Here is a 57,257-nt window from a genome sequence, read left to right as displayed (position 1 = left end):
TCATGAAGATGCTGGAATCAGAAGGCGTCGCCCTGCGGGGCGCGGAGGCCGTGATCGTGGGCGCCAGCAACATTGTCGGCAAACCCATGGCCATGCTGCTGCTGGCCGCCGGTGCGACCGTGACCCTGTGCAACTCCAAGACCCGCGACCTGGGGGCGCAAACCCGGCGCGCCGACGTCCTGGTGGTCGCCACAGGCAAGCCCGGAATCGTCACGGGCGACATGGTCAAACCGGGTGCTGTCGTCATCGACGTGGGCATCAACCGCCTGGCTTCGGGCAAACTCGTGGGCGACGTGGACTTTCCTTCCGCGGCAAAGGTCGCATCGGCCATTACTCCGGTGCCTGGCGGTGTGGGCCCGATGACCATCGCAATGCTGCTCATGAATACCCTGGAGGCGGCCGAACGGACGCCCGCCGCCTGATCGGCCCGGCGCCTGATCGAAAGCTCCGTATTGAAATTCGGGGGTTCGCCCCCATCTGGTGGCGCATGACTCCAACACTGAATGCCGGCAATCCCCTCCTCGTCCCGGCCGAGGCGTACGTGGAATACTCGGCGGTTCGCCCCAGTCACATCGAGGCGGCCATCCCCGAGCTGATCGCTGCCACGCGCGGCGCCGTCGAGGCCGCCGGTAGCCGCACCGACGCCCCGACCTGGGAGAATCTGGTGGAGGCCATCGAGGATCCCTCGGAGCGGTTGCACCGTGCCTGGGCCATCGCCGGTCACCTCAACGCGGTGGTCAACACACCCGAGCTGCGGGCGGCCTACAACGCCTGCCTGCCGCTCATGAGCGAATTTTCCACCTGGGTGGGGCTGCATCGCGGGCTCTACGAACGCTACCGGGCGCTGGCGGCCGGGCCCCTCTACCCCGATTTGACCCCCACCCGGCGCCACATCGTCGATCTGGCGTTGCGCGACTTCCGCTTGAGCGGCGTGGAGCTCGAGGGTCCTGCGCGCGACACCTATGCGCGCAACGCCGATCTGCAGGCTCAGGTCTCCCAGAAGTTCTCGGAAAACGTCATGGACGCGACCGACGGCTGGACGCTTCTCATTCAGGACGAAGCAAGACTCCAAGGGCTGCCGGCCAACGTCGTCGCCGCGGCCCGCAAGGCCGCTCAGACCGCCGGCGAGGACGGCTGGAAGCTGACCCTGCACATGCCGTGCTACCTGCCTGTGATGCAGTATGCTCATGACCGCGAACTGCGCCAGACGCTGTACCGCGCCTACGGTACGCGAGCCTCGGATCAAGGGGACTCCGCCTTCGACAATTCGGAAGCCATCGAATCGCTGCTGGCCTTGCGCGCCGAGGAAGCTTCGCTGCTCGGCTACGAAGACTTCGCGGCGCTGCGGCTCGAGACCCGGATGGCGCACGACGCACCGCAGGTACTGGGCTTCCTGCACGAGCTGGCCGCCAAAGCGCGCCCCAGCGCGCAGCGCGACCTGGAAGAGCTGCGTACGTTTGCCGCGTCGAAACTGGGACTGGAAACGCTGGAGCCCTGGGACGTGGCCTACGCGTCGGAACGCCTGCGTGAAGACCGCTACGCCTATTCGGACGAGGAACTGCGGCCTTACTTTACGGAATCCCATGTCCTGAAGGGCCTGTTCCACGTCATCCACACGCTGTTCGGCGTGCATCTGCAGCCCTGCGACGCAGTCGCCTGGCACGCGGATGCGCGCATTTACCGGGTGCTCGATGCGCAGGGCCGCGAATTGGGCCGGCTCGGCATGGATCTGTACGCGCGCCCCGGCAAGCAGGGCGGCGCCTGGGTGGACAGCGAACGAAGCCGGCGACGTCACGGCCCAGAACTGCACATTCCGCTGGCGTGGCTGACCTGCAATTTCGCGGCGCCTCAGAATGGTCAGGAAGCACTGCTGTCGCACGACGAAGTCATCACGCTCTTCCATGAAAGTGGCCACGCCATGCACACGCTCCTGTCGCGTGTGGACGAGCCCGGAGCTGCAGCCTTTGCAGCCGTGGAATGGGACGCGATCGAAATGCCTTCGCAGTTCATGGAGAACTTCTGCTGGGAGTGGGGTGTCCTGAAGTCACTGACCCACCACGTGGACACCGGTGAATCCCTGCCGCGCGCGCTCTACGACAAGATGATGGCGGCACGCAACTTTCAAAGCGGCCTGCAGACGCTGCGGCAGGTCGAATTCGCCCTCTTCGACATGCTGATCCACACGCAATCGAAGGGCCTCTCCATCAGTGCCGTCCTGGACACCCTGGACCAGGTCCGCCGCGAAGTCGCCCTGCTGGTGCCGCCCGCATGGCACCGGTTCCCGCATGCATTCTCCCACCTGTTCGCAGGCGGCTACGGTGCGGGTTATTACAGCTACAAGTGGGCGGAAGTGCTGTCGTCCGATGCATTTGCCGCCTTCGAGGAACGCGCACGTCCGACGGCGGATGGCACTCGGGATGTGTTCGATCCGGATACCTGCCACCGCTACCTGGACGAGATCATCGCGGTAGGCGGATCACGGCCGGCCGAAGATTCATTCGAAGCCTTCCGCGGACGGCCGCCCACCATCGACGCACTGCTGCGCCACAGCGGCCTCGTGGAGGCATGATGATGCGCCGCGATTCCAAGGCTCGGCGCCTCGTGCGGCGCAGCTTCCTGATACTGTGCCTATGGCTGGGCGGTTTGACGATGGCCATGGCCGCAGTGCACCCCGTCCGGGGATTCCTTCCCGACCTGAAATTCACGCTGCAGGGAGCAGGCGGGGTCACGGTCACGCAGCAGGCTTTTGCCGGCAAGGTCGTGCTCATGTTTTTCGGCTACGCCAGTTGCCCGGACATCTGTCCGACTACCATGGCTCAGCTGGCGCAAGTGCGGCAGGCGCTCGGCCCCAAGGGCGACCAGGTCCGCATCCTGTTCGTGAGCGTGGATCCCCATCGCGATACGCCGGACATCCTGCAACGTTATGTGGACCAGTTCGACCCGCACGCCATCGGGCTCACCGGTGACGAACACGCCATCGCGGCGCTGGCGCGGCGCTATCGCGTCGCCTACCAGATCGGCAAGCCCACGTCATCCGCGCCCGGAGCGCCTTACGAAGTCTCCCACAGCCGAGGCATCTTTGGCTTCGACGCACAGGGTCACGCCGCCTGGCTGGCGCCAGACAGCGAGTCCCAGGCCGATCTGCTGGCGGCCATCCGGCCGCTGCTGCATTGATGCCCTCGAGCTACTCGCCTTGTTTCACCGCCTCGCGCAACGCCGTCCGCACCCCCTCTTCAATGGTGGGATGGTAAAACGGCATGCGCAGCATCTGCGGCACGGTCAATTCCATCTGCAGTGCCCAGGCCAGCAGATGTGCAACGTGCTCGGCATCCGGTCCCACCATCTCGGCCCCCATGAAGCGCTGATCGGAGCGGCGCATGTAAACGTGCAGCAACCCCTGATTGCGGAGCATCACCCGCGAGCGGCCCTGGCGAGTCCAATCGACCTCCCCGATCGCCATCGTGTCGGGGTCGAATGCCGCAAAGCCGCCCCCTACCTGCATGATCTGGGGGTTGCTGAAGAGCACGGCAATCGCTGCGCGGCGTGGCGGCGCCTGGACGTCCGGCCACGCGGCTGCATTACGCCCCGCGAGACGGCCGTCGTCTGAGGCCTCATGCTGGATGGGGTGCCGGCCCGTCACGTCACCGGCCAGGAATACCGGCTGACCGCGCACCTGCAGGGTCGCCGGATCGACGATGGGCCGCCCATGCTCATCCAGCGGCATATGAGTGCGCTCCAGATGCAGGGATGCCAGATCCGGCCGCCGCCCGACCGTGAGCAGAACCTTGTCGAAACGTTCGCGAGTTTCGGGGGCCTTCCCCACCGTCCAGCCCATCAACGCCTGATCGCCATCGCGCTGAATGGTCGTGACCTCGGCGCTCTGGACGAGATTGAGTTCGGGGGCGAGCAGGCTCACAGCGCTCTGCCGCACGGCGGGGTCGCCGAGGTGGGCGAAACTGTCCGAACGGCTCAATACCCGGACGCGGACGCCCAGACGCGCCAAGGCCAATCCCAGCTCGATGCCGACGACTCCCGCTCCCACCACCAGCACGCTGCGTGGCAGGTCCCGCCAGTCGAAGATATCATCATTGACGACAACAAGGTCGCCCAACGGTCGATAGGTGTCGGGCACGACCGGCTGGGTCCCGATCGCCAGGACGATGCGCGAGGCGTGAATTTCGTGTCCCTGGTTGCTTTGCAGCACCCCATCACGCTGGAACTCCACCTTCGCATCCAGGCGGTGTTCGGCAGGCATGGCGTTGACATCATCCACCACGAAACCGACAAAGCGGTCGCGCTCGCGGCGGACGCGGTCCATCACGGCCACCCCATCGACCACGGGCGCGCCAGGCACGCGCACGCCAAAATCCGGCGCACGGCGAACTGCAGCCGCCGCGTCCGCAGCGGCGATCAGCAGCTTGGACGGCATGCAGCCCACCCGGGCACACATGGTCCCATGCGGGCCGCCTTCAATCAGAAGAGGCTTCAGCCCCGCATCCCGGACGGCCCGGTAAGCCGGCAAACCCGCTGATCCCGCCCCCACGATCGCCACGTCGCAATCGATTATCTGAGACATGACGGCCTCCCCTCAGGCGGGTTGCACATCGTAGCCCTCGTCGGCAATCGCCGCCTGCAGGAGGGTCGCCTCCATCTCGGACTCGATGCTGACGCGATGAGCAGCCAGATCCGCCGCGACCTTCGCGCTCGGCGACACGGCCTGAACGGCGCGGGTAATGGTCTGCACGCAGTGGTTGCAGGTCATGTCGGACACGATGAATTCGGTTTTCATGGCTATGGCCTTTCGAAAAGGAACGTCTTGCATGTTAAACCTTGGCCTGGAGGAAGGCTCAAGCGGCGGGTTGGGAAATCAGCCGCTTGACCTTGCCATGATGTCAAGCCCGATCCTACACTCATTGTCAGGAACGGGAGTCTCCATGTCCGCCTTGCCCACCCTCTCTACGCTCGATCTGGATGTCGAAGGCATGACGTGCGCCTCCTGCGTCCGCCGCGTCGAAACGGCGCTGGCGAAAGTCCCCGGCGTCGCCCAGGCCAATGTCAATCTGGCGACGCGCAGCGCGCATGTCACGCTGACGGCTGACGGTGCCGACCCTCATGCCCTGATCGCGGCCGTCCAGAAACGCGGCTACCAGGCCCAAGTGCGCGCGCCACAACACCTGGCGCACACAGCTGCGGGCGATGAATATCAGGCAGCCGGCCGGCGCTTCGCGCTTTCTCTGTTGCTGACACTGCCCATCTTCCTGGTTGAAATGGGCGGTCACCTGAGCCCTTCCCTGCACCACGGAATTCTGTCAGTGCTGGACAGCCGGGCGCTGGCTTGGCTGGAGTTCGTGCTGGCGACCGCGACGCTGGCCGGGCCGGGGCGCGAATTCTTTACACGAGGCTTCAAGGCGCTACGGCACCTGGGACCGGACATGAACACGCTGGTGGCATTGGGTGCCGGCAGCGCCTGGCTGTATTCGACACTGGTGCTGCTGGCCCCCGCCCTGTTTCCCGCCCAGTCTCGCCATTTATACTTTGAAGCCGCCGCGGTCGTGGCGACCCTGATTCTGCTGGGCCGCTGGCTGGAGGCGCGAGCCAGAGGGCGCGCCGGAACGGCCATCCGCCATCTGCTGGACCTGCAGCCCCGCACCGCATGGGTGCGCCGCGATGGCGACTGGTCGGAGCAACCCCTTGCGGCACTCGCCGTGGACGATGAGCTGCGCGTCCGTCCCGGCGAGAAGATCCCGGTGGATGGCACCGTCGTCGACGGCGAATCATGGGTGGACGAATCCATGATCACCGGCGAGCCCATGCCGGTCACCCGACGCTCGGCGGACCGCCTGATCGGCGGCACGCTGAACACGCGCGGGAGCCTCATCATGCGCGCAACACAGGTCGGCGCCGACACGGTGCTGGCGCACATCATCCGCATGGTAGAGCAGGCGCAGGGCGCAAAGCTGCCAATCCAGCAACTGGTGGACCGCGTCACGGGCTGGTTCGTGCCGGCCGTCATGGCGCTGGCGGTGCTGGCCTTTCTGGGGTGGGCGCTCTGGGGGCCGGAACCCTGGCTGACGCACGCGCTGGTCGCGGGCGTGGCCGTTCTCATCATCGCATGCCCCTGCGCCATGGGTCTGGCCACACCGATCTCGATCATGGTGGCGACGGGACGGGCGGCAGGACTGGGCATCATCTTTCGTGAAGGCGACGCGCTGCAGCGCCTGCGCAATGCCCGGGTGATCGCATTCGACAAGACCGGCACGCTGACGCAGGGGCACCCGGCGCTCAGTGACGTCCTGCCGCTGGATGGTTTGACCCGTTCGGCTTTGCTGACGGCGGTTGCTTCGGTACAGAGCGCGTCCGAGCACCCCATCGCACGGGCCATCCTGGAAGCCGCGAATGCCGAGGATCTGGCACTGATGCCGGTCGAGGCTTTCACAACGCTCACCGGTGCCGGCGTGCGGGGCCGTGTCGAGAATCATGAGTGGCTGCTGGGCAACGAAACCCTGATGCGCGACCACGAGGTACCCGTGGCCCCCCCAGTATCCTCTCGCCTGCGGGATCTGGCCAGCCAGGGCAAAACAGTCTTCCTGGCGGCCAGGGACGGCGAGCTGGCCGGCATCCTGTCCGTGGCCGACACATTGCGTCCCAGCGCCGGTCGGGCCATCGCCCGATTGCATGCCATGGGACTGAAGACGGCCTTGATCACGGGCGATCATCAGGCCACGGCTCGCGCAGTCGCCGATCGACTGGGCATAGCCGTCGTGCATGCACAGACCCTGCCGGCACATAAGGCGGCCATCCTGCAATCCCTGCAGCGCGAGATCGGACCGCTCGCCTTCGTCGGCGACGGCATCAACGATGCCCCGGCACTGGCGACCGCCGACGTGGGCATCGCCATCGGTCAGGGAACGGACGTCGCCATCGAATCTGCCGACGTGGTGCTGATGAACGAGGACCTGAACTCGGTGGCCCGCACGGTAGCGCTGTCCCGGCTGACGCTGCGCAACATCAGCCAGAACCTGTTTTGGGCCTTTGCCTACAACGCTGCACTGATCCCCGTGGCCGCCGGCGTGTTCTACCCCTGGACGGGCCTGCAGCTCTCGCCCATGCTGGGCGCCGGCGCCATGGCACTGTCCAGCGTCTTTGTCGTCACCAACGCGCTGCGCCTGAAATGGCTGCGGCTGGAGGGCTCTCATGCCTGAGAATCAGAGTTCGTACCGTGCCCCGCACCGGCTGGCGCCGGCCGCACGGGCTGCCCATAGCCTGTTGAACATCGGCGAGGTGGCTGCCCGCACCAGCCTGACTCCCAAGATGATCCGCTACTACGAGCAACAGGGCCTGTTCGAACCGCATGCCCGCAGCACGGCGGGTTACCGTCAATACGATGGACAGGATCTCCACTCGCTGAATTTCATCCGCAGCGCTCGGGAGCTGGGATTCTCACTGAAGCAGATCGCGGAACTGACCGATCTGTGGCGGAATCGGAGTCGCGCCAGCGCTGAAGTCAAACGTCTGGCGCTGGCTCACATCGATGAGCTGGAAGACAAGGCGGCCACGCTGCAGCGCATGGCAGCCACGTTGCGAGAGCTGGCAGGCCACTGCCACGGCGACGATCGGCCGGAATGCCCCATTCTGGAGGGCATCGCCGATCACCTGTTCACGGGAGCTGCGTGCCATTCCGAGACGAACTCGCGATAATCCGGGCGCTGTTTTTCCGGCAACGGGTCGATAGGCGTGCCAATGGACAAATAGCCCATGAAGCGGGTATCCAGTACATCGAAGCCCAGCGCATCGGCCACGCCATCCAGGTACGTCCCCATGCCGGTACTCCAGAACCCGCAATATCCCAGCGAATGAATGGCATTCAGCATGTTCATCACGGCCGCGCCTACCGACAACAGACTCTCCTGCTCCCGGATGCGTCCCCGCGGATCCGGGGCGCAGGCAATGGCGATCACGACGGGGACCCGCGAGAGCCACCTGCGCGCGTTCTGAATCTTGGGATCGGGCAGCGGCGAACCTGCGTCCAGGGCCGCCTGGACCCCGATTTCAATCAGCGCTGGGACGTCAGCTCCTCGAATGATCTTGAAGCGCCAGGGATGGACGGCTCCGTGATCGGGCGCGCAGACAGCCGCCCGCAGGATCAGGGCCAGCTCAGCCTCATCCGGGCCCGGGGCCTGGACGAATTTGGCGGAACGGCGGGTGTACAGGGTATTCAGGAAATCATTCATGAAGTCGTTCCAGAAATCATCGAGCGGCTTGGACCATCAGCGCCTTCATGCGGCGAATGGCGGACTCCCAGCCGTCGAATACGGCCTGCGCAACGATCGCATGGCCGATATTGAGTTCGGCAATCCCGGGCAATGCGGCAATCGTCTGTACATTGCCATAATGCAGCCCGTGTCCCGCGTTGATACGCAGACCGTGGCCCACGCCCAGCGCGATGGCCGCGCGCAGACGCTGCAACTCCGCGCCCTGGCCGGCCGCATCCGGCGCGTTGGCAAAAGCGCCGGTATGCAGCTCTATGTTTTCGGCACCGGTCCGCGCGGCGGCCTCGATCTGAGCGGCCTCCGGATCGATGAACAGGGATACGCGGATGCCCGCATCCCGCAGGCGTGACACGGCCTCCCGCACCTGATCGTAGTGCGCCGCCACATCCAGCCCTCCTTCGGTGGTCAGCTCCTGTCGTTTTTCAGGCACCAGGCATACATCCTGGGGCCGGATATCGCAGGCGATGGCCAGCATCTCGGGCGTGATGGCGCATTCCAGGTTCATCCGGGTGCGCAGCGCCGGGCGGATGGCCCGCACGTCAGCTTCCTGAATGTGGCGCCTGTCTTCCCGCAGGTGCAGGGTGATCAGGTCGGCACCCGCATCCTCCGCCCGCAAAGCAGCTTGCAGCGGATCCGGATAAACGGTCAACCGCTGCTGCCGCAGGGTGGCCACGTGATCGATATTGACGCCCAGTTCCATCTCAACCCTCGTCCTTTGGCTGTTTCACGTCCCGTGGATCCCACCCCCCGCCGAGCGCCTTGTAGAGTTCGACACGATTGGCCAGGGCGTTCGCGCCCACCTGGATGAACTGCTGCTGAATGCCGTACAACGTGATCTGGGCCGTCTGGATCTGCAGGAAACTGTCCACCCCGGTTTCATAGCGCACCTGCGAAAGCTTGAGCGCCCGCAAGGCCGTGTCCTCTGTACTGCGCAGCGCATCGAGCTGGCGGCTGTAGGTGGCCTCCCCCGCCAAGCCATCCGAAACCTCCCGGAAAGCGGTCTGGATGGCCTTCTCATAAGAGGCTACCGCAATACGCTGGGAGGCTTTGGCGAAGTCCAGACTGCCCTTGACGCCACCCGAGAATATCGGCGCCTGGATCTGCGGACCAAACTGCCAGTAACGTTGTCCACTCGCAAACAGGCCGCCCAATTCTGGGCTGGCGAAGCCCAACAGCCCGGTCAGCGTGATGCGCGGGAAGAAGGCCGCTCGCGCCGCGCCGATCTGAGCATCCGCGGCTTTCAGGTCATGCTCCGCGCCCATGATGTCGGGCCGCCGTTCCAGCAATTGCGAGGGCAGGCCCGCCGGAAGGGCCGCCACCAGTTGCTCGCGTCCGAACGGCGCCGCTGGCGGCAGGTCCGGCGGGATCGGCGTGCCAAGCAGCAACTGCAGCGCGTTGGTGGCCTGGGCCATGCTGCGCTCGGCGGCGATCTGGTCCGCCCGTACCGAGTCCACCTGCCCTTGCGCCTGAGCCAGGTCCAGATCCGAGGCAACACCCACATTGAAACGCGCCTTGACCAGGTCCAGCGTGCCCTGGCGCGCCTGCAGGGTCTTCACCATCAGGTCGTGCATGGCCTCGGAAGTACGCAGGTTGAAGTACGCCTCGGCCGTCTGCGCGATGAGACTGAGCTGTACCGTCCGCCGCGCCTGGTCGCTGGACAGGTATTCTTGATAGGCCGCCTCGCTCAGATTGCGGACGCGGCCGAAGAAATCCAGCTCGAAGGCCGTCATCCCCACGCCGGCGATGTAGCTGCGGCCTACGGACGGTGAATCGGGCCCGCCGTTCCGCATGTTGGCCGGCAGGCGCGTGGCCTGCCCGGTGCCTTCCACACCGATGGTCGGCAGGCGATCGCTCTGTGCAATGCCGAACTGGGCGCGCGCCTGCTCGACACGCTGCACGGCTACGCGCAAATCGCGGTTATTGTTCAGAGCCAGCTCGATCAGGGCCTGCAGGCGCGCATCCCGAAAGAAGTCGCGCCAAGGCGGCAGGGCCGCTGCGGCATCCTGCACGGCAGCACCCGGATATTGCTGGGGAATCGGCGCGTCAGGCCGGTGATACGCGGGTGCCAGCGAGCAGGCGCCCAGCGCCAGGCTCAACATGGAAGCCAACCAGGGACGCCCCTGCAGTATGCGGATCCTCACGGCTGCTCTCCTTCACGAGTGACTTCCGCAGATGGAATGTGCGGCGCCTGATGTCCGAGCAGCTTGGGCTTGGTCCGGAAGAGCCTCAGGATCACCACGAAGAAAGTCGGCACGAAAATGACGGCCAGCGGTGTCGCAGCGAGCATCCCGCCCATCACTCCCAGCCCGACGGCATTCTGGCTGGCCGCGCCGGCGCCCGAGGCGATCACCAAGGGGACCACGCCCAGGATGAAGGCGAAAGACGTCATCAGAATGGGCCGGAACCGCAGGCGAGCCGCCTCGATGGAGGCCTCCATGAGCCCGGCTCCGCTAGCGTACAGGTCCTTGGCGAATTCCACGATCAGGATGGCGTTCTTGGCGGCCAGCCCGATCACCGTCACCATGCCGACCTGGAAGTACACGTCGTTGTCCTTGCCCATGATGCTGCTAAGCAGCACGGCACCCAGCATGCCCAAGGGCACCGCCAGCATGACCGACAGAGGAATCGCCCAGCTTTCATACAGGGCGGCCAGTACCATGAAGACCACCAGCACCGACAGCCCCAACAGGATGGCGGTCTGGTTTCCGGCCTGGACCTCCTGGTAGGACAGCCCCGTCCATTCATAGCCCAGGCCCGGCGGCAGTTGCGCCACCAGCTTTTCCATCTCGGCCATGGCCTGGCCCGTGGAATAGCCGTGCGCCGCCGATCCACCGATGCGCACGGACTCGTAACCGTTGTACCGCACCACCTGAACCGGACCACGGGTCCATGTCAGGGTCACGAACGAGGACAGGGGCACCATCGCGCCGCTCGCGTTGCGCGCGTTCAGGCGCAGAATATCGTCCGGATTCATGCGGTCGTTTTCATCGGCCTGCACCCAGACATTCTGCACCCAGCCCTGGTTCGTGAACTTGCCCACATAGGACGAACCGATGGCGGTCGAAATAAGGTTCGCGGCCTCGGAGAAATCCACACCGAGCGCAGCCGCCTTCGCGCGATCGATCCGCACCTGCAGCTCCGGTCCGGGTCCAAGCCCGATAATGCGGGTCTGCGCCAGGACGGGGCTATGGGCCGCCAGGCCGAGAAGTTGCTGCGCGGCCGCCTCCAGCGCCTCATGCCCGACGCCGCTGCGGTCTTCCAGCCGCATGTCGAAGCCGGACGCATTGCCCAACGATGAAATGGCCGGCGGCGTGATGGAGATCACCATGGAATCCGGCAACCCGAACAGAAGCTTCCCCATGGCCGTGCCCGAAATCGCCTGCGCCGAATCGCCCGGCCCCTTGCGCTGGGAAAAGTCCTTGAGCGGAACGAAGGCAATGGCCGCATTCAGGCCATTGCCGTTGAAGCTGAAGCCCTGGACGGCGATGACGTTGGCCACCTGGGGCAGGCTCATGAAATAGTGCTCGACCTTTTTGATGACATCCACGGTCCGGTTCGAACTGGAGCCCGAAGGCAATTCGATATTGGCGATCACGTAGCCCTGGTCTTCCTCAGGCAGGAACGAGGTGGGCAGGCGGGCGTACATCCAGCCCAGCGCCGCCACCAGCACCACGAACAGCAGCATCAGGCGCAGCGTGCGCTTCAGGCTGCGGCTCACCCAGTGCGTATAGCCGTGGGTGGTGCGATTGAAGCCCCGGTTGAACCAGCCGAAAAAGCCTCCCCTGGATTCGTGGTGGCCCTTGGGAACGGGCTTGAGCAGAGTCGCGCACAGCGCGGGCGTGAAGCTCAGCGCCAGGAAAGCCGAGAACAGGATGGACACCGCCATGGCCACCGAGAACTGGCGATAGATCACCCCCACCGACCCCGACATGAAGGCCAGCGGCAGGAACACAGTGGTCAGCACCAGCGTAATGCCGATGATGGCGCCAGTGATCTGCGGCATGGCCTTTTTGGTGGCTTCCTTGGGCGGCAGCCCCTCTTCCGCCATGATGCGCTCGACGTTCTCGACCACCACGATGGCGTCGTCCACCAAAATCCCAATGGCGAGGACCATGGCGAACATGGTGAGCACATTGATGGAGAATCCCAGCCCCAACATCACCGCAAAGGCGCCCAGAATGGCCACCGGGACCACCAGCGCCGGGATCAGGGTATAGCGGATGTTCTGCAGGAAGACGAACATCACCACGAATACCAGGAAGATGGCCTCGAACAGCGTCTCCACGACCTGATCGATCGACAGTTCCACATAGGGAGACGTGTCGTAAGGAATCGCGTAGGTGATGTTCTCCGGGAAGAACTGCGAGAGTTCCTTCATCTTCGCCTTGGCCAGACGCGCCGTCTCCAGCGCATTGGCGGTCGGCGTGAGCGACAATGCAAAAGCGGCCGTGGGTTTGCCGTTCAGACGAGCACCGAACTGATAGTTGTCCGACCCCAGCTCCACACGGGCCACGTCACGGATCCGTACCGTGGAACCGTCCGGATTGGCGCGCAGGATGATGGCGCCGAATTCCTCGGGGGTCTTGAGCTGTCCATTGACGATCAGCGGCGCCGTGGTGCGCTGGGAATCGGGATTGGGCGGTGAACCGAGCTGGCCGCCCGACACCACCATGTTCTGCGCCGCGATCGCATTGTTGACGTCGGCGGCGCTCAGGTTGTAGCCCACCAGCTTTTGCGGATCCAGCCACACTCGCATCGCGCGGGGGGCGGCAAACAACTGGAAGGTTCCCACACCTTTCACGCGGGACATGGGATTCTGGATGTTGCGCGTGATGTAGTCGGCCAGCGCGGTCTGATCCATGGAACCGTCCTTGGACGAGACCGTGACCACCATCAGGAAGTTGGAGTTCGATTGACTGACCTGGATACCCTGCTGCACGACGGGGGCCGGCAGCCGGGCCGTCACGTTGGCCAGGCGGTTCTGCACGTCCACCTGGGCCAGGTCCGGATCGGTGCCGGGCTCGAACGTCACCGTGAGTTGCGCCTGCCCGTTGGAATCGCTGACGGACTCGTAATACAGCAGGCCTTTGGCGCCATTGAGCTGGTTCTCGATGATGCTGGAAACGCTGGTGGCGACCTCCGACGCAGATGCGCCGGGATAAACAGCCCGGATATTGACCGTGGGCGGCGCGACCTCGGGGTACTGCGACACCGGCATGTTGGGAATCGCCAGGATGCCGGCCAACGCAATGGCCAACGCAATCACCCAGGCGAAAATCGGTCGGTCGATGAAGAACTGTGGCATGAATGCTCGCGAGGAAACCGGAGGATGATCAGTGGGTCAGGCCGCTCAATGCGACTGACCCTGGGGGGCGCTCTTGCCGGAGGCCTTGTCCCCAGCCTGTTTTGCTCCGGATGCCGGGACGGACGGGGCGGCACCGCCTGGGCCCGCCGCGCCAGCAGGTTTCCAGGGCATGGGCTGCACGGGTGCGCCCGGACGAATCTTCTGGAAGCCCTCTACCACGACCTGATCGCCCGCCTTCAGGCCCTGATACACGATATACCCCTGCCCTGAGCGGGGACCCACTTCGATCGGTGTGAAGTTCGCCTTGCCGTCAGTCACCTTGACGATGGTGCTGCGGCCATCGGCCGTGCGCTGGATGGCTTGTTCCGGCACCACCAGCGCCTTCTGATCCACTCCTTGGATCAGCCGCACGTGAACATAGAGCCCGGGGAGCAGGATCTGTTCCGGGTTGGGAAACAATGCGCGCAGATTGACCTGTCCAGTGCCGGGATCCACCGACACCCCGGAAAACAGCAGCTTGCCCGGGTGGCGATAGGTGTCGCCGTCGTCAAGCAGGACCTCGGCTTGCGTATTGCCCTGCGCGTCCGGCTTGAGGACCCCTTCGGCGAGCTGCCGCCTCAAAGTCGACAGCTGCGCGACCGGCTGGGTGATATCCACATAGACCTCATTCAGGCGTTGCACCGTCGCCAGAGCGGTAGCTGATGTGGCGCTCACCAGGGCTCCCACCGTCACGAGCGACTTGCCGATGCGCCCGTCGATGGGCGACGTGACGCGGGTATAGTCCAGATTGATACCCGCCGTTTCCAGTGCAGCCTTGGCTGCGGCCACGTTGGCGGCCGTTTGGCGAGACTGCGCCACGGCGTTGTCATAATCCTGCTGCGCGACGGCATGCTGTTTCACCAGAGCGGCAAAGCGCTTTGCCTGGAGCTGGGCCGTATAGTCCGCGGCCTGTGCGTTCTTCAGTTGGGCTTCCGCCTGGTCCCGAGCGGCCCGATATGGGGCCGGATCGATGGTGAACAGGAGCTGGCCCTTTTTGACTTCGCTGCCCTGCTGGAAATCGATGGATTGCACGATGCCGTTGACGCGCGCGCGGACCTCGGCGTCCTCGATGGCCTGGACACGCCCGGGCAGCTCGGTATTGACAACAGTCGGTTGCGGTTGAATCTGGACGACGCTGACCGGGATCTTCATATCGCCAGGGTTCTGCTGTGGCTTCTGGCCACAGGCCGCCAACACGAGTACCGAGGCCAGCACCAGAGGCCGCAACGCGCCAGCGGCGGTCGGGGTACGAAAAGCCATACGAAAAGCTCCTGAGTTTTTGGATTTTGAGTTGACGTCGATGCAGCACGACAGCGCGGCCCGCCGCGGCCCGACCGGAGCATGCCTGAAGGCGCAGGCAAAGCTTGAGTATAAAGTGAAAAACCAGCCGGCCGCTGAGAGGATCGCAATCCTTTTCATGCGGTTGGCCCCGTGAAACGGCTCACCAGAACCGCGACCCGTAGGGACAGTATTTCGAGCGGCGGACGGTCGGACAGCAGCCCCTCGAGCGCCAGCAGAAACACCAGGGAAAGTTCGGGATCTCCCAGAACCTGCGCCACGCACTCGCGCATTCCTTCCCGATGGCGCTGAGCGACCTGCGGCCCTAGGCGCTCGCAGACGTCGTGGAATTCGCCCGCCATGGGGGCGACCTCCATTTCCGACCAGAGATCCAGCAGCATGATCTGGCAAATGGACTGCAGGCGGGCGCGAGCTGGCCCGGGGCCAGCCGCCGCGGCCCACGCCGCCGGCAGCCGGGTCAGCAGCCAGTCGTCGAAAACCTGGATGAAAAGGTCTTCCTTGTCACGACACACCTGATAGAGAGACGTCCTGGAGAGTGCCGCACGACGGGCCACTTCTTCCAGCGAGGTGCGGGAAAATCCGAAGTTCAGGAAGCACCACCGCGCCGCATCCAGGATGTGGGTGCGCCGCGCCGCGATGGCCTCAGCGGTCAGTTTTTGCGACATCCGGCCATTTTGACGAAATGGACGCTTTTTGTCAAAACGGTTTACAGGCCTTGCAGTGGCAATTGGAACAAGGCGAGAGCTCGCGCGAATGCGGAGGCGGCGAACGCCCCAAAAATCAGCTCAGCAGCAATGAATCATCCGCCAACTCCTCGCCGCGAACTCGCTCGAACATGGTCAGCAAATCCGGAACATCCAGGCCGCGTCGTACATCGCCCGATACATCCAGCACCACGCGCCCCTGGTGGAGCATGACCGTACGGTCGCCCACATCCAGGGCCTGACGCATGCTGTGGGTCACCATCATCGTGGTCAACCCGTGCTCGGCCACAATACGTTCGGTGAGGTCCAGCACGAATTTCGCGGTGCGGGGGTCCAGCGCCGCCGTGTGCTCGTCCAGCAGCAGAATGCGCGATGGGCGAAGAGAGGCCATGAGCAAGCTGACGGCCTGGCGTTGCCCGCCGGACAGCAAACCGATGCGATCGGTGAGCCGGCGCTCCAGTCCCAGCCCCAGCATCGCCAGGCGCTCGCGAAACAGCACCCGCATCTCCTCGCGAACCGCGAGGCGCAAGCTGCGGAATTGCCCTCGCCCCAGCGCGAGCGACATGTTTTCTTCAATGGTCAGATTCTCGCAGGTGCCGGCCATGGGGTCCTGGAACACCCGGGCGACCTTGTGGGCCCGGTCCCAGACCGGCTGGCGCGTAACGTCTTCGCCATCGATCAGGATGGATCCGGCATCGACCGTCTGTTCGCCCGAGATGGCATTGAGGAAGGTGGACTTCCCGGCTCCGTTCGAGCCAATGACCGTGACGAACTGGCCGGCCGGGATGTCCAGCGACATCCCGCGCAAGGCCTGCGTCTCGATCGGGGTGCCGGGATTGAAAGTCAATTCCAGATTTTGCGCGCTCAACATCACTCAACCCTTTTTCTGCGCAGGCGCTGTTTGATCAGCGGAATCACCAGCGCCACGGTCACCAGCACCGCGGTGACCAGGTTCAAGTCCTGAGCCTTCAGGCCCACGAAATCCGCGTTCAGCGCCAGCGCGACAAAGAACCGATACAACACGGCACCGATCACCACGGCCAGCGTAGTGATGGCCAGCCGGCGGCTGGGCAGAATGGATTCCCCGATGATGACGGCTGCCAGGCCGATCACGATCGTTCCGATCCCCATGGAGATGTCGGCACCACCCTGCGACTGCGCGAAAAGCGCCCCGGCCAGGCCACATAGCGCGTTCGAAATACCCATGCCAAGCAACACCATATTGCCGGTACGAATGCCCTGCGAACGCGCCATGCGAGGGTTCGATCCGGTTGAACGCATGGCCAGGCCCACCTGGGTGGCAAAAAACCAGTCCAGGGCCAGCTTCACCACCACGACCAGCACCAGCAGGATAAGCGGCCGCGCAACGTAGTCGTGCAAGCCTGCGGGCTGCAGGACGGTGAACACGGTGGATTCCGTGATCAGCGGCACATTGGGAGCATCCATCACTCGAAGATTGATGGAATACAGGGCGATCATCATCAGGATGCTGGCCAGCAGATCCATGATCTTCAGCCGTACGTTGAGCCACCCGGTGATCACGCCGGCGAAGCCCGCTGCCAGCGTACCGATCCCGGTGGCCACGAACGGATCGTAGCCGTGGTGGATCAGGATCGCCGCGGCCGCTCCGCCCAGCGGAAAGCTGCCGTCGACCGTCAGATCGGGAAAATTGAGGACACGAAAGGAGATCAGGACTCCCAAGGCGACCAGGCCGAAGATCAGGCCGATCTCGAGGGAGCCCCACAAGGAATAAACAGACATGCGGCGACGGGTCGGTTACTTGACGACCTTGGTCGCGGACTTGATGAGCGAATCCGGCAGTGTGACACCTTGCCGTGCGGCCGCCCCGGGATTGACGTAGAGTTCCAGCTTGGAACTGGTTTCCCAGGGCAGGTCGCCCGGCTTGGCACCCTTCAGAATCTTCACCACGAGTTGGCCAGTCTGCACCCCGAGGTCGTGGTAGTTGACACCCAACGCCGCGATCGCCCCACGCTTCACGCTGTCGGTGTCAGCCGCGATCAGCGGAATCTTGGCCGCCTCGCCCACTTTGACCAGCGCCTCATAGGCCGACACAACGTTGTTGTCGGTATTGGTGTAGATGGCATCGACCTTGCCGACGAGGCTGCGCGCAGCAGCCCCCACGTCAACGGTGCGCGGAGCGGTGGCTTCGACCAGCGTCAGCCCGGCCTTTGGAAGAAGCTCGCGCAATTGTTTGACCACCACCACGGAATTGGCTTCCCCGGGGTTGTAGACCATGCCGATCTTCTTGGCGTTGGGAACGACCTTGCGGATCAGGTCGATCTGCTTCTGGAGCGGCAACGCATCCGAAACGCCGGTCACATTGATGCCCGACGGGCCGGTACCGGGCACAAGCTGTGCGGCCACCGGATCCGTCACGGCGGAGAACACCACCGGAATGGTCTTGGTCGCCGCCACCACCGCCTGCGACGTGGGTGTGGCGATGGCCACGATCACGTCAGGTTTGTCACCCACGAACTTGCGGGCAATCTGTGCCGCGATCGCGTTGTTCCCCTGCGCCGTCTGAAACTGCCACTTCAGGCCTTTGGCCTCGGTATAGCCGGCTGTAGCCAGTGCTTCATGCACGCCGTCTTTGACGGCATCCAGAGCGGGATGCTCGACGATCGAAGTCACAGCGACGGATTGGGCCTGTGCCGGAACGGCAGCCAGCGCGCCCACGACGGCAACGGTGCCGACCAGGCTGCGAAGCGCGGAATGCAGAATCATGAAGAAGCTCCTTGGTGGGGAATGCCAACGCACCGCACGCCACACGTGCCGCCCGGTGGGTCTGCACAGTGGTCATGAGGCGTTCAGTCTACGATCGATGGTGCTTGCTCGGGGGATCCCCGCAGCGCAATCATTTTAGCGTCAGCTTCCGTGATTGCCGTCGACAAAAAATAAAATGTCAAAAAACGGCAATTCAGGACAACAATCAGCCACTATGGTGCGGGTCTGAAGAGCGGTTCAAGGCACTGAACGCGCCTGCCCGGTATCGGCCGTCCTCACCGCCCGCACGAATTCCAATATGCGCGCCGCATCCTTGATCCCCGGAGCGGACTCGACACCGCTGCTGACATCCACGGCAGAGGGCTGCCACGCTTCGATGGCGCCGCCTACGCTGGCGGCCGTCAGCCCTCCCGAGAGTACGCTGGACGGGAAGCCGGCGCCGCGCGGGACGTCCGCAAGCAGTCCAAGGTCGAAGCGCAGGCCGCTGCCCCCGAAGCCCGCGCTGTAGCTGTCGAACAGCCACCCCGCCGCCCCGGGGTAGGCTCGGCAACGCGCTGCAAGTGCAGGCGCCGAGTCCTGTCCTGGGGCGCCCACCCGAAATGCCTTGAGATAACGCCGCCCGAAGCCATCACAGAGTTCCGCTGACTCCTCACCATGGAACTGCAGCAGATCGGGGCCGATCTGATCCAGCACGCGTTGGACGTCATCCGGATGCGGATTGACGAACAGCGCCGTGACCGTCACGAACGCTGGCACGCGAAGACGCAGCAGCCGCGCCTGATCGAGCGCGAGGCAACGTCGGCTCGCCGGATAAAACACCAGCCCGACCGCATCTGCTCCCGCCGCTACGGCCGCGTCCACATCCTGGGGCCGGGTCAGGCCGCAAACCTTGATACGTGTACGATAATGATTCATTGAAAGTCTGCCCCGCGTCGCCGCCAAAACTGTCCCGCCCGTAGACGCCATCCCGCCCGAAAGTCGCCGATGCCGGGGGTCCTGTCCGAACGCCGCCCGTCCGTTACCACAGAGTTTGCCTCATTCTATCTGAAGCCGGATCGGCCCGATCGGCCAAAGCCGCTGCGCAGGGCGCCCCATTCCGCGCGGCTCGCCTCACGACCGGTCATGCCGCAGCATCCATCCGAGATGATGCTGCATCGCAGCGCGAGCGGTCAGCAATGGCAATTGCGGTGCGGCCGGATAGGCCACATGGGCCAAATACAATCCGTCCGGCATGAATGTGGGCGCAGCCAGGCGCCGATCCTTGCAGCGCAGCAGCTCGGCCGCCCAGTCGGGGGAGCGTCGTCCGCGACCGATCATGACGAGCGTTCCCATCAGGTTCCTCACCATGTGGTGGAGAAAGGCATTGGCGCGAAACTCGAATACCAGAAAATCGCCCCATGCCTGGATCGCGAGCGCCTCCAGCGTCCGTACAGGGCTTGCCGCCTGGCATTCGGCAGCGCGAAAGGCACTGAAGTCATGCTCGCCCTGGAGGCAACCCGCTGCATCGCGCATGGCGGACAGGTCCAGGCGGTCATGGATCCACCCCACCCGCCCGCCCAGGATTGGCGAGCGCACCGGCGCGCAACGCAGCACATAGAAATAGGTGCGGGCGCGGGCGTCGAATCGCGCATGGAAGTCCGACGACACCGGACAGGCCCATTGCACTGCGATACTCTGCGGCAAATGCGCGTTCAGCCCTCGCACCCAGGATTCGTCCCGCCGCCGCGCTTCGGTATCCAAATGGACCACCTGCTGCAAGGCGTGCACGCCGGTATCCGTGCGGCCCGCGCAGATGGTGGCGACGGGCGCCGCCACGAACCGCGCAAGCGCCTCCTCCAGCCTGTCCTGAACGGTCAGCCGCGAGGGCTGCGTCTGCCAGCCGTGCCAGCAGCAGCCGTCATAGCAAAGCCCGAGTGCGATCCGCACAGCCTCAGATCCCGTTCCGGACCGTCACACCAGTCAAGCCTCGGGCGCGGCGGCGGGCGAGCCCCGTTGGGCAGGGGGCAGTTCCAGATCAATATCCCGAAGCTTTTCCTGCACCATGGCCTCGGTCACGCGGGGATCGGCGTCCGTTTCATCCCGCGCGGTATTGGCGCGCCGCAACAGCCACGCGATGATAAAGACGATCAGAGCGAGCAACCCCGTCATCACGCCCAGCAGATGGTCCTGCAACCAGTTCACGCGATGCCGGGTCTGTTCGCTGGCATGCAGTTCCGTTGCCTCGGCGTTGGCGTGCGCCTTGGCCTCGTCCGCAGGGGCGTCCGTGGCCCCGAACAGTCCGCCCTTGGCAGCCGAGGGACCGGCAGCCGCCGACGATGCCGGCCCAGCAGCAGAGCTCGTAGTGCTTTCCGGCGACACCGCCCGGCGCGCGTCCGAAGCGGAGGCGCCGGCGGAAGACGGCGGCGTTGAAGCGGTTGTCCCTTGTGCGAACCCCGGCGCAGTAGAGCTCCGTTTAGCGGAGTCCTGAGCAGAGGCTCGCTGTGTAGAAGTTCCCACGGCAGGAGTTCCCAAAGCAGAGGACGTCATGGGAGCGGATCCCGAGGAAGACGTCGCCGGTGCAGCGGAGCCGCGCGCAGACGCTCCCGGCCCGGAACTGCGGACAGCGGATGCCCGGGAACCGGCCGCAGTCGCGCCACCCGCCGCGCCATTGGCCGGGCGAGGTGCCGCCGACCCCGCGGCAACGGCCGGTCCGGTTGCCGCGGCTGCGGCGGTCGCCGGTTGATCGCTGCGATCGTTGGCCTGCGCCGCTGCCTCATGACTGGCCTGGCTGATGGCACCCGCAATTTTTTCGATGGAATCGCCAATTGCGTTGGCACCGCTGGCGACGGCTTTGCGCGCAGCCTCGCCCTGCGTCTGTAGGGCCTGATTCAGGTTTTGGACATTGTCCTGCAACTGGCCCACCCGGGATTCGGCATCAGCCAGCGCATGGCCCTGCGCTGTTCGCGCGTCGGCCTGGTCGTTCTTGCCGTCCGACAAACGCACAAGGTCACCTTGGGCGGGTTTCGTGACAGGCGCCTCAGCCCCTGCGGATGGGGATACCGCCCCCGCCGATGAGCCGCCAGTCTGCGCCGCCGGCACCCGACTCGCGTGCTGCTCCCGCAGACGATTGAACGCCGCGGTCTGGGCCACGAACTGGCGACGGGCCTCGGCATCCGAAATCGACAGCATGTCGGCAACGTCGGGAACGGCGAGCGAGGCGCCGGCCCGCACGAGATTGATGTTCTGGTGTATGAACGCCTGGGAATTGGCCCGCTGCAAGGCCAGCATGAGCTGGTAGATGGAGACGCCGTTCACGGCGTGGCGCCGCCCGATGGCGAACATGGTGTCACCGCGACGCACGCGGATCGAGCCGACCGGCACGCGGCGCACGCTGGTCGGTGCCCGAGCCGCTCCCAGAGCGGGACGCGCCCTTCCCGATGTCGCAGAGGGCCGCGCCTGGCGCTGGCCCGCCGCCAGCCCGCGTGCCGGCCCCGGACCGATGAGTGAAACCTGATAGCGCTCCGACCCGGTGGCCGTCCTGACATCCAATAGGATGTCCGCGAGCGGGCCGGAAAAAGGCTGGGAGGACTGGATATGCAACTCCCGGTCTGTTTTCGCGCCGGCGCCTGGCGCCACGGAAACCGTGAGGCTGTCCAATGCAACCGGCGGCGTGAGCCCGGCCTGGACCCACGCCGAAGCGGGGGCCGGACGGGCCGACAGCGCCTGCACATCCGCCGCCGTCAGGCCGGTCACCGGCACCACGACGACCAAGGGTTGTCCCGCCGCCGAAGCCAGCCGCGCATGCCCGAATGTGGCCGCCTGTGAAGGCGCCAGGGCCAACACTCCCCACACCGTCAATGCCGCACCACAGCGGCGCAGCAAATGGCCTGAACGCAGATCCGGACGGTATGGAATCACCATTACAATTCGCCCAATGCAATGCGCAGCATGCGGCGGATCGGCTCTGCCGCCCCCCACAGCAACTGATCACCCACCGTGAACGCGCTCAGGTATTCGGGACCCATGGACATCTTGCGCAGGCGCCCCACGGGAATATCCAGCGTGCCGGTGACGGCCACCGGCGTCAGGTCGCGCACCGTCGATTCTTTGTCGTTGGGGATGAGCCGCGCCCACTCGGTTCCCGACCGGATCGCCGCATGGACGTCCTCCAGGGGAATGTCCCGCCGCAGCTTGATGGTCAGCGCCTGGCTGTGACAGCGCATGGCGCCCACGCGCACGCACAAACCATCTACCGGGATGGCGGAGGTCTCGAAGCCCGGCCCCCGCCCCAGTATCTTGTTGGTCTCGGCGCTGCCCTTCCACTCTTCGCGCGACATGCCGTCCTGAAGATCCTTGTCTATCCAGGGAATCAGGCTACCACCCAGCGGTACGCCGAAATTATCCTGTGGCAGCGAAGCATCCTGCTGCGCCTTGAGGACGCCCCGGTCGATGTCCAGAATGGCCGACGCCGGGTCCTTCAGGAGGTCGTGGACCGCCGAATTCAGAATGCCGAATTGGGTCAGCAGTTCGCGCATATGCCGCGCCCCGCCACCCGAGGCGGCCTGGTAGGTCATGGAGGTCATCCATTCCACCATATCGGCCTTGAACAAGCCCGCCAGACCCATGAGCATGCAGCTTACGGTGCAGTTGCCGCCGATGTAGTCCCGGACCCCGCGCTGCATTGCGCGGTCAATGACCGGGCGGTTGACGGGGTCCAGCACAATGATGGCATCGTCCTTCATGCGCAAGGTGCTGGCCGCATCGATCCACAGCCCCGTCCACCCCGCGGCGCGCAGTTTCGGGTAGACCTGCGTCGTGTAGTCGCCGCCCTGGGTCGTGACGATGATGGGCAGCTTTTTAAGCGCCGCCACGTCGTAGGCATCCTGGAGTGCAGCCGCGCCCGTCGCCCAGTCCGGCGCCGCGCCGCCCGCATTGCTGGTCGAGAAGAAGACCGGCTCGAAAAAGGCGAAATCGCCTTCGTCACGCATGCGCTGCATGAGCACTGAACCGACCATCCCGCGCCAACCCACCAGACCGACTGCTTGAGCCATAAGTCCCACCAAAACCAAAAGAAATGAACTGGAATTGCTTATTCTAATGCCTGTAACACGGCATCGCCCATCCCGGAGGTCGAAACCCGCGTGGTTCCGGCCTCATGAATGTCGCTTGTACGCAAACCGCGGGACAGGACGGCCTGAACGGCCGCTTCCACGCGATCAGCCGCAGCCGGCTGATCGAGCGAATACCGCAACATCATGGCCGCCGACAGGATGGTCGCCAGAGGATTGGCAATGTCTTGCCCGGCGATGTCGGGGGCCGAGCCATGACTGGGTTCATACAACCCCTGTTTGCTCGCATTCAGCGACGCGGAAGGCAACATGCCGATCGAGCCGGTGAGCATGGCCGCTTCGTCGGACAGAATGTCGCCGAACAAGTTTCCGGTCACAACGACATCGAACGCTTTGGGGGCGCGCACGAGCTGCATGGCAGCATTATCCACGTACATGTGCGACAGGGACACCTGTGGGTAGTCGCGTGCCACGTCTTCCATGATGTCGCGCCAGAACTGGGACGTCTCCAGTACATTGGCCTTATCGACGCTGCAAAGCTTGCCGCTGCGTGCTGCCGCGGCCCGAAAGGCTACGTGCGCAATGCGACGGATTTCCGACTCTGCATAATGCATGGTGTCGTAACCCTGCCGCTCGCCGGCGAACGGCCCGTCAGAGACGGTCCGCACACCGCGCGGCTGACCAAAATAGATGTCCCCCGTCAGCTCGCGCACAATCAGAATGTCGAGGCCCGCCACGATATCGGCCTTGAGCGACGACGCATTGGCCAGTTCAGGGTACAGGATGGCGGGGCGCAGATTGGCAAAAAGCCCCAGAGCCTTGCGCAGGCCGAGCACCGCCTGCTCCGGGCGCAAGCTCCGCTCCAGATGGTCATATTTCCAGTCGCCCACGGCGCCAAACAGCACGGCATCGGACTTCAGCGCCAGATCCAGAGTGCTCTGAGGCAAAGGGTGTCCCAGTGCCGCATAGGCCGCGCCACCCACGGGCGCTTCGGCAAATTCCAGGTCCAGATCCAGGGCCCGCAAGACGCGCACGGCCTGGGCCACAATCTCCGGGCCGATTCCATCGCCCGGCAATACTGCAATACGAGAAGTCATGAAGATTTCCGCGAATGAAAGCCCGCTCAGCGGGCTGCCGGAACCGCTTTGTCCAGCCAGGGCTGGTTCGCGAGGCGCTGGGCCTCGAAGGCACGGATCTGATCCGCGTGGAGCAGCGTCTGGCCGATCTCGTCCAGGCCCTTGAGCAGCGATTCCTTCCGGTAGCCGTCCACCTCGAAAGTCCAGGACTGGCCGTCCGGGGCTGTCACGCGCTGGTCGGCGAGATCCACTGTCAGCTCATAGCCAGAGCTGCGTTCCACGGCCGAAAACAGGCTGTCCACCACGTCGCTCGGCAGCACGATGGGCAACAATCCGTTCTTGAAGCTGTTGTTGAAGAAAATGTCCGCGTAGGACGGCGCAATCAGGGCGCGAAACCCGTATTGCTGCAACGCCCAGGGCGCGTGCTCCCGGCTCGAACCGCAGCCGAAGTTCTTGCGTCCGAGCAGGATGGAAGCACCCCGGTAGCGCGGGCGATTCAGTACGAAATCCGGGTTCAGCGGGCGCTGGCTGTTGTCCATTCCAGGCTCGCCGTGGTCCAGGTAACGCAGCTCGTCGAACAGGTTGGGCCCGAACCCTGACCGTCTGATGGATTTCAGGAACTGCTTGGGAATGATGAGATCGGTGTCGACGTTTTCCCGATCCAGAGGCGCCACCAGGCCCCGATGCGTCGTAAAGGCTTGCATGATGGAATCCTATTAAAAAGTGCGCACGTCGACGAAATGGCCCGCAACGGCGGCGGCGGCCGCCATGGCCGGACTCACCAGATGCGTGCGCCCGCCTTGTCCTTGGCGCCCTTCGAAATTTCGATTCGACGTGGAAGCACAGCGTTCGCCCGGTTCCAGCCGGTCGGCATTCATGGCCAGACACATGGAACAACCCGGCTCGCGCCATTCGAAACCCGCCGCCACGAATATCTGGTCCAGGCCTTCTTTTTCTGCCTGTGACTTCACCAGCCCGGATCCCGGCACCACCATGGCCAGCTTCACGCTGGCCGCGACCTTGTGTCCTCTTGCCACAGCTGCGGCAGCTCGAAGATCTTCAATTCTGGCATTGGTGCACGAACCAATGAACACTTTGTCCACGGGAATTGCCGCCATGGGAGTGCCAGGCTTGAGATCCATGTACTGCAGCGCGCGCTCCATGCCCTTGCGTCGAACAGCGTCGGCCTCAGCCTCGGGATCCGGAACCCGGCCGTTTATCGTCGTGACCATCTCCGGCGACGTCCCCCAGCTCACTTGAGGCTCGATGCGGGCGGCATCGATCTCCACCACGCGGTCGAAATGGGCGCCCTCGTCCGAGTGAAGCGTGCCCCAGTAGGCAACGGCCTGATCCCATTGCGCTCCCTCAGGAGCGTAGGGACGCCCGTTGAAGTAATCGATGGTGGTCTGGTCCACCGCCACCATGCCCGAACGCGCACCGGCCTCGATGGCCATATTGCAAATCGTCATGCGGCCTTCCATGGACAGCGCACGGACCGCACTGCCGCCGAATTCGATGGCGTGGCCCGTGCCGCCCGCCGTACCGATCTGGCCGATCACATACAGGATCAGGTCCTTGGCCGTGCAGCCGAACGGGAGCTGGCCTTCCACGCGCACCAGCATGTTTCGGCTTTTTTTCATGAGCAGCGTCTGGGTGGCCAGGACGTGCTCGACTTCGGATGTCCCGATGCCGAAGGCCAGCGCTCCCATCGCGCCGTGCGTACTGGTGTGCGAGTCGCCGCACACCACGGTCATGCCCGGCAGCGTGGCACCCTGCTCGGGTCCGATGATATGCACGATGCCCTGACGCGGGTCGTTCATGCGGAACTGCGTGATACCCCAGGTTTCGCAGTTCTGGTCCAGCGTATCCACCTGCAGCCGCGAGACCGGATCCTGGATCCCTTGCGCCCGGTCGGTGGTGGGGACATTGTGATCCGATACCGCCAGGTTGGCCGCAATGCGCCAAGGCTTGCGGCCGGCCAGCTGCAGACCCTCGAAAGCTTGCGGACTGGTCACTTCGTGCACCAGATGGCGATCAATGTACAGGAGACAGGTACCGTCGGATCCCTGGTGAACCACATGGGCATCCCAGAGCTTGTCATACAGTGTTTGGGGCATGGTCGTGACCTCGAAAAAACAATCGCGCCGGCAAAGGAAGTTGCGCCTGTCTCAGTCCACAAGGCTGTCATCGGCAACGGCCGGCCCGGCGGCCAAAACTATTATGACAGCCTGGCCGCGCTGGACAAGTCAAGCCGACATCCTAGTATTACGGGTAACTGGGAGGAAGACCGGCAGCGTCACAGCCCGCCGGGCGCTGGCAGCGATCCCGTTCCGCACTGGCCTCGATGGCGCAGTGCGTGATCCATGAGCACAATGGCGAGGAGCGCCTCGGCAATGGGCGTGGCGCGGATGGCGACACAGGGATCATGCCGCCCCAGCGTCTGTACCAGGACGGGCTCGTTGGCCTTGTTCACGGAATGGCGCTCAATCCGGATGCTGGAGGTGGGTTTGATGGCCAGCGAGACGTTCAGCGGCTGGCCGGAGGAAATACCCCCCAGGACGCCACCGGCGTGATTGCCCAGGAAACCGTCCGGGCTGAGCTCATCGCCATGTTCCGATCCCCGCATGGCAATGCAATCGAATCCCGACCCGATGGACACCCCCTTGACCGCATTCAGGCCCATCATCGCATGGGCGATGTCGGCATCCAGCCGGTCGTAGATAGGCTCGCCCCAGCCGGCGGGCACGCCTTCGGCGACCACCTCGATACGGGCTCCGATGGAATCCCCGTCATGGCGAAGCTGATCCATGAAAGCCTCCAGTTCCGGCACGATGCCGGCATTGGGTGCGTAGAATGGATTCTGCTCGACGGAATCCCACGACTCGAAGGGAATCCGGATGGGCCCAAGCTGGCTCATGTAGCCGCGAATGACGACCCCGTGTTCCTGCTGCAGCCATTTGCGCGCGATGGCGCCAGCCGCGACTGTGGGAGCGGTCAGCCGCGCCGAGGATCGGCCGCCTCCTCGAGGATCGCGGATGCCGTACTTCTTCCAGTAGGTGTAGTCGGCATGGCCGGGCCGGAAGGTCTCGGCGATATTGCGATAGTCCTTGCTGCGCGCATCAGTATTGCGGATCACCAGGCTGATCGGCGTGCCAGTGGTCTGTCCTTCGAACACGCCCGACAGGATCTCGACTATGTCCGGCTCGCGGCGCTGGGTGACGTGGCGCGAGGTGCCAGGGCGGCGGCGGTCCAATTGGATCTGTATATCCGATTCCGCCAGCGCCAGTCCCGGCGGGCAGCCGTCCACCACAGCGCCAATGGCCGGCCCGTGAGATTCGCCGAAATTGGTCACGCGAAACAAGGTACCCAGGGAATTGCCAGCCATGGTCGATATGCGGTGGGGAGTACGAATAACCCCTGCATTATGACACTTTCAGGAAGAACAACTGACCGCGACCACGGGCGTGTCAGCTTGCGGCGGCAGGGCAAAGGGCTCGCCATCGTGATGGGGCTCGTACGGCGCCTGGAGTATCCCGAACAAGCGGTCCAGAGGCAACACATCGCCTTGCTGGGCCGCCATGATCACTTCCTGAGCCAGGTGATTGCGCAACACGTAGAGCGGATTGACGGCATCCATGGCGCGCCGACGGGCGCCCGCGTCCCCTGCATCACCGGCCAGCCGGGCCTCGTACCGATCCAGCCAGACCTGCGCCGCGGCGGGGTCCTGGAACAGATCCAGCCAGGGACCCGCGTCCTGAAATGCAGACGCCAGATATCGGAAGGCCAGCGTAAAGTCCGCATGCTGGGTCTCCAGCAGAGCCCACCAGTCATTCGCCAGGGTCGAGTCCTCCGCCCGCCAGGCCGAAAGACCGAATTTTTGCATCAAACCCTCGTGATAGGCCTTGAGGAACTCAGATTCGAAAGGTTGCAGGCACGATTCCAGCGACGGAATGTCACACCCCAGGACGTGCAGGCTTTCGGCCAGCCGGTATAGATTCCAGCGCGCCACGCCGGGCTGCGCATTCCAGGCATAGCGCCCATAGGTGTCGCTATGGTTGCAGACATGGCCGGCCGAAAACCGGTCCATGAAACCGTACGGGCCATAATCCAGCGTCAGCCCCAGGATGGACATATTGTCCGTGTTCATCACGCCGTGGCAGAAACCCACCAGTTGCCACTGTGCCATCAATCGGGCCGTACGCCGCACCACTTCCGTCAGGAGCGCCAGGGCCGTGCCCGGAATATCCCGCGCGCCAGCCGCTCCGACCCAGCAGCTCGGGTAAAAGTGTTCGACCACATAGTCCAGCAGCGCTTGTTGCTCGTGGTGAGACCCGGCCCAGTGCTCGAAATGCCCGAAGCGGATGAACGACGGTGCCACCCGGGTGACGATCGCCGCCGTTTCGGGGGTTTCGCGGATAACCCGATCGTCCGACGCCACCAGCGCGAGTGCCCGGGTCGTCGGGATGCCCAGCCCCGCCATGGCTTCGCTGGCCAGATACTCTCGAATGCTGGAGCGCAGCACCGCCCAGCCGTCGCCCATGCGCGAATAAGGCGTACGCCCTGAGCCCTTGAGCTGGATCTCCCATGTGCCGCTTGCATTGGACACATCGCCCAGCAGGTGCGCGCGCCCGTCGCCCAATTGGCCGGCCCAGACGCCAAACTGATGACCGCTGTAGACCGTCGCCAGCGCACCCGCGTCCGGCGCCAGCTCTCCGGCGCCCGAACACAGGGAAAGAAAAGCGGACCTTTCGCAATCCGCCTCGTCCAGACCCAGCAGTGCGGCCACGTCAAGGTTTGCGTGCAACAGGCGCGGAGCGGTGAGCGCACGGGGCCTCACGCGGGAATAAAAATCGGAAGGGAGAGTGGCGAACCCGCAGCCGATCCGCGCACCTTGAAACAGGTCAACCATGCCGCGCCGCCCGTTTGGCGGGCCGCACATACAGCACCGCGCCCACGTAGAGCCCCAGGGACAGGACGACTTCCAAGCCTGCCAGTGCGGCCGACACGGCCGAGATATCCGACCAAGCCCGTACGACACCTTCCATCAGATACAGCAGGCTGAGCATCGCCGTCCACTGCAGGGTGTACAAGCTGCCCTTGAGCACGCCACGCACCGCAAACACCAGCGGTACCGCCTTCAGTGCCAGCAGCGTCCCGCCGGGACGTAGAGGGGCCCACCAGAGTTCCCATCCTACGCACAGGACAATGAGCCCCATCAGGCTGCCCGCCGCCAGCGTCCGCCAGCCGCGGCTGAGTTTTGCTTCCATGCTGATATTATGACCTGAAACCCTGATCGGAAACAGCGATGCGACAAAGCCCTGCTTCTTCCGTACAGTCCGCTGCCGCCGTCCGGCGCGCCCGAGTGCTGGACGTCCTGCGCTTCGCACTGGACTTCGCCGCCCGCCGCAAGCTCCCGCAGGTCGCCTCCAGCCTGACCTTCACCACGGTACTCGCCATCGTGCCTCTGCTGGCCGTGGTGCTTGCGCTGTTCACGGCCTTTCCCCTGTTCGGGCAGTTCCATGGGGCGCTGGAGACTTTCCTCAGCGAAAGCCTGCTGCCGCCCTCGGTGTCCGACACGATCATGCGTTACCTGAACCAGTTCGCGGCCCAGGCTTCCGGGCTGACGGCGGTGGGCACCGCATTCCTGGTCGTCACCTCGGTCCTCCTGATCATGACCATAGACGCGGCCTTCAACGACATCTGGAACGTAGTCCGCCAGCGGCCACTGCGTCAGCGGCTGCTGGTGTACTGGGCCATTATTACGCTCGGGCCCATCCTCGTGGGCGCCAGTCTCTGGGCCACGTCCATCCTCGCACGGGAATCGCTGGGCTACATCGGCAGCCTGTCCGAAGGGCTGGGCCTGTTGTTGAGGCTCGTGCCCTTCACCGTATCGGTGTTCGGCTTCACTGGACTCTTCATGTTCGTGCCCAACTGTCGCGTGGGGTGGCGCGACGCGCTCATGGGTGGCCTGGGCACCGCGGTGGTCCTTACGATCATGAAGGCCGGGTTCACCTGGTATCTCACCCGCTTTCCGTCATATACGGTCATCTACGGCGCCTTTGCGACCCTCCCGATCTTTCTGCTCTGGATCTATTTCTCCTGGTTGGTCGTGCTCATGGGCGCTACCGTTGCCTCGCTGCTGCCGGCGATCAGACTGCACCGCTCGATTCGTCAACGGCGCGCCGGCGAACAAATCACCGATGCATTGCGAATTCTGCAGCTTCTGGGGCACGCAAGAAGCTGCCAGCCGCCCGGCCGCAGCCTGAACTTTCTGGCCCGACACCTGCGCGTGCACTCAGACTTGCTGCGCGACATTCTCGCGGCGCTCTCCGATATGGGCTATGTCGTGCCAACGCCCCAGGATGAGCACTGGGTGCTGGCGTGCGACCCCTACACGACAGACATAGGCGCGCTGGTCGGCAGACTGCTCTTCGATCGCACGCAGCCGGGGCTGACTCCGGCCGTGGCCCAGGCACTCGCCGACACACTGAACGGCGCACCTCCGACGCTGCAGGCGCTTTTCGAGGCCGACGCTTCCGTGCTGCCGGAGGATGATGCACAATAGGCAAAACTGGGCGCATGGTCGCGTCAAAGGGGCTCACGATGCTGAAAGTCAATGAAATCCTGCGGGTGAAGGGGCACACGCTCTATACCGGAACCCCCGACATGATGGTGCGCGACGCCATCGCATCCATGAGCCAGCTCGACATCGGTTCGCTGGTGATCATGGAACACGGACAGCTCGTCGGCATGCTGACCTTCCGAGAGATCATGAATCATCTGGATGCCCATAACGGCCAATCGGGTGACTACACCGTGCGCAGCATCATGGACGATGCCCCGGTCAGCGTGACACCGAACACGGACGCCGATGAAGTACAGCGGCTGATGCTGGACAAGCATGCGCGCTACATCCCCGTCATGGACGGTCCGACACTGATGGGTGTGATCTCGTTCTACGACATGGCACGCGCCATCGTCGAGGCCCAGCAGTTCGAAAACGACATGCTCAAGGCCTATATCCGCGACTGGCCGTCGGATATGTCGGAGCCTGCCCGAAAGAACTGAGCAGACCACCGGCGGAGATCCATTCCCGCCGGTGCGTTCACGCCGGCAGCGCCGCAGCCCACGCTTCCCGCAAAATTTCCGGGCCCCGAACCTTCAGCAGCCGGGGATCGGACAGCAGGCGCCGCCAATGCCGCGCACCAGGGCGTCCGGCGCGCCACCCGAGAATGCCGTGGACCAGGACATGCAGAGGAACACCGGCTGCATGCTGTTGACGGGCATATGCCAGAAATGCCTCCAGCACATCCTCATCGGTTCGGGCAGCGTCGGCCGGAACCGGCGCCTGGTCCAGTTCGGCCAGTATCTCGGGGTGATGCCAGGCGGCGCGGCCCAGCATGACGCCATCCAGCGCCTGCATCCAGTGACGACATTCGGCGGGGTCGATCAGTCCGCCATTCAGGACAATCGTCGCCTCCGGAAAATCCCGCTTCAGGTTCTGCACATCGGCGTAGCGCAGCGGCGGAATCTGACGGTTCTCCCTCGGCGAGAGACCGTTAAGCACGGCATTGCGCGCATGCGCGATAAAGACGCGGCAGCCCGTTTCGTAGATAGCGCCCACAAAATCCCGGACGAAATCATAGGACTGATCATCACCCAGCCCGAGTCGGTGTTTGACGGTCACCGGCACGTCCACGGCATCTTGCATGGCCCGGACACAGTCTGCCACCAGCCGGGGCTCGGCCATCAGACAGGCACCGAAGGCACCTTTCTGGACCCGGTCGGACGGACAGCCGCAGTTCAGATTGATCTCGTCGTAGCCCCAGCGCCGGCCCATGCGGGCGCACTCGGCCAGCGCCTGGCGGTCGCTGCCGCCGAGTTGCAGCGCCACAGGATGCTCGGCCGCGTCAAAATCCAGATGGCGCGCGGGGTCGCCACGCAGTAGCGCTCCGGTAGTGATCATCTCGGTGTAAAGACGTGCGGAAGGCGCCAGCAGGCGGTGAAAATAGCGGCAGTGACGGTCCGTGACGTCGATCATGGGCGCCACGCACAACCGCCAGGACGAAGACTGAGACATGATGGAATTCCGTAGCGAAACGCCATTTTAACGAACCGCAGACGAAGGACTGGGAGCGTCCCGGGCGGGGGCGGTCCGGCACGCCAGCCATTTAGTCTAAAATTCACTGCTGACCCACTTTTGCCCGGCCCGCCGGGCCGTTCGACGCTCCCATGGCCGTCTTCACCTCCGTCTCGGACGACAACGCCCGTACCTTGCTGCAACGCTACGACTTGGGCGAACTCATCACGCTGAGAGGCATCACGGCCGGGATCGAAAATACCAATTACTTCCTGGACACGAATCGAGGTCACTACGTGCTCACGCTGTTCGAAGTGCTGAACGCCGATCAACTGCCGTTCTACATCGAGCTGATGCACCACCTGGCCTTGCGCGGCGTCCCTGTGCCGCAGCCTCAGACACTGAAGGACGGCACGCGCCTCACTGCGCTCAACGGCAAGCCGGCCGCCATCGTCACGCGCCTGTCGGGCGGCTATGAACCCGAGCCGAGCCCCGCGCACTGTGCGCTCGCCGGCCGCACCCTGGCGCAGGCTCACCTGGCGGCCCGAGACTTTACGATTCACCAGGATAATTTGCGCGGCCTGGCGTGGTGGCAAGCCACCGCGCCCTCGCTCTATCCCTTTCTGGATGACGGGCAGGCCGCACTGCTGCGCCAGAGTCTGGAGGAACAGACCAGCCTTGCGGCCGGCCGGCCGGCGTCCGCACTGCCATCGGGGCCGTCGCACTGCGATCTGTTCAGGGACAATGTACTTTTCGATGGCACTTTCGAGTCGCCCCACATGGGCGGCTTCATCGATTTTTACTTCGCAGGGTGGGATGCCTGGCTGTTCGACGTCGCCGTCAGCGTCAACGATTGGTGCATCCAGCGCAACTCGGGCGCTTTCGTCCACAAGCGGCTGGATGCGTGGCTCCGGGCCTATCACGACGTGCGGCCCTTCACGGATGAAGAGCGCGGCGCTTGGCCCGCCATGTTGCGCGCCGCGGCACTGCGCTTCTGGATTTCACGCCTGTACGACTTCCACGTGCCTCGCCCGGCGCAGACGCTGAAACCCCACGATCCGCGCCACTTCGAACGAATCCTCAGGCTGCGCAGCGCACAGCCCGCACCGGCACTGCCCGGCTGACCAAGATGCAAGCCACCATATTGCCGATGAGCGCCGGCTGGTCCTGGATCCTCCAAGGCTATGCGCTGTTCCGGCGCCAACCCATGGCCATGCTGTTCTGGAGCGTTGCGACCAGTTTTCTCATCAACATAGGATCGATGATCCCCATCCTGGGGCAGATCGCCTTGGTAGCGCTCACGCCTCTGCTGACCTTCCTGACGCTGTGCGCCTGTCGCAACCTCGAACGGAACGTCCGCTTGCTGCCAGCCCTGTGGCTCCAGCCGCTCAAGGGTACGGGCGTCGCACGGCCGTTGCTCAAGCTCGGCATGGCCTATCTGGCGGCCACGTTTACGGCGGCCGCCATCGCGACCATGCTGTTCTGGTCGGACTTGCTGGTCACGCTCGAACAGCAGGCGGACAAGCCCGACTACGCTGCATTGTCCCATGCCATGACCGGCCCCTTGATCGTTTTTGGTCTGTTCTATGTCGTGATCTCGGCGCTGTTCTGGCATACCCCGGCACTCGTGGGCTGGCACCGGCTGCCCTTGCGACGGGCCCTGTTCTATTCCATGGTCGCGTGCTGGCGCAACAAGCTGCCTATCGTCAGCTACGTGGCGAGCTGGGCCGCGCTTTACTTCGGCTTCCACTGGCTGATCGAGCGGCTGGCTGAGGCGGGTATCGCGGGGTCCACTCTGGGGTGGATCGCCCTGCCGGTGGATATCCTCATCACCGCCCTGCTGTACTGCAGCTTCTATCCCATCTACACCTCGATCTTCAAGGCTCCCCCGGCATCCGACAGCACGTCGGACCAGCCCGGAATGGAGCAATAACCGGGCGGGAATTCGAACACTCCCCAGGCCTGCAGGCACATGCAAGCCCGGCGCGGGGGCAGACGCCGAACCACGCGCACGGGTTCACCCGTGGTCGTGACGAACACCACATCGATCGGTCGACTCAGCGCCAGGGTCTGCACGGCACGACAGCGAGGCAGCCAAAGTGCCCAGGATTGCGCGTCCCAGTCGTCCCACGCGCACACGCCGAGCAGGCGCTGTCGAAAGGTCCGGGCAATCCGGATCTTCAGGCGTCCCGCAGTCACTACAGCCCCGACTGGAGAAGCTTCACGGCCACCGGGAAACCGATGACCAGGAAGGTGCAGGGAAAGATGCACAGCACCATCGGAAAGAGCATGCGAACGGGCGCTTCCAGCGCCAGCTTCTCGGCGCGCAGGAAGCGTTCGCTGCGCTGCTGGGCCGACTGGGCTCGCAACAGCGGCCCCAGGCTCATGCCCAGCCGATCGGCCTGCGCCAATGTCAGTACCAGACTGCGCACTCCGGACACATCCGTGGTCTCGGCCCATCGGGCCAGCCACTGGGACCGGCTCATCCCAGTGCGCTCAAGCGCGGCCGCATCGTTCAGGCTGTCCCGCAAAGGTCCCGCCGGCGCGTGGCGCGCTACCTGCTGAAGGGCTGAAGGAAGGCTCAAACCGGCCTCGACGCAAAGCGTCAGCAGATCCAGCATGAAGGGCAGCTCGCGCATCATGACAAGCTGCCGCCGCCAGGCCGAGCGCCTGAGCCAGCACGCCGGCCACGCATAACCCAGCGCACCCCCCGCTGCGCTGACAGCCAGAAGCCACGACGGCGGCACATCCGAGACGAGGCCGCTGCCCCCCAACAACAAAGCGCCCCCGGCCGCCAGCATCAATCGCGCGGCAAACCATTCGCGGGCTGACCAGCGGGCTCCCAGACCCGCGCGCGTACGCCAGCGCTCGAAGGTACGGCGCATGTGCCACGTCACGAACGGCGCGCACACTGGAGACAGCGCGCACACCCAGGGCCACCAGAAGGGTGGCTTCGATTCCGTCGTTCCGGAGCCCTTGTCCGGATAGGCTACCCAGGGATGGCCCAGAAGCCAGAGCCACAGCGCCACGGACAACGCGGCGGCAGTCAGACCTGTCCAGAACATGACGGATACTCCTGATAGGGGGCCCCATGCCGAATACGGACCGGTTTCAGACTTCGACCGCAACGACGCGCCGGATCCAGACGGTCCCCAGGCATTCGAGTACGAAGATGAGCAGCAACACCGCCCAACCCAGCGCCGTGGACCAGAGCCGATCCATGGCCTCCGGCTCCAGGCGCGAGAGCACGAGCAGCAAGAGGATCGGCAAGCCGGCCATGATGTGACTCTGCATGCGGCCCTGAGCCGTCAGCGCCCGGACCCGACCCAGCCAATGCTGGCGTGCACGCAACGTCTGAGCGATACCCTCCAGGGTGTCGGCGAGGCTTCCACCCGTCTGAGCCGCGATGGACAAGGCCGAAACCACCAACCCGCAGGATTCGGTCGGCATGCGTTCGCGCAGCTTCTGCAGCGCGTCCTGGAATCCCAGCCCCAGGCGTTGCTCGCGTAGCATCAGGCCAAATTCCTGCGACAGCGGAGGCAGAGCCTGCGTCACGATGTGCCGCAGCGCCGGCTGAACGCCCGCGCCAGCCCGCAGCGCGCCGGCCAGTGCCTGCACCAGGTCCGGAAGCTGCGCGTCGAACTGCTGCTCACGGCGCCGCTGCAGAGCGCGCAACGCGAGCCTGGGGAACACAAGCAAGCCGCCCAGCACGGGCACCGCCAGCCAGAGACTGCCGCCCAACCAGAGAATCGCCAGCGTCAGAAGCGCACCGGCCACCCACGCCGCGAGCCAGAGACGGCCTTCGTCCAGAAACAGAAACGAAGCATCCAGCGTCCGCCGGGCGTCACGCCGCACTTGGTCATCGAATGCCATCCAGGCTCGCCACATGCGTCCCAGGACCAGCCACGCCAATAGCGCGGCCGCTGCTGCGGAAAACAGGATCGTCAGCATCAGCCACATACGGCATCCTCCCGTGGCAAACCGGTCGGCAGACTCGCACGCCCTTCGTTGACCGTGCGCTGCACGAACCAGGCCATATCCGGCGCGGCACCGTTGGAAAAGCCGCTGGGCAACAGGCCGCATCCGGTGAAAACAGCCGGCGGTCCCGACTCGCCGACGAAAAGCTCCTGCATCTGGATGCGCCCGGCCTCCAGACCCGTGACTTCGACGATAGCGCTGACCATCCGCCGGCCGTCGGCCACCCGGACCAGTTGCACGATGAAGTCGACGCTGGCGGCAATATGCTCCCGCACGGCCGACAGCGGAAGATCCATCCCCGCCATCAGGATCATGGTCTCCAGGCGCGACAGCGCATCGCGGGGGCTATTCGCATGCAAGGTAGTGAGCGAACCTTCGTGCCCGGTGTTCATGGCCGCCAGCATGTCGAACGCCTCCCCACCCCGGCACTCGCCCACCACGATGCGATCGGGGCGCATTCGCAAGGCGTTGCGCACCAGATCGCGGATCTCGACCCGCCCGCGACCCTCCAGATTGGCCGGACGCGCCTCCAGGGCCACCAGATGAACGTGGTCCAGACGGAGCTCCGCGGCATCTTCGATCGTGATGATGCGCTCGCCGGCCGGAATGGCGTTCGACAGGACATTCAGCAGACTGGTCTTGCCTGAGCCAGTGCCTCCGGAGACGACCAGGTTCCTGCGATGCCGCACGCAGTGTGTCAGGAACTGCCCCATGGACTGATCCAACGCCCCCGTGGTCATCAGGTCTCCCAGGGTCAGGCGCCGGGAGGGGAATTTGCGAATGGTGAGACTTGTGCCCCGCAACGCGATGGGTGCGATCACGGCATTGACTCGCGAACCGTCAGGCAGTCTTGCATCCACCATTGGCGCGGCATCGTCGATTCGCCGACCCAACGGCGCGACGATGCGGTCGACAATGCCCAACACGGCCTGTTCGCTGCTGAACGTGGTGCCCGCAGGCACCAGGCGACCAGCGCGCTCGACAAAGATTTCATCATGCCGATTGACCATGATCTCGGTTACGCCGGGATCCATGAGCAAGGGCTCCAGCGGACCCAGTCCGACGGCCTCATTCACCAGATCGGTGACCAGGACAGCGGGGTCCAGTGCGCCATCGAGGCCGGGGTCGGCGGCAATCAATTCGCCCAGCACGGCGGTGGCCTGAGCCCGCAGGGCGGCGTCGCTCATATGGCCGATATCCTGCCGGCGTAGCTGTAGCGCCGCGATCAGGCCGTCGTGGAGCCGCTTGCGATGAGCCTTCCAGGCTGGAGACGCCGAGGACTTGCCACCGGCCACGGCTGCGCCTGTGTCCGGGGCTGCGGTCCCGATATCGACCGTGAGCGCCTCCGCCCCCGGAACCGGCTCCTGAATAGCCCTCGGTACTGACGACGCCGCCGAATCCGGCACACGTGCCGGGACGGGCACGCCATCCGCTTCGGCCGTCGCACCTTGCTTCACCAGCAGGTCCGACGCCAGCACCCGTATCTGGCACGGTCCGATCACCAATTCGTCATCCGGCTGAAGCGGGCCATAGGAGGCAATTCGCTGGTCGTTGACCGCCGTGCCGGTAAGCGCTCCCAGGTCTTCGACCCACACGCCATCCTGGCGCCACCCCAGGCGGGCATGGTGGCGGGCGACCCGCCAGCTACGCAACACGAGGCCGCATGATGCATCACGGCCAATCAGTAGCGGCAATGCATGATGCTCACGCCGCTGACGCCCATCTTCGAAGGTCAGCGCCAGCTCCACACACGCCGGGGCTGCAAACCGCTGAAAACCGGATTCAGGGATCATGAGGTTTCTCCTGGGTTGAACCGCGCCACTGGGACCTGTGGTCCCCTGCCCTGGGATTCCAGCCAGTGCCCCGCCCGCCTGTCGGTGCGGGCCGTCCGGCGCGAAGGGAATTCATGATCTGGGCGGGAACGGGAAACGCCCCCCTCACGACAGACCGCGTGCGATCAACACGCGTCTGCAGGGCCTCATGATCGGCACCGGCCAATACGGGCGTCACCAACACGACCAGCTCGGTTTCATGGCGTTGAAAGCGCGTCGATCGAAAGAGCGCCCCCAGAATCGGAAGCGCCCCCAAGCCGGGCACGCGATCCACGTTGTTCGCCGTATCGCGCGACAGGAACCCCGCCAACGCCAGCGTCTGGCCCGAGCGTACGTTGAATTCCGTTGCGGTGCGCCGCGTCTTGAGTGATGGACCTCCCGGCACCGACAGCGACGGGTCGATCGAGCTGACCTCGACTTCGATGCGAGAGCGGACGGCTCCGCTGCGCTCCACGGATGGGGTGATCCGCAGCGACACGCCGTATGGCTTGAACGAAGTCTGTGTATTGCCATTGCGGTCGGTCGTCGCGTAGGGCACCTCGCCCCCGGCGAGAAACTCCGCAGTGGCGCCGCTGCGGGCAAGGAGCTGCGGCTGCGCAAGCACGACGGCCTGACCCTCCTGGGCCAGCAGATTGATCTGTGCCGACAACAGTGCGTTTACCCCGAAGTAGGCGGCAGCCGGTGCGGTCGGAAATGCCAGTGGCAAGACCGTTTCGCCGGGCCGGTCGGCAAAACGGCGCGAGCCGGCGTCCCACCCGAGGCCCGCGGACAGCCCACCCGACGACGCAGGAGTCCAGCGCACACCCAGCTCCCGCAACAGGCTCCTCGGAAGCTCCACGACCTGGACGTCCAGCAATACCATCTGATCCCATCCCACGGTTCCTGTGAAATCCAGCAACTGCGGATAACGACGGCCGAGCTCGGCGAGCCGCTGCCGGTCACTGTCGGAGATCTCGTCGCCTTCAACCAGCAGTTTGTCGCCCAGCGAAGTGACGCGCGCTCCCCGAATCCGCTCGAGCACCGTTCGCAGCTCCTCGTGCAATTGCCGTGTGCCTTCGGGCGTCACCTCGACAACATAGCGATGCTGCTGGCCATCCGCCGTCCATGCCTGCAAGGTGCTGGAACCCGCCTGGCGGGCGAACACGATCACTTCACGATCATCGGTGCTCACCGCATTCAGAACCTTGCCGTCGCCGACGGCTACGCGTGCCACTCCCGGGATGCCGAGTACCCGCACGTCACCGACTTGCAAGAGGAGAGGTGTCTCCGGCGCGGTCGGCGTGGCATGCGGCGACGGCGGCGCGAAGGCCAGAGTCAGCAGCACTGCCGCTCGAGCCAGGAGCGTAGGCCCGTCGGACCTGCGCGATCGGCGAGGCGCTCTGGAACATCGTTCACGCGGCGTCATCGTTCGTCCCCCTGCAAAGGCACGGCGGCCTGTTCCGGAATGTCGGCAGTACGAACGGACGCCGGAATCTCCGGAGCCTGCAACGCTGCAAGCAGCCCATCCGCCACCCCCGGCAGATCGAACCAGCCGTTGGGGGGTCGCGAGGGTGGATTGGCAGCGGACGGCAGCGCGCGCGCGTCCGACGCGCCATACAGAATCACCGGCCGCCGGCGCGCGGGCGGCGGCGGATTGGATAAGCCCAGCAGCGCGGCCAGGTCGCCCCGCATCGCGCGGCGATCCGGCTGGGCATCGTCGGGGTGCCGCAGAATCGCCGTCAGCGTGCCGCCCTGTCGGGCGGCCACCAGCTTGACGACGTCTTCGGGCCCGGCATCCAACGTCACCGTGGAATAGCCCTCTCCCCCGGTCTCGGCCATCCGTGTCTCCCGCCCCGTCGCCAGCACCAGCATGCCCTGCAGCAACGGCGCCGTCAGCCGCTTGCGCTGATGATCAAAAGACACGTACAGATCGATCAGATCACCGGGTTGCAGCAAGCCCGACAAAGAGTTCACCTGATCGACTGGAAAAGTGATCGCCCTGCGGCCGGGCGCGAGCTGCGTCGAGAAGGCCGATTGAGGCCGCAAGGTATGTACGGGCAGCACTGCGTCTCCAGCCCGCAAGGCAGTGGTCAGTACCAGTCCCTCGAGCTCGCCATGGCGCACGGCCGGCAACGTGTCGCTGCCCACCCACTGTGCGGGGAAGCTGCGCACGGCCAGCTGATCGGGGACCAGCCGCGTCCCCGCCGGGAGGTCGCGAGCCGCGACGATACGCTCGACCATCGGCACATGAGCCTGGGCGGCCAGTTCGCGCTCGCGTGCCTGCAGATGCAGCGCCAACGCCCCCGCTGCCAGTGCACCGGTCAATGCCGCCAGACCGGCCAGAATGGCCGTACGAGACATGGCGAAATTCAGTGCTTTCATGGGCGAGACTCCGATACACGATGCCAGAAGGTCAACACGATCCGCGATGGGTGAACTTCAGCCAACACCGAAAGCTCGGCCCCCGAAGAATGCCGCCAGTCGCGCGCCAACGGCCCGGAAGCCGATACAACCCCATCCTTGGGCTCCCAGTGCGCCATGCGCAGCCGCCGGCGGAGCTGACCCAGTATCTGTCGCTCCGATCCCCGACACTCGACCCGAATGATGGACGCCGCAACGGGATCGCGGGAAGCCATTCGGAGCACCGGAGCCGAACCGCAGGGCACCAGGATTCGCGCGTCAAAACGTTGGGGCCCCCGCTTGTCGTTTCCGGGCATCAGGCTCGAGACCAGGCCGGTTGTCCGGACGGATGTCCCTCCGAGGTGAGCTATCCAGTGTTCCCCGATCGGCATGCCCGACAGCCATAGGGAGGATCCGACGACCTGCAACCGCACGAAACGCGGCGGCGACAGGGAGGCCAGGCGCCTGGCCGCGTGATCAGGAGCGATCGACGCCTCGAAGTGCTGGAGCCGGACACGGACACCGGAGAGGTCATACTCCTGGGGTCGAGACCAGATCCAGGCAGGGTCGCGGATTTGCTCAGCCATATTCCAGGTCGGGGCAGCCCCCGTAGGAAGCCCCGCCAGAAGGCCCAGTAAAGCCCCGACGAAGCGTCCGACCGTTTCGAAGCGACGCGGAACGGCAAGCATACGGTTGATCGTCATGGTCGACTCCAGGGGCGCAGGCGCCCGGCGGGGACTTCGCCCGCCCATGCACTGAGCCAGTCCCAGCCGGGATGTGCCCTGCCCCAGGCTCCGTCCAGCCGTTGCAGGCGCCGCTGGAGCGCCTGCCCCTCATGTCGCGAAACATCCGTCAACCGCCCCCATGCCTGCGTACTGTTCGCCAGAGTTTGCTGAACGGTCGCGTCATCGCGGGCGGCGCCACTGCCCGCGAGGATCGCGGTTGCGCGGTGCAGATCCAGTCCGGCACGGTCAAAATCATGCAGCGCGCCCCCGGCATGCCGTCCGGAGCCCGTGCTGACGCTGACACCTGCGCGCCAGACGCGAGCATTCCCCAGTCGCAACTCGGTCCGCCACTGCGCCGCTGCTGCGACGTCATCGCCAGGCTGGCGCGAAGGCTGCAGCATCAGAGATTCCAGGGCCGCATGGACGGACAGCTTGTCATAACCGGTGGCCGGACCCCGATCCCCCTGATGAACCAGACTGTCCCCCCGGCGTGTGCGCCATTCGTGTCCAGGCGATGCCAGATATCCGTCCACACCGGTCCACAAATCATCCGGCTGCAATCCCTGATGAGCGTGGCCAAAGGCCACCCGCCGACTGGCATGCTGAAGCTGCAGTCCCACATCCTGTAATCCGCCCAACCATATGCCGCCAGCCACCAGGCTGCCCAGCACGCCAGCCACGACCAGCCCCTCGATCACAGCCTGTCCGTTTTGCCAGCCACCCTGCCTGACAGGAACTGCGCGATTCTGGCGCAAACGATCGATCCGCATGGTGTGCTCCGCGTCAGGGGGCCAGGCCGGCGGCGAGCCTGGCATGCCAATACGGATGAAACAGGTTCGGGACCTCACGCAGTCCGTCCGGACGCCGAGAGGGCCGCACGAAGTGGCTTTCAGCCGCACTGCGAGCATGCAGAATCCCGCCTTCCGGCCCTGGCAGTGTGAGAGTCACCACAAAGCCCGAGGCGGCATCGTCCGTCCCGCCGGGCGCCACCTCTTCGTAGGCGGCCAGTCCTGTGGAAGCCCAGTCCTGTTGGTCCCGAACGGCATAGGAGTTACCCAGCGGATTGGCCTGGCCATCCAGCAGATCCCACTGCGTCGCCGCCCGGACCCAACGCCAGAAATCCTGCTCCGAGAAATTTTCCGGGGGCTCATCCGTGTAATAGCCTGGTGCGACTGCCCCACCCTGCGCCGGAATCCATGCCCAGCCCATGGCATATTCGCGGTAGTAACAGCCTATCCAGCGGTTCGAACGCAAGGCATGAAAGGACTGCGTGTCGCCGGACTGCCAGCGGCCATTGGCGTCCAGGTCCGTGGCGCCCCGGCGCCGGAGTTCATGGCGCAGCACGGGGCACCGCGGATCCACAGCCCAAGTGTTGCGGACCGTGCGGTTGCGCGGACCAAGATAGGGATAGAAATCCGCCAGGCGCCGCACGAATTCGAAAAGCGCGGCATCGGGACCGTGTGTCCGCACCAGGCTGCTCCAGCCGTCGTCCTTGACGTGCAGATCAAAGAGCGCCGCAGGACGTTCCGGATAATGGGACGACAGCACGGCCTGCATGGCGGCCTCGCGGGCCTGCGGCAAACCACGCACCAATGCCCGCGACAAGTCGCGCAAATGGCCGTGCATGAATGCATCATGCGCGGCCCACGCCCGTCCCGGCCCCCCATCGGCGCCAGCGTGCGGGGCCAGCCCGACGGCTTCGGATGCAGCAAGATAGGCCCGGCCATGGTCCGCCCCAAACAGCATGCCGATCAGGTGAGCGGGCGGATTGGCCTGCAACAGCCGATCGGCCTGTGTGCCGCCAAAATGCGCCCAGCTACCCAGCGTGACCAGATGCGCCATGGCGATCTGATGCGCAAGCTGGGCGCGATTCACGTACGCCAGAAAATTGAGCGTTCGGGCCTGCACCAACGCACCGCTGTACGCCGCCGCGTCCAGCCCATGCACCAGACGCGCCTTGCCGGCGATCACCTGGCCGACGGCAAAGTAGCGCAACCAGGCCAACGCCAGGACGGCGGCCAGCAGCATGCCCAGAACCAGGACCTGTCCCTGCTGCGCGCCGGGTCCATGAGAGAGGTGCCGAGCCCAGGGAAATGCCCTGTCCGCCGCCATCTCATTGCCCCGCAGCGGCGTTGCCGGTAAAAGACTTCAGCGATTTGGCGGCTGTTTGAGCCGCTGCGGATTCTGCCGCCGACTGGGCGGCTCGGGACTGTTCGGACCCGTCTTCGCCGGCAATCTCGCGCGCCATGGCCGCCGTCTGCGACCGGATCACCTGGCCGAAGAGCTGGTAGACGGCGATGGCCGCCACCGCAACCAGGGCGACGACAATGACGTACTCGACCATGGCCTGGCCGAGCTGGGACGTAGTACGATCGGGGCCGGCTGCAGGCGGGCGCAAAGCGCGCACGCCGCCGCCCGAACGACGGGCACGCAACAATGAAAGGGACGACTGAGTCATGGCCGGGCTCCGGGTTCCAGTGATGGACCCAGTGTGCCCCAAGCACGACTCCGCAACTATTCGCGGATTCCGAGCTGGCTCAAAGCATCCGGGGAGCCTTGACCCCCCGGGAATCAGCTCAATCGATACGGAGACGCAGGCGGCCCAACCCCTGGATGGAAGCATCCAGATGGTCGCCCGACACGACCGCGCCCACACCGGCCGGAGTGCCGGTGAAGAGCAGGTCGCCCGGCTGCAGCGTAAAGAAGGTCGACAGGTCGGCGATGGCCTCGGGAACCGACCAGATCATGTCAGAAAGGTCGCCCGATTGGCGCACCTCGCCGTTCACCGACAGAGTGATCGGGCCAGACGCCATCAGGCCAGTGTCCTTGACCGCATGCAGAGGTCCGATGGGCGCGCTATGATCGAAGCCCTTGCCCGTCTCCCACGGGCGACCCGTCTTCTTGGACTCCGCTTGCAAATCGCGGCGCGTCATGTCCAGGCCAATTGCAAAACCCCAGATGCTGGCGGCGGCCTGCTCGACGGTCAGATCGTGGCCGCCGGCGCCCAGCGCCACGACCAGTTCGACTTCATGGTGCAGATTATGCGTGACCGGCGGATAAGCCAGAAGGCCTTCGGAGCCCTCGGCCACATTGAGGACTGCGTCCGCAGGCTTGGCGAAGAAAAAGGGCCGTTCGCGGCCCGTGTCACCCATCTCGCGAGCGTGATCGGCGTAGTTTCGTCCGACGCAGTAAATACGGCGCACCGGGAACCGGGCGCTGGATCCGTGCACCACCAGAGAAGGTGCAACGGGGCGGGGAATGACGGTTTCATCCATTTTGCATCTCCAAGTCTCCCGGCTCGCTGAACCGGGGCAGCGACAAAAATTTATGGGTGGGGCCTGACCAGCATCCGGCCCGTTCGGTCCTCAGGACCGGCCGGACGAGATACTGTCCTCAAGCCTTGTGGGCCTTCGCGTACCGTTCCGCAGACGCAAGGATCTCCTGCTGGGCGGCATCAAGCCCCGCCCAGCCCTGGACCTTGACCCACTTGCCTTTTTCGAGGTCCTTGTAGTGCTCGAAGAAATGCTGGATCCGCGCCAGATCCTCGGGCGGCAGATCGGACGTCGACTCAATCGAGCGATACGGAGGATAGAGCTTGTCCACCGGACGCGCCAGCAGCTTGGCATCCTTGCCCGCCTCGTCTTCCATGTTCATCACACCCAATGCGCGGCACCGGATCACGCTGCCGACAGCCACGGGAAACGGCGCCATCACGAGTACGTCGACTGGATCGCCGTCCTCGGACAGCGTATCGGGGATATAGCCGTAATTGCAGGGATAATGCATGGCGGTCATCATGAACCGATCCACGAACACGGCGCCGCTGGCCTTGTCCACCTCGTACTTGACGGGATCTGCGTTCATGGGGATTTCGACCACGACATTGAATTCTTCCGGCAGCTTGGTGCCGGCCGGCACACGATCTAGACTCATGAAATTCCTCGGGAATGATGCGATAAGGTAAACGAAATCGGGGCGGGCGACGGATTCGGAGCGCGGTCAGCGAGGAGGATCGCCGGGCGCTGTGGACTCTGAGGTCTGCGACATGTCGACGCCCGGAATGGGCGCCGTATCGAAATATTCTTCCCCCGGCACCGCCGCGCTCGCAGCGGGCGGTTCAGGCGGCACTGAGGGCGCGGCCGCCGCCTCGGGAGCATCTTCGGCGGCATCGTGCAAGTAGGCGCCGCTCGCGGCCTCGGGCACCGGGGATGAGGCCGACGCGGCGGAGGCCGATCCCATTGCAGCCCCGAATCGGGGATCTGCGCGCGTATCGGCGGCCGGCAACAGGCGAGGGATTTCAGGTGCGGCCACGTCGGCGGCCATGCAGGCGCGCCGCCAGTGCACCAATGCCTGATCGTGGCGCCCCATGGCGTCATCCAGATTGCCCAGCAATGCGTGGATGTGCATGTCGTCGCGTAAAGCCAGGCTCCGATTCAGGTAGTGCTCCCCCTGCCCCCACAACTGGCTTGCCAGACATAGCTGGCCGAGCGCGGCCAGCAGCCCGGGATGGTTCGGCGCTGACCTCAGCCAGAGCTCGGCATGCGCCAGGCGGTCCGTCGCCTGCGAGGCGTCACAGCGCGAATACACGCGCAACAGGCGTTCATCCAGCGACCGTCCCAACGCCGCCTCGAGAATGCGTGCCGACTCCTGAGGATGCCCCAGACGTTCCTGAGCCGCGGCGCCTGCCAGCGCAACGACCGGATCGACCCGCTCCCCTGCCGTCAGGTCGTTCCAGAGCGACTTCCAGCCGGCCTCGTCGACCTGGGACATGCGCTCGGCCACCGATTCGCAGATGAACTGATGAGCCTGCGTCGGATCGATGGCGCTGCGGCGCAGCAGCAGCCGGGTCAAGGCGTAGACCCGGGGCGCATGGCCGAGCTGGCGGTGCGCACGCAACAACAGGCGTGTCCCGTGCAGGAACCGGGAAGAAGCATCCTGCCAAGGCTCCAGAAGGGCCAGCGCTTCTTCGGCGCGCCCCTGGTCCAGGAACATCTCGGCCGTGACCGTGTCCACCGCCTGGTGCAGGCGGGAATCCTGCCCGGCGCCCTCCTGGGCCTTTCTGAGCACAGCGTCCCTGCGGGCGTATTCCCCCAGCAGGTGCAGGGCTCGAGCCGCGCTCAGCCCGGCAAGAACCTTGCGGTCCGCCGAGCGGGTGCGCGACAACAGTGTGGAAAGGTCCTTTTCCGCCTGGACGTAACGCCCCTCCAGCACATTGATCCAGCCGCTTTCGAGAAGTTCGGTGTCGCGGCGCTGGGCTCGGCGCCCGCGCCATGCCCGCAAGCGATCCGGACCGCTGCCCAGCCAGTACAAGCAGCGCAGCAGAAAGTGCAGCGCGACGAAAGCCACGAGCGTCAGGACGACGGCCAGGGACAAGGACAGTTCGATGCGCCACGGCTGCGCGACGATGAGTACATTGCCGCCATGGTCATGCAGTACCAACGCCAGGCCCACGGCCCCCGCCAGCAGTATCAGCATCCAGATCCAGCTCCGCATCGCTTACCCCTCAGATTTTGCCGAACGGTGCCGCCACGGGCGACTGCGAAGCTGGCGGGGCGTCATCGTCGGAATCAGCGCCGCCGTCCCCGGAACCTTGTTGCGAGTCTTCGGCTGCAGCGGCATCGCGGGCCGATGCGATCGCCTGCAAGGTGTTGTCCACGGACGGCAACTGGATTTCGATGGGAGCATCGTGCAGATTGCGGGCGAGCTTCAGGGCCTGACGGGACGATTCCGCATGCATGTCGTAACGCTGGTCGATGGCTTTCGCCACCTGCGCCAGTTCGGTTTGCCAGATCCGGGGCTGATGCATCATGAGGGCAAGCTGCGCCGTCACGGTGCGCTGCTTCAAGCCTTCTCGGAAACGCAACGCCTGATCGGGCGACATGAGCAGCGCCGCCGTATCATCGACACGACGGACGTCGAAAAGCCCCCGCAGATCAAATGTCAGCGCACTGGCCGTATTGCGCGTCCAGCCCCACGCGCGGGACAGCGCGTGACGCCAGCCGGGGGCCTCGGTATGGGCTGGAGCCTCAGGGGCTGGGTACGCTGCGCCGGCGGGTTCGGGGGCGGCCTGCGCCGCCGCATCGGGCACCAGCAGGGGCGCCGTCGCAACCAGATCCGACAATCGATCAAGCTGGGCCGTCAGGGCAGGAATATTGATGGTGGCCACGGCCCGCAATCGGTCCAGGTCCCCATTGAGCGTTTGTTGCAAGGCCGCGAGGCTGGGTCGATTGGCCCGGGCGAGCTGCGCCTGCGCGGCCTCGAGCGACACGATGGCGTTGGCGACGTTGCCGCCAAGGCCCAACTGCTGCTGCGCGATGGTCACCAGGCGGTCGATGTCGTTCAGAAGCATCAGATCCGAACCGCTGTCGGTCATCATCTGCAGCGCCTGATCGAGTTCCTGAATCTGGTTGTTCGCGCCATTAAGAGTATTGCGCAGGTCTTCTATCTGGCTCGCCTGCTGCTTGGCCAGGGCGAGTGCCTGCGCCGCCTGCGATTGCGTGTCCCGGGCGAGGCGCGCACTGTCGTCGTGCTGCCGCAGCAAGTCCGCATGCAGGTCGCGGTACTGCCGCTGCTGATAATAGAGTGCAGCGCCCAGGATCACGGCCAGCACCACCAGCATGACCATCGCCGTCCACATTCCCCGCCAGCGCCCCCGCGCAACCTGGCGCGTTCCCGACAGGGATTTCGATTCGGCAGACGAAGCGGACGTGCTGTGTTCGGTATCGGTCATGGCGACGGTCGGGTCCTTCTAGTGAAGCAGGCGGGAAGCAGCCAATATAGTCTGAAACAGCGCGGCATCATCCGGAGCACTAAGCGTGGTGTGCAACGCATCCGGCGGCCGGTCCGCGTACCAGCATTGTAAACGCCGCGCAATGCGCGCGTGCAGCGTCACCAGCTCGAGTCGGGCGGGCCACTCCAGTCGATAGTGCCGCAGACTGCCATCAATGGCATCCAGGGCTTCGAGGCTGGTCGCCAGCAGTACGATGCCGCCCGTCGGCATTGCGAGCATTTCGCAAACGGCCCCCGGCAGCAGCGCCGCCACGCGTTCGTAGAGCGCGTGGCAGGTAACGGCCCACCCGCGGGAGCGAAGCCGGTCAGCCAGCCAGTCGCGCCCCTGCCGGGCGCGCAGGATGTGAGCTTCGCCCGGCGCGAGAGCTCGCGCATCGATGATCGCGAGCAACGACTCGGAATCCGGAGCCTCGTCTTCAGCGGGTACAAGCACCCGGTCCGGAGGCACAAAGGCGCGCAAGGCCTGCGCCGTAGCGGCACCCACCGCCGCCGCCCAAGCGTCGGCCGGCCACTGCGCCCTGACCGTGGAGAAATAGGCCTCCACCGCTTGCCGACTGACAAACAGGTAGAGGTGACCGTCCGAAGGCTGCGGCCGCGCAGTGGCCAGGTGGCGAATCGCCAGTGCCGGCGCCAACGTAACGTCCAGCCCGGCGGCACGCAGGCGGGCGGCCAGTGCCTCGTTGCGGCCGGCAGGCCGCGTAAGGAGAACAGTCGTCCGCGCGTTCAAATGCGGCCCTTCAGATATCCGATGGCTGGTTCAACCGCGCCAGGATGGCTCCGGCGCCCTGGGCAAGGAGGGCCTGGGCCACCGATTCGCCGAGCGCCTCGGCTGCGTCGGGGCTGCCATGGGCCTCGGCTCGCAGCACCCGCGAACCATCCGTCTCGGCCACCAGCGCCCGAAGGAAAAGGTCTTGTTCCCGCAAAACGGCATAGGCGGCCAGCGGCACCTGACAGGATCCCCCCAGCCGGCGGGAAACCGCCCGCTCCGCCTGGGTGCAAGCCGTGGTTGACGGGCTGGCCAGCGGCTGCAACCACGCCGCCAGGTCGTTGCGCGCCGCCATGATCTCGATGCCCAGCGCGCCCTGGCCCGCCGCCGGCAGGCTGAGTTCAGGCGGCAACGCCGCGCGGACGCGATCCGCCAACCCCAGACGCTGCAACCCGGCCGCCGCCAGCACGATGGCCGCGTAGTCCCCACGGTCCAGCTTGGCCAGACGGGTATCCAGGTTGCCACGCAGCGGCTTGACCACCAACTGCGGGAAGCGGGTCCGCAATTGCGCCTCGCGCCGCAGGCTGGAAGTCCCCACCACCGCGCCCGCGGGGAGGTCCTCCAGGCGGTCCGCCACGTTGGACACCAGCGCGTCGTGCGGATCAGCCCGCTCCAGGATGGCCGTCAGCGCGAAAGGCAGCGTCAGTTCAACCGGTACATCCTTTAGCGAATGCACCGCAAGATCCGCCCGTCCGTCCAGCAACGCCGTTTCAAGCTCCTTCACGAAAAGCCCCTTCCCCCCGACCTTCGATAAAGTCCGGTCCAGGATCTGATCGCCGCGCGTCGTCATTTCGAGAAGTTCGACACGGCACTGGGGATAGAGCGCCCGCAGCCGGGACTGCACATGCCGGGCCTGCCACAGTGCCAGCCGACTCGCACGTGTGGCGATCACGAGTTTCTCGGGAAGCTGGGGGGCGGTCATGCGGTTACCAGAGAAAGGATCAGGCGCAAAAGCAGGCCGATGGAGGCCAGAATGAGCAACCCCTGGAGCAAAGTGGGACGTTTCATGATGAAGTTCGCCGGGCGGAAAACGGGGCCGCCTGAGAAAACAAAAAAGGCCTGATCGCGGTCCGGCTCAGGCAAAATGATCAGACGGCACACCAGGCGGGCCACCGACCATGGTGCCGCCGTGCTACTGGCGGCACCACGAATCATTACAGCACGGATTTCAGCAGCTTGCCCATTTCCGAAGGATTGCGCGTCGTCCGAATGCCGCAGGCTTCCATGATCGCCAGCTTGGCTTCGGCTGTGTCGGCGCCACCCGAAATGAGCGCGCCGGCATGGCCCATGCGCTTGCCGGCCGGTGCCGTCACGCCGGCGATGAATCCGACCACTGGCTTCTTCATGTGATCTTTGGCCCACTGCGCGGCATTGACCTCGTCAGGACCGCCGATTTCGCCGATCATGATGACGGCATCGGTGTCCGGATCATCATTGAACATCTTCAGCACATCGATATGCTTCAGGCCATTGATGGGATCGCCGCCGGTGCCCACCGCGCTGGACTGGCCCAGCCCCAGTTCCGTGACTTGAGCCACGGCTTCGTAGGTCAGGGTGCCCGAGCGGCTGACGATGCCGATGCGTCCCTTGCGATGGATGTGGCCCGGCATGATGCCGATCTTGATTTCGTCAGGGGTGATGAGACCGGGGCAGTTCGGTCCGAGCAGCAGCGTTTTGCGGTTCTGGTCGCGCATGCGGTTGCGGACCTCCAGCATGTCACGCACCGGAATACCTTCCGTGATGCAGACGACCAGATCCAGATCGGCCTCGACCGCCTCCCAGATGGCGGCAGCTGCGCCGGCGGGCGGCACGTAGATGACCGATACCGTCGCGCCCGTGGCCTGTTTGGCGTCCTTCACCGAACCATAGATGGGAATGCCTTCAAAATCCTGGCCGGCCTTCTTGGGATGCACACCGGCGACAAAGGCGGCGCGCCCGTTGGCGTACTCGCGGCAGGCGCGGGTATGGTATTGACCGGTCTTGCCCGTGATCCCCTGGGTGATGACCTTGGTGTCCTTGTTGATCAGAATCGACATGTTATGTAGTCCTTGACGCTTATTTTGCGGCGGCGACCGCCGCGGTCGCGGCTTCTGCCATTGTGTCGGCACTGATGATGGGCAGACCGGAGCCCGCCAACATCTTCTTGCCCTGTTGTTCGTTGGTACCTTTCATGCGCACCACAAGCGGCACGCTGAGGTTGACCGCCTTGCAGGCCGCAATCACGCCTTCGGCGATCACGTCACAACGCATGATGCCGCCGAAGATGTTCACCAGGATGGCTTTCACGCTTTTGTTCTTCAGCATGATCTTGAAGGCTTCGGTCACCTTCTCGGCGGTGGCGCCACCGCCCACGTCCAGGAAGTTCGCGGGCGATCCGCCATACAGCTTGATGGTGTCCATGGTGGCCATGGCCAGGCCGGCGCCATTCACCAGACACGCAATGTTGCCATCGAGCTGGATATAGGCCAAACCAAACTCGCTCGCCTGAACCTCCGCGGGATCTTCTTCGTCCAGATCACGATATGCCATGATTTCCGGATGCCGGAACAATGCGTTCGCGTCGAAGTTGAATTTGGCATCCAGCGCCTTGATGCCGCCGCTGCCTTCCAAAATCAGGGGGTTGATCTCGGCCAGCGACGCATCCGTTTCCCAGTAGGCCTTGTAGAGCTTCTGGAATTCGGCGGCTGCACGTGCCACCGACGCCTCCGGCACGCCGATACCGCGCGCCAAGCCGGCGGCATCGGCTTCGGTGAGACCGGTTGCCGGATCGACAAAGACCTTGAGGATTTTTTCGGGTGACTTCTCGGCGACGACTTCAATTTCCATGCCGCCTTCGCTGGAGGCCATCACGCAGACCTTCTGAGAGGCACGGTCGGTAACGATCCCCACGTAGTATTCTTTCTTGATGTCGGCGCCTTCCTCGATCAGCAGGCGCTTGACTTTCTGACCTTCGGGCCCCGTCTGGTGCGTCACAAGCTGCATGCCCAGGATCTCCGAGGCCAGTGTACGGACTTCGTCGATAGAACGCGCCAGCTTCACCCCGCCGCCCTTGCCCCGGCCACCCGCATGAATCTGGGCCTTGACCACCCAGACAGGACCACCCAAAGTTCGGGCGGCCTCGACGGCTTCATCAACCGAAAACGCCGGGATGCCGTGCGGGACCGTCACGCCAAACTTCTTCAGCAATTCCTTGCCTTGATATTCGTGAATTTTCATGAGTTTCCTGTCAGTGAAGTAAATAGGAATCGACCGATGCGTCGCTTGGACACATCGGTGCAGCCGGGGTCAAGAGCCAGGCCGGCACGATGGACAGTGGCATTCGGGGTCGAAAGGCAAATTGCGATCAATCTTTCGATTATAGCGTGCGCTACAAGGCGGCCGCAGAGGGGGTCAACGCAAAACTCGGGGGCCCGAAACGCCGACGGGCCCGCCAATCGGACCCGTCGATACCGGCAGCGGTGCCGGCCTACATGGCCTGGCGCAGGCTCCAAGCCGCGTGCACCATCGCTTTCAGCGCCTCGCGCGTCTCCGGCCAGCCACGCGTCTTCAGGCCGCAGTCCGGATTGACCCACAGGCGGTCGGCCGGCACCCGCCGAGCGGCGCGATGCATCAGATCCACCATCCACGTCTCCCGGGGGACGTTGGGAGAATGGATGTCGTAGACGCCTGGCCCGATGTCGTTCGGATAGTCGAACTTCTCGAATGCGCCCAGCAGCTCCATTTTGGAACGAGAGGTCTCGATGGTAATCACGTCCGCATCCAGGGCAGCGATAGCTTCAATGATGTCGTTGAACTCCGAGTAGCACATGTGAGTGTGGATCTGTGTGTCGTCCTCAACGCCACTGGTCGACAGGCGAAAACTGTCCACCGCCCAGCTCAGATAGTCAGCCCATCGGCTGCGGCGTAGCGGCAACCCTTCCCGGAACGCGGGTTCATCGATCTGGATCACCTTGATGCCCGAGGCTTCCAAGTCCAGCACTTCGTCGCGCAAGGCCAGCGCAATTTGCCGGCAGGTCCGGTCGCGGGATTGATCGTCGCGCACGAACGACCACTGCAGGATGGTCACGGGCCCGGTCAGCATGCCCTTGACTGGTCGATCAGTCAGTGACTGCGCATACGCGGACCAGGCGACCGTCATGGGCGCGAGGCGGGCTACGTCCCCGTAAATCAACGGAGGCTTGACGCAGCGCGAACCGTAGCTCTGGACCCAGCCAAAGCCGGTGAACGCGAAGCCTGCCAGCAGCTCACCGAAATATTCGACCATGTCATTGCGCTCGGGCTCGCCGTGCACCAGCACATCCAGGCCGATTTCCTCCTGGAAACGGACGACCCGCTCGATTTCCGCCCGGATCGCCTTTTCGTAGGCTGCATCGCTGAGTGACCCGTTGCGCCAGTCTCGCCGCAAGCTGCGGATCTCCGGCGTCTGCGGGAAGGAACCGATGGTAGTCGTCGGATAGGCCGGCAGGTTCAGGCGCCTGTGCTGGCCTTCGATCCGACGGGCAAACGGCGTCCGGTCCCGGGCGATCCCCGCAGCCGAGGCCAGGCGGTCCGCTACGTCGCGGCGGTGGATTCGGCCAGACGCCGCCCGGTCGCGGACCGCCAGGCGCGCGGCCGCGAGCGTCTGCTCATCGGACGCCGACACGGTGCCGTCCACCAGACTGCGCAACAGACGCAGTTCGCCCAGCTTCTGCACAGCAAAAGACAGCCAGCTTCGCAGCTCGGCATCCAACGCCGTTTCCAGGTCCAGGTCGATCGGCGCGTGCAGCAGTGAGCACGAAGGCGCCAGCCACAGCCGGTCCTTCAGCGCGACAGCGGCCTCTTTGATCTGTACGTGGACGCGGTCCAGGTCGGTGCGCCACACATTGCGCCCGTCAATGACACCCAGCGACAGTATCTGGTCGGCCCCCAATCCGGCCAGTACCGCCGGCAACTGGCCGGGGGCGCGGACGAGGTCTACATGCAGGCCCTGAACCGGAAGCGAACGAATCACATCCAGATTGAGATCCAGGCCTTCGAAATAGGTGGTGAGCAGCAATTTCACACCTTGCGCGGCCAAGCGGCCATAGACGCCCGCGAGCGCTGCCCGCCAGGCCTGCGGCAACTCCAGCGCCAGAATGGGCTCATCGACCTGCACCCAGTCCACGCCCTGAGCCGCCAAACGGGTCAGCACCTCTTCATAGACCGGCAACAGATTGTCAAGCAGCGCCAGCTTCGCCGGATCGCCCGCGCCTTCGCCATAGGCGTCGCCCTTGCCCAGCCATAGCCAGGTCAAGGGCCCGGGAATCACCGGACGAGCCTTGAAGCCCAGGGCCTGCGCCTCCGCCACCTGCTCGAACAGATAGGGCCGCGCAATCCGGTATGTCTGCTGCGGATGCAGTTCGGGGACGATGTAGTGGTAATTCGTATCGAACCACTTCGTCATCTCGCAGGCGGCCGCTGGCGTGCCACTGGGCGCGCGCCCCCGGGCCATGCGAAACATGGTGTCCAGGCTGACAGAGGCCGCTTCGGCCTGGCCAAAGCGTGCAGGGACGGCTCCCAGCAGCGTGCTCCACTCCAGGATGTGGTCATACCACGCAAAGTCGCCGACAGGCACCCACTGCAACCCGGCCTGTGCCTGAATGTTCCAGTGGCGGGCCCGCAGTTCCCGCCCGGTGTTCCGCAGCGCGTCGCCATCGATTTTCCCCGCCCAATAGGACTCCAGCGCCCGCTTGAGTTCACGGGCAGCACCGATCCTCGGAAAACCCAGATTATGAATTATCGTCACGATACTATCCTGCTTACATTAAGATATCTCAATGAAAAGCATTGTGCCGCGAGTCTTCCCAAACAAAAAATCAAATGCCACACCCATTACTTGAGATATTTTCATGATAGAGACGCGCCACCTCGAAACCCTGCTGGCGATCCAGGAAGGCGGCAGCCTTCAGGAGGCCGCCGAGCGGCTGCATGTGACACAGTCCGCCCTCTCGCACCAGTTGCGGGACCTGGAGGTCCGACTGCGCACGCCGCTGCTCAACCGGCGCACCCGTCCGGCCCGACTGACCACGGCAGGCCTGCGATTGGTGGCGTTGGCGCAGGACGTGCTGCCGCGTATCCGCGCCACTGAATTGGAATTGCGCCGTCTGGCAGCGGGCCGAACAGGCCGGTTGCACGTCGCCATCGACTGCCATTCCTGCTTTCAGTGGCTGATGCCCACGTTGGACGCGTTTCGCAAGGACTGGCCGGAGGTCACACTGGACCTGACGGCGGCCTTCTCGTTCGCGCCGCTGCCCGCGCTGGCGCGCGGCGACCTGGACGTAGTGATTACATCCGACCCGGAGCCATTGGCTGGACTGAATTACCAGGCACTGTTCGCCTACGAGCTGGTGCTGGCAGTTCATGGCGCGAGCCCTCTGGCCCAGGCAACCCGGGTACAGCCATCGGACCTGGTCGATCAGACGCTGATCACCTATCCGGTGGAGAGGAGCCGGCTGGACGTCTTTACGGTGTTTCTGGATCCTGCCGGTGTCGAACCTGCGGGACTGCGCACGGCAGAGCTCACACCCATGATCGTGCAACTCGTCGCCAGCGGGCGGGGCGTGGCTGCGCTGCCGAGCTGGGCGCTGGCGGAATATCGACAACTTCCCGGGCTGAAAGTACTGCGCTTGGGCAACGGGATCTGGCGCACGCTCCACACCGCCGTGCGCACGGAAGACGCGGGCACATCCTATGTACAGGCCTTTCTGGAGCAGGCACGGCGGACCTGCTTCGAGACCCTGCCGGGCATCCGCGCCGCCGATCACAGCGCATTGGCTCAATGAGCAAAGTCGCAGAGGTGTCCAGGCGCAGGCGGGCGCATCAGACCCAGCGAGCCCGCCGGCAATGCCGTCAGCCGTCCGTCCTGCCTCCAAGAATCCGACGGATGCACTCGGCCGAGAAACCGCGCCCCGCCAGGAACCGATACTGGCGCGCATAGTCGCGGGCATCGACCGGCGTTTCACCGAAGCGCCGCTGCCATACGGCGCGGGCCCTTTCAGGCTCGGAATCCCGCAACTGCTGCTGCAAATCCGTCAGCTCGGCATCGGCCACGCCCTGTTGCCGCAGCGACTGCAGGATGCGCTGGGCCCCCTGGGTCGGTGCCTTGCGGTGGACATAGGCCCGTGCATACCGGCCGTCGGATTGCCAATGCTGGCGCTGGAGCTCGTCAAGCACAGCATCGACTTCAGCGGCATCGTCCGTGTAGGCCAGGAGTTTGCGCCGCAGTTCCTGACGGGAATGCTCTCGCCGCGACAGATAGGCCACGGCCCGCGCCTTCAGGCTGGGGCCGTCGCGGTGGCCCAGGGCCAATTCAGGCGTCCTGTTCCGGACCGGAAGCCGCGGCGACTGGAGCCATGACGGCATCCGCGCGGGGTACGATGCCCAGCTTTTCGCGAACGCGGTTCTCGATCTCGAAGGCCATGGCCGCGTGTTCCTTCAGGTAGTCCCGGACGTTGTCCTTGCCCTGCCCGATGCGGTTGCCTTCGTAGCTGTACCAGGCGCCGGACTTTTCAACGATGCCGGCCTGCACACCCAGATCGATGATCTCGCCCTCGCGGGAGATCCCCGTGCCATACATGATGTCGAATTCGACCTGCTTGAACGGCGGCGCGACCTTGTTCTTCACGACCTTGACGCGCGTTTCGTTGCCCACGACCTCGTCGCCTTTTTTGATCGAGCCAATACGGCGGATATCCAGGCGAACCGATGCATAGAACTTCAGCGCGTTGCCGCCCGTAGTGGTCTCCGGGTTGCCGAACATCACGCCGATCTTCATGCGGATCTGGTTGATGAAGATCACCATGCAGTTCGCGCGCTTGATCGTGGCGGTGAGCTTGCGCAGCGCCTGGCTCATGAGGCGGGCTTGCAGACCGGGCAGCGAGTCGCCCATGTCGCCTTCGATTTCGGCCTTTGGAACCAGGGCCGCGACCGAATCGATCACGATCAGGTCCACGGATCCCGATCGCACCAGGGCATCGGTGATTTCCAGCGCCTGCTCGCCTGTGTCGGGCTGGGAAATCAGGAGATCCTCAAGGTTCACCCCCAGGCGCGCCGCATATTGCACGTCCAGCGCATGCTCCGCATCCACGAAGGCGCAGGTGCCGCCGATCTTTTGCATTTCCGCAATGACCTGCAGGGTCAATGTGGTCTTGCCGGAAGATTCCGGCCCATAGATTTCCACCACGCGTCCGCGCGGCAATCCGCCC

At 64.8% G+C, this 57,257-nt stretch carries 54 protein-coding genes (2 of these 54 running past the window's edge); 10 read left to right on the top strand and 44 right to left on the bottom strand.

Annotation, left to right across the window (positions count from 1 at the left end; all coding sequences use genetic code 11):
- The 3 genes from folD to ACVCMJ_RS03085 form a co-directional block, all read left to right on the top strand.
- A protein-coding gene (folD, locus tag ACVCMJ_RS03095) for a bifunctional methylenetetrahydrofolate dehydrogenase/methenyltetrahydrofolate cyclohydrolase FolD (RefSeq protein WP_447079994.1) crosses the window boundary here: on the top strand, positions 1-422 show its 3' end. Its footprint begins 433 nt before the window's first position; only the last 422 of its 855 coding nucleotides appear in the window; the start codon falls outside the window, past its left edge; the stop codon is at positions 420-422.
- Between the two features lie 65 nt (positions 423-487).
- On the top strand, positions 488-2,569 hold the full coding sequence (locus tag ACVCMJ_RS03090) for a M3 family metallopeptidase (RefSeq protein ID WP_447079993.1): 2,082 nt from the start codon (positions 488-490) through the stop codon (positions 2,567-2,569).
- Positions 2,570-2,571: 2 nt separating this feature from the next.
- A complete protein-coding gene (locus ACVCMJ_RS03085; protein ID WP_447082651.1) occupies positions 2,572-3,174 on the top strand; it encodes an SCO family protein in 603 nt (200 codons plus the stop codon).
- Positions 3,175-3,184: 10 nt separating this feature from the next.
- Here the strand turns inward: ACVCMJ_RS03085 and ACVCMJ_RS03080 are convergent, their stop codons facing one another.
- Entirely contained in the window at positions 3,185-4,576 is a 1,392-nt protein-coding gene (locus ACVCMJ_RS03080; RefSeq protein WP_447079992.1) for a dihydrolipoyl dehydrogenase, read from the bottom strand.
- A gap of 12 nt (positions 4,577-4,588) precedes the next feature.
- Positions 4,589-4,789 carry a heavy-metal-associated domain-containing protein gene (locus ACVCMJ_RS03075; protein WP_447079991.1) on the bottom strand — a complete coding sequence of 67 codons (201 nt, stop codon included), beginning with the start codon at positions 4,787-4,789 and terminating at the stop codon, positions 4,589-4,591.
- A gap of 145 nt (positions 4,790-4,934) precedes the next feature.
- Here ACVCMJ_RS03075 and ACVCMJ_RS03070 point away from each other — a divergent pair, with 145 nt between their 5' ends.
- Both ACVCMJ_RS03070 and cueR read left to right on the top strand, forming a co-directional pair.
- Positions 4,935-7,202: a heavy metal translocating P-type ATPase gene (locus ACVCMJ_RS03070; protein WP_447079990.1), complete on the top strand. Its 2,268-nt coding sequence runs from the start codon at positions 4,935-4,937 to the stop codon at positions 7,200-7,202.
- A gap of 64 nt (positions 7,203-7,266) precedes the next feature.
- Positions 7,267-7,698 (top strand): Cu(I)-responsive transcriptional regulator, encoded by a 432-nt coding sequence (gene cueR / locus ACVCMJ_RS03065; RefSeq protein ID WP_447082650.1) that lies wholly within the window; start codon positions 7,267-7,269, stop codon positions 7,696-7,698.
- On the opposite strand, the gene ACVCMJ_RS03060 is transcribed toward cueR, so the two are convergent.
- The 19 genes from ACVCMJ_RS03060 to ACVCMJ_RS02970 form a co-directional block, all read right to left on the bottom strand.
- The gene (locus ACVCMJ_RS03060) at positions 7,650-8,231 is read right to left on the bottom strand and encodes a nitroreductase family protein (RefSeq protein ID WP_447079989.1); all 582 of its coding nucleotides are present in this window, start codon (positions 8,229-8,231) and stop codon (positions 7,650-7,652) included. The genes cueR and ACVCMJ_RS03060 overlap by 49 nt on opposite strands.
- Before the next feature lie 16 nt (positions 8,232-8,247).
- Positions 8,248-8,970, bottom strand: coding sequence for a pyridoxine 5'-phosphate synthase (gene pdxJ / locus ACVCMJ_RS03055; protein WP_447079988.1), 723 nt, complete (start codon positions 8,968-8,970; stop codon positions 8,248-8,250).
- Position 8,971: 1 nt separating this feature from the next.
- Complete coding sequence (locus tag ACVCMJ_RS03050) at positions 8,972-10,369, bottom strand: efflux transporter outer membrane subunit (protein ID WP_447082649.1); 1,398 nt, start codon at positions 10,367-10,369, stop codon at positions 8,972-8,974.
- Between the two features lie 38 nt (positions 10,370-10,407).
- A complete protein-coding gene (locus ACVCMJ_RS03045; RefSeq protein WP_447079987.1) occupies positions 10,408-13,575 on the bottom strand; it encodes a multidrug efflux RND transporter permease subunit in 3,168 nt (1,055 codons plus the stop codon).
- 45 nt (positions 13,576-13,620) lie between these two features.
- Positions 13,621-14,874: an efflux RND transporter periplasmic adaptor subunit gene (locus ACVCMJ_RS03040; protein ID WP_447079986.1), complete on the bottom strand. Its 1,254-nt coding sequence runs from the start codon at positions 14,872-14,874 to the stop codon at positions 13,621-13,623.
- 155 nt (positions 14,875-15,029) lie between these two features.
- On the bottom strand, positions 15,030-15,578 hold the full coding sequence (locus tag ACVCMJ_RS03035) for a TetR/AcrR family transcriptional regulator (RefSeq protein WP_447079985.1): 549 nt from the start codon (positions 15,576-15,578) through the stop codon (positions 15,030-15,032).
- A gap of 115 nt (positions 15,579-15,693) precedes the next feature.
- Entirely contained in the window at positions 15,694-16,488 is a 795-nt protein-coding gene (locus ACVCMJ_RS03030) for an ABC transporter ATP-binding protein (protein WP_447079984.1), read from the bottom strand.
- Positions 16,488-17,378 (bottom strand): ABC transporter permease, encoded by an 891-nt coding sequence (locus tag ACVCMJ_RS03025; protein ID WP_447079983.1) that lies wholly within the window; start codon positions 17,376-17,378, stop codon positions 16,488-16,490. The genes ACVCMJ_RS03030 and ACVCMJ_RS03025 overlap by 1 nt, the downstream gene beginning before the upstream one ends.
- A gap of 15 nt (positions 17,379-17,393) precedes the next feature.
- On the bottom strand, positions 17,394-18,362 hold the full coding sequence (locus tag ACVCMJ_RS03020) for an ABC transporter substrate-binding protein (protein WP_447079982.1): 969 nt from the start codon (positions 18,360-18,362) through the stop codon (positions 17,394-17,396).
- Positions 18,363-18,599: 237 nt separating this feature from the next.
- Positions 18,600-19,277: a phosphoribosylanthranilate isomerase gene (locus tag ACVCMJ_RS03015; RefSeq protein WP_447079981.1), complete on the bottom strand. Its 678-nt coding sequence runs from the start codon at positions 19,275-19,277 to the stop codon at positions 18,600-18,602.
- A gap of 195 nt (positions 19,278-19,472) precedes the next feature.
- Positions 19,473-20,288, bottom strand: a complete 816-nt coding sequence (gene truA / locus ACVCMJ_RS03010; protein ID WP_447079980.1) for a tRNA pseudouridine(38-40) synthase TruA — start codon at positions 20,286-20,288, stop codon at positions 19,473-19,475.
- 33 nt (positions 20,289-20,321) lie between these two features.
- Positions 20,322-22,262 (bottom strand): type IV pilus assembly protein FimV, encoded by a 1,941-nt coding sequence (locus ACVCMJ_RS03005; protein WP_447079979.1) that lies wholly within the window; start codon positions 22,260-22,262, stop codon positions 20,322-20,324.
- Positions 22,262-23,392, bottom strand: coding sequence for an aspartate-semialdehyde dehydrogenase (asd, locus tag ACVCMJ_RS03000; protein ID WP_447079978.1), 1,131 nt, complete (start codon positions 23,390-23,392; stop codon positions 22,262-22,264). Before asd ends, ACVCMJ_RS03005 begins: the two co-directional genes overlap by 1 nt.
- 38 nt (positions 23,393-23,430) lie before the next feature.
- Positions 23,431-24,507 carry a 3-isopropylmalate dehydrogenase gene (gene leuB, locus ACVCMJ_RS02995; RefSeq protein WP_447079977.1) on the bottom strand — a complete coding sequence of 359 codons (1,077 nt, stop codon included), beginning with the start codon at positions 24,505-24,507 and terminating at the stop codon, positions 23,431-23,433.
- A gap of 26 nt (positions 24,508-24,533) precedes the next feature.
- Positions 24,534-25,190 carry a 3-isopropylmalate dehydratase small subunit gene (leuD, locus tag ACVCMJ_RS02990; RefSeq protein ID WP_447079976.1) on the bottom strand — a complete coding sequence of 219 codons (657 nt, stop codon included), beginning with the start codon at positions 25,188-25,190 and terminating at the stop codon, positions 24,534-24,536.
- Positions 25,191-25,202: 12 nt separating this feature from the next.
- Entirely contained in the window at positions 25,203-26,603 is a 1,401-nt protein-coding gene (gene leuC, locus ACVCMJ_RS02985) for a 3-isopropylmalate dehydratase large subunit (protein WP_447079975.1), read from the bottom strand.
- Between the two features lie 179 nt (positions 26,604-26,782).
- Positions 26,783-27,871 (bottom strand): chorismate synthase, encoded by a 1,089-nt coding sequence (gene aroC / locus ACVCMJ_RS02980; RefSeq protein ID WP_447079974.1) that lies wholly within the window; start codon positions 27,869-27,871, stop codon positions 26,783-26,785.
- A gap of 48 nt (positions 27,872-27,919) precedes the next feature.
- Positions 27,920-29,395, bottom strand: coding sequence for a protein adenylyltransferase SelO (locus ACVCMJ_RS02975; RefSeq protein WP_447079973.1), 1,476 nt, complete (start codon positions 29,393-29,395; stop codon positions 27,920-27,922).
- Complete coding sequence (locus tag ACVCMJ_RS02970; protein ID WP_447079972.1) at positions 29,388-29,753, bottom strand: DUF2069 domain-containing protein; 366 nt, start codon at positions 29,751-29,753, stop codon at positions 29,388-29,390. Before ACVCMJ_RS02970 ends, ACVCMJ_RS02975 begins: the two co-directional genes overlap by 8 nt.
- Before the next feature lie 38 nt (positions 29,754-29,791).
- Here ACVCMJ_RS02970 and ACVCMJ_RS02965 point away from each other — a divergent pair, with 38 nt between their 5' ends.
- Positions 29,792-31,051 (top strand): YihY family inner membrane protein, encoded by a 1,260-nt coding sequence (locus ACVCMJ_RS02965; protein WP_447079971.1) that lies wholly within the window; start codon positions 29,792-29,794, stop codon positions 31,049-31,051.
- A 38-nt stretch (positions 31,052-31,089) separates the two neighbouring features.
- A complete protein-coding gene (locus ACVCMJ_RS02960; protein WP_447079970.1) occupies positions 31,090-31,554 on the top strand; it encodes a CBS domain-containing protein in 465 nt (154 codons plus the stop codon).
- A gap of 37 nt (positions 31,555-31,591) precedes the next feature.
- On the opposite strand, the gene dusA is transcribed toward ACVCMJ_RS02960, so the two are convergent.
- Entirely contained in the window at positions 31,592-32,566 is a 975-nt protein-coding gene (gene dusA / locus ACVCMJ_RS02955) for a tRNA dihydrouridine(20/20a) synthase DusA (protein WP_447079969.1), read from the bottom strand.
- A 152-nt stretch (positions 32,567-32,718) separates the two neighbouring features.
- Here dusA and ACVCMJ_RS02950 point away from each other — a divergent pair, with 152 nt between their 5' ends.
- Positions 32,719-33,690: a homoserine kinase gene (locus tag ACVCMJ_RS02950; RefSeq protein ID WP_447079968.1), complete on the top strand. Its 972-nt coding sequence runs from the start codon at positions 32,719-32,721 to the stop codon at positions 33,688-33,690.
- Between the two features lie 5 nt (positions 33,691-33,695).
- Positions 33,696-34,499: a BPSS1780 family membrane protein gene (locus ACVCMJ_RS02945; RefSeq protein WP_447079967.1), complete on the top strand. Its 804-nt coding sequence runs from the start codon at positions 33,696-33,698 to the stop codon at positions 34,497-34,499.
- Here the strand turns inward: ACVCMJ_RS02945 and ACVCMJ_RS02940 are convergent.
- The 20 genes from ACVCMJ_RS02940 to metE form a co-directional block, all read right to left on the bottom strand.
- Entirely contained in the window at positions 34,430-34,765 is a 336-nt protein-coding gene (locus tag ACVCMJ_RS02940; protein WP_447079966.1) for a hypothetical protein, read from the bottom strand. The genes ACVCMJ_RS02945 and ACVCMJ_RS02940 overlap by 70 nt on opposite strands.
- Positions 34,765-35,631: a type II secretion system F family protein gene (locus tag ACVCMJ_RS02935; protein WP_447079965.1), complete on the bottom strand. Its 867-nt coding sequence runs from the start codon at positions 35,629-35,631 to the stop codon at positions 34,765-34,767. The genes ACVCMJ_RS02940 and ACVCMJ_RS02935 overlap by 1 nt, the downstream gene beginning before the upstream one ends.
- Before the next feature lie 46 nt (positions 35,632-35,677).
- On the bottom strand, positions 35,678-36,526 hold the full coding sequence (locus ACVCMJ_RS02930; RefSeq protein WP_447079964.1) for a type II secretion system F family protein: 849 nt from the start codon (positions 36,524-36,526) through the stop codon (positions 35,678-35,680).
- Positions 36,517-38,337, bottom strand: coding sequence for an ATPase, T2SS/T4P/T4SS family (locus ACVCMJ_RS02925; RefSeq protein WP_447079963.1), 1,821 nt, complete (start codon positions 38,335-38,337; stop codon positions 36,517-36,519). The genes ACVCMJ_RS02930 and ACVCMJ_RS02925 overlap by 10 nt, the downstream gene beginning before the upstream one ends.
- Complete coding sequence (locus tag ACVCMJ_RS02920) at positions 38,327-39,700, bottom strand: type II and III secretion system protein family protein (RefSeq protein ID WP_447079962.1); 1,374 nt, start codon at positions 39,698-39,700, stop codon at positions 38,327-38,329. Before ACVCMJ_RS02920 ends, ACVCMJ_RS02925 begins: the two co-directional genes overlap by 11 nt.
- A 77-nt stretch (positions 39,701-39,777) precedes the next feature.
- Entirely contained in the window at positions 39,778-40,737 is a 960-nt protein-coding gene (gene cpaB, locus ACVCMJ_RS02915) for a Flp pilus assembly protein CpaB (protein WP_447079961.1), read from the bottom strand.
- A complete protein-coding gene (locus ACVCMJ_RS02910) occupies positions 40,734-41,459 on the bottom strand; it encodes a hypothetical protein (RefSeq protein ID WP_447079960.1) in 726 nt (241 codons plus the stop codon). Before ACVCMJ_RS02910 ends, cpaB begins: the two co-directional genes overlap by 4 nt.
- Entirely contained in the window at positions 41,456-42,250 is a 795-nt protein-coding gene (locus ACVCMJ_RS02905) for a hypothetical protein (RefSeq protein WP_447079959.1), read from the bottom strand. The genes ACVCMJ_RS02910 and ACVCMJ_RS02905 overlap by 4 nt, the downstream gene beginning before the upstream one ends.
- 13 nt (positions 42,251-42,263) lie before the next feature.
- The gene (locus tag ACVCMJ_RS02900) at positions 42,264-43,592 is read right to left on the bottom strand and encodes a hypothetical protein (RefSeq protein ID WP_447079958.1); all 1,329 of its coding nucleotides are present in this window, start codon (positions 43,590-43,592) and stop codon (positions 42,264-42,266) included.
- Between the two features lies 1 nt (position 43,593).
- Complete coding sequence (locus tag ACVCMJ_RS02895) at positions 43,594-43,824, bottom strand: hypothetical protein (RefSeq protein WP_447082648.1); 231 nt, start codon at positions 43,822-43,824, stop codon at positions 43,594-43,596.
- 232 nt (positions 43,825-44,056) lie between these two features.
- Positions 44,057-44,755: a fumarylacetoacetate hydrolase family protein gene (locus tag ACVCMJ_RS02890; RefSeq protein WP_447079957.1), complete on the bottom strand. Its 699-nt coding sequence runs from the start codon at positions 44,753-44,755 to the stop codon at positions 44,057-44,059.
- A gap of 118 nt (positions 44,756-44,873) precedes the next feature.
- On the bottom strand, positions 44,874-45,413 hold the full coding sequence (gene ppa / locus ACVCMJ_RS02885; RefSeq protein ID WP_447079956.1) for an inorganic diphosphatase: 540 nt from the start codon (positions 45,411-45,413) through the stop codon (positions 44,874-44,876).
- Positions 45,414-45,479: 66 nt separating this feature from the next.
- A complete protein-coding gene (locus tag ACVCMJ_RS02880) occupies positions 45,480-46,973 on the bottom strand; it encodes a heme biosynthesis HemY N-terminal domain-containing protein (RefSeq protein ID WP_447079955.1) in 1,494 nt (497 codons plus the stop codon).
- Positions 46,974-46,983: 10 nt separating this feature from the next.
- Positions 46,984-48,210 carry a uroporphyrinogen-III C-methyltransferase gene (locus ACVCMJ_RS02875; protein WP_447079954.1) on the bottom strand — a complete coding sequence of 409 codons (1,227 nt, stop codon included), beginning with the start codon at positions 48,208-48,210 and terminating at the stop codon, positions 46,984-46,986.
- Positions 48,211-48,228: 18 nt separating this feature from the next.
- Positions 48,229-48,996, bottom strand: a complete 768-nt coding sequence (locus ACVCMJ_RS02870) for a uroporphyrinogen-III synthase (RefSeq protein WP_447079953.1) — start codon at positions 48,994-48,996, stop codon at positions 48,229-48,231.
- 10 nt (positions 48,997-49,006) lie between these two features.
- Positions 49,007-49,957 (bottom strand): hydroxymethylbilane synthase, encoded by a 951-nt coding sequence (gene hemC / locus ACVCMJ_RS02865; protein ID WP_447079952.1) that lies wholly within the window; start codon positions 49,955-49,957, stop codon positions 49,007-49,009.
- Complete coding sequence (locus ACVCMJ_RS02860; RefSeq protein WP_447079951.1) at positions 49,954-50,190, bottom strand: hypothetical protein; 237 nt, start codon at positions 50,188-50,190, stop codon at positions 49,954-49,956. The genes hemC and ACVCMJ_RS02860 overlap by 4 nt, the downstream gene beginning before the upstream one ends.
- A complete protein-coding gene (sucD, locus tag ACVCMJ_RS02855; RefSeq protein ID WP_447079950.1) occupies positions 50,190-51,071 on the bottom strand; it encodes a succinate--CoA ligase subunit alpha in 882 nt (293 codons plus the stop codon). The genes ACVCMJ_RS02860 and sucD overlap by 1 nt, the downstream gene beginning before the upstream one ends.
- A 19-nt stretch (positions 51,072-51,090) precedes the next feature.
- A complete protein-coding gene (gene sucC / locus ACVCMJ_RS02850) occupies positions 51,091-52,251 on the bottom strand; it encodes an ADP-forming succinate--CoA ligase subunit beta (RefSeq protein ID WP_447079949.1) in 1,161 nt (386 codons plus the stop codon).
- A gap of 250 nt (positions 52,252-52,501) precedes the next feature.
- Entirely contained in the window at positions 52,502-54,799 is a 2,298-nt protein-coding gene (gene metE, locus ACVCMJ_RS02845; protein WP_447079948.1) for a 5-methyltetrahydropteroyltriglutamate--homocysteine S-methyltransferase, read from the bottom strand.
- Positions 54,800-54,902: 103 nt separating this feature from the next.
- On the opposite strand from metE, the gene ACVCMJ_RS02840 reads away from it, so the two are divergent.
- A complete protein-coding gene (locus ACVCMJ_RS02840) occupies positions 54,903-55,835 on the top strand; it encodes a LysR substrate-binding domain-containing protein (protein WP_447079947.1) in 933 nt (310 codons plus the stop codon).
- A 67-nt stretch (positions 55,836-55,902) separates the two neighbouring features.
- Here the strand turns inward: ACVCMJ_RS02840 and recX are convergent, their stop codons facing one another.
- Complete coding sequence (gene recX, locus ACVCMJ_RS02835) at positions 55,903-56,361, bottom strand: recombination regulator RecX (RefSeq protein ID WP_447079946.1); 459 nt, start codon at positions 56,359-56,361, stop codon at positions 55,903-55,905.
- A gap of 1 nt (position 56,362) precedes the next feature.
- Positions 56,363-57,257 carry the 3' portion of a recombinase RecA gene (gene recA / locus ACVCMJ_RS02830; protein ID WP_447079945.1) on the bottom strand. Its footprint extends 179 nt past the window's final position, so the window shows 895 of its 1,074 coding nt (coding positions 180-1,074); the start codon falls outside the window, past its right edge; the stop codon is at positions 56,363-56,365.

Source organism: Castellaniella sp. UC4447_H14, assembly GCF_052978285.1.
This window is presented reverse-complemented; position numbering and strand designations above follow the sequence as displayed.

Coding starts and splice junctions, on each gene's coding strand:
- ACVCMJ_RS03090 (WP_447079993.1), top strand. CDS start 488: ATGACTCCAACACTGAATGCCGGCAATCCCCTCCTCGTCCCGGCCGAG.
- ACVCMJ_RS03085 (WP_447082651.1), top strand. CDS start 2,572: ATGCGCCGCGATTCCAAGGCTCGGCGCCTCGTGCGGCGCAGCTTCCTG.
- ACVCMJ_RS03080 (WP_447079992.1), bottom strand. CDS start 4,576: ATGTCTCAGATAATCGATTGCGACGTGGCGATCGTGGGGGCGGGATCA.
- ACVCMJ_RS03075 (WP_447079991.1), bottom strand. CDS start 4,789: ATGAAAACCGAATTCATCGTGTCCGACATGACCTGCAACCACTGCGTG.
- ACVCMJ_RS03070 (WP_447079990.1), top strand. CDS start 4,935: ATGTCCGCCTTGCCCACCCTCTCTACGCTCGATCTGGATGTCGAAGGC.
- ACVCMJ_RS03060 (WP_447079989.1), bottom strand. CDS start 8,231: ATGAATGATTTCCTGAATACCCTGTACACCCGCCGTTCCGCCAAATTC.
- pdxJ (WP_447079988.1), bottom strand. CDS start 8,970: ATGGAACTGGGCGTCAATATCGATCACGTGGCCACCCTGCGGCAGCAG.
- ACVCMJ_RS03050 (WP_447082649.1), bottom strand. CDS start 10,369: ATGTTGAGCCTGGCGCTGGGCGCCTGCTCGCTGGCACCCGCGTATCAC.
- ACVCMJ_RS03045 (WP_447079987.1), bottom strand. CDS start 13,575: ATGCCACAGTTCTTCATCGACCGACCGATTTTCGCCTGGGTGATTGCG.
- ACVCMJ_RS03040 (WP_447079986.1), bottom strand. CDS start 14,874: ATGGCTTTTCGTACCCCGACCGCCGCTGGCGCGTTGCGGCCTCTGGTG.
- ACVCMJ_RS03035 (WP_447079985.1), bottom strand. CDS start 15,578: ATGTCGCAAAAACTGACCGCTGAGGCCATCGCGGCGCGGCGCACCCAC.
- ACVCMJ_RS03030 (WP_447079984.1), bottom strand. CDS start 16,488: ATGTTGAGCGCGCAAAATCTGGAATTGACTTTCAATCCCGGCACCCCG.
- ACVCMJ_RS03025 (WP_447079983.1), bottom strand. CDS start 17,378: ATGTCTGTTTATTCCTTGTGGGGCTCCCTCGAGATCGGCCTGATCTTC.
- ACVCMJ_RS03020 (WP_447079982.1), bottom strand. CDS start 18,362: ATGATTCTGCATTCCGCGCTTCGCAGCCTGGTCGGCACCGTTGCCGTC.
- ACVCMJ_RS03015 (WP_447079981.1), bottom strand. CDS start 19,277: ATGAATCATTATCGTACACGTATCAAGGTTTGCGGCCTGACCCGGCCC.
- ACVCMJ_RS03005 (WP_447079979.1), bottom strand. CDS start 22,262: ATGGTGATTCCATACCGTCCGGATCTGCGTTCAGGCCATTTGCTGCGC.
- asd (WP_447079978.1), bottom strand. CDS start 23,392: ATGGCTCAAGCAGTCGGTCTGGTGGGTTGGCGCGGGATGGTCGGTTCA.
- leuB (WP_447079977.1), bottom strand. CDS start 24,507: ATGACTTCTCGTATTGCAGTATTGCCGGGCGATGGAATCGGCCCGGAG.
- leuD (WP_447079976.1), bottom strand. CDS start 25,190: ATGCAAGCCTTTACGACGCATCGGGGCCTGGTGGCGCCTCTGGATCGG.
- leuC (WP_447079975.1), bottom strand. CDS start 26,603: ATGCCCCAAACACTGTATGACAAGCTCTGGGATGCCCATGTGGTTCAC.
- aroC (WP_447079974.1), bottom strand. CDS start 27,871: ATGGCTGGCAATTCCCTGGGTACCTTGTTTCGCGTGACCAATTTCGGC.
- ACVCMJ_RS02975 (WP_447079973.1), bottom strand. CDS start 29,395: ATGGTTGACCTGTTTCAAGGTGCGCGGATCGGCTGCGGGTTCGCCACT.
- ACVCMJ_RS02970 (WP_447079972.1), bottom strand. CDS start 29,753: ATGGAAGCAAAACTCAGCCGCGGCTGGCGGACGCTGGCGGCGGGCAGC.
- ACVCMJ_RS02965 (WP_447079971.1), top strand. CDS start 29,792: ATGCGACAAAGCCCTGCTTCTTCCGTACAGTCCGCTGCCGCCGTCCGG.
- ACVCMJ_RS02960 (WP_447079970.1), top strand. CDS start 31,090: ATGCTGAAAGTCAATGAAATCCTGCGGGTGAAGGGGCACACGCTCTAT.
- dusA (WP_447079969.1), bottom strand. CDS start 32,566: ATGTCTCAGTCTTCGTCCTGGCGGTTGTGCGTGGCGCCCATGATCGAC.
- ACVCMJ_RS02950 (WP_447079968.1), top strand. CDS start 32,719: ATGGCCGTCTTCACCTCCGTCTCGGACGACAACGCCCGTACCTTGCTG.
- ACVCMJ_RS02945 (WP_447079967.1), top strand. CDS start 33,696: ATGCAAGCCACCATATTGCCGATGAGCGCCGGCTGGTCCTGGATCCTC.
- ACVCMJ_RS02935 (WP_447079965.1), bottom strand. CDS start 35,631: ATGTTCTGGACAGGTCTGACTGCCGCCGCGTTGTCCGTGGCGCTGTGG.
- ACVCMJ_RS02930 (WP_447079964.1), bottom strand. CDS start 36,526: ATGTGGCTGATGCTGACGATCCTGTTTTCCGCAGCAGCGGCCGCGCTA.
- ACVCMJ_RS02925 (WP_447079963.1), bottom strand. CDS start 38,337: ATGATCCCTGAATCCGGTTTTCAGCGGTTTGCAGCCCCGGCGTGTGTG.
- cpaB (WP_447079961.1), bottom strand. CDS start 40,737: ATGAAAGCACTGAATTTCGCCATGTCTCGTACGGCCATTCTGGCCGGT.
- ACVCMJ_RS02910 (WP_447079960.1), bottom strand. CDS start 41,459: ATGACGATCAACCGTATGCTTGCCGTTCCGCGTCGCTTCGAAACGGTC.
- ACVCMJ_RS02905 (WP_447079959.1), bottom strand. CDS start 42,250: ATGCGGATCGATCGTTTGCGCCAGAATCGCGCAGTTCCTGTCAGGCAG.
- ACVCMJ_RS02900 (WP_447079958.1), bottom strand. CDS start 43,592: ATGGCGGCGGACAGGGCATTTCCCTGGGCTCGGCACCTCTCTCATGGA.
- ACVCMJ_RS02895 (WP_447082648.1), bottom strand. CDS start 43,824: ATGGTCGAGTACGTCATTGTCGTCGCCCTGGTTGCGGTGGCGGCCATC.
- ACVCMJ_RS02890 (WP_447079957.1), bottom strand. CDS start 44,755: ATGGATGAAACCGTCATTCCCCGCCCCGTTGCACCTTCTCTGGTGGTG.
- ppa (WP_447079956.1), bottom strand. CDS start 45,413: ATGAGTCTAGATCGTGTGCCGGCCGGCACCAAGCTGCCGGAAGAATTC.
- ACVCMJ_RS02880 (WP_447079955.1), bottom strand. CDS start 46,973: ATGCGGAGCTGGATCTGGATGCTGATACTGCTGGCGGGGGCCGTGGGC.
- ACVCMJ_RS02875 (WP_447079954.1), bottom strand. CDS start 48,210: ATGACCGATACCGAACACAGCACGTCCGCTTCGTCTGCCGAATCGAAA.
- hemC (WP_447079952.1), bottom strand. CDS start 49,957: ATGACCGCCCCCCAGCTTCCCGAGAAACTCGTGATCGCCACACGTGCG.
- ACVCMJ_RS02860 (WP_447079951.1), bottom strand. CDS start 50,190: ATGATTCGTGGTGCCGCCAGTAGCACGGCGGCACCATGGTCGGTGGCC.
- sucD (WP_447079950.1), bottom strand. CDS start 51,071: ATGTCGATTCTGATCAACAAGGACACCAAGGTCATCACCCAGGGGATC.
- sucC (WP_447079949.1), bottom strand. CDS start 52,251: ATGAAAATTCACGAATATCAAGGCAAGGAATTGCTGAAGAAGTTTGGC.
- ACVCMJ_RS02840 (WP_447079947.1), top strand. CDS start 54,903: ATGATAGAGACGCGCCACCTCGAAACCCTGCTGGCGATCCAGGAAGGC.